A 57336-nucleotide genomic window follows, 5' to 3' on the forward strand; every position below is an offset into this window, starting at 1 on the left:
CCATCTTCCGCCACCGCCGCAACGTCCATTCCGCCACTGACTGCGAGGCAAGCCACGCGGCCTTGGTCCCATGCGGCTGCAGATAGTACTCGTGCACGAACTGACGGATCTCCTCACGGGTATACCCTTGGATAGCAACTGTCATGGCTGTCTCCTTCAATCAATATGAAAGAACCGGGTGGCTCACAACCAGCTTGACGTAGAGGGCATGCCTCAAAAATGCCAGTCGTACTAGGCGGCCCCGCTCACTCAGGAGCTGACCGAACCCATCGCGGTGGAAATGGCATTCAACAGCGGCGCCAGCCCGTCCGCGATTGCCTGGGCTGTGTTTAGGTCAGCGTGCGTGTAGCTGCCGGGTGTATCCATTAGGTTCAGGCACCCCAGGAACTGCCCGTCCAATTGGATGACGGCATTGATGCCTGCGCCCAGGCGGAGTGCTGTTAAGGTGTCATGGTGCTCAAAGGCGTCCGTTTCCAAGTCCTCCGGGGACTCGGCAATGAAGGATTCCAGGCGAACCACGCACTGCTCGGTCCAGTCGAGACCCAGCTCGGCGGAGACACCGCCAAATCGGTAAATGTCGGGCATTGAGCTGTAAACGCGCACTAGGTCAGCCTGCCCGGGTCGCCAGAGTGAGATCGTGGCCAGCCTGGCCCCGACCTGTTCCACTGCTTGGTCTACGGCCATGCGAAGCGCTTCCGCGTTGTCGCGGTGTATCGACACGGTGATGACGTCCTCGACGACGGGGTGCGTGGTCATGACTTCTTCTTCCTTGTCGGGATGGTGCGGGATGTTATGTGCGCGGCCCAGCAGCACGACTCCGGTCAGGGCAATGCAGCCGCCTGCGATTGACGCAATGGTGGGTACTTGGCCCAGAAGCAGCCAGCCGAGGATGAGGGATAAGATGGGCACAGCGAAAAGCAGGGAACCACCCTCGGCCACGCTTGTGCCCGCCAGCGTCAGATTCCATAGGGAGTAGGCCAGCACTGTGCTTATAACCACGAGAACTACCAGCGCAATGAGCGTGGTCAGCCCCCAGGCTTGGCGGTGGAGATCGTAGGTGGCGGTCGGGAGCGTGGCGATGCCACCAACCAGACACCCCCAAAACACCATTTCCACGGGTGGGATGCGGGCAAGCAGGGGTTGTTGCCAGATGAGAAACGCGGCCAGAATCAGGGCGGAGGCGAGGATGACCATGGCGTTCCAGTCGAATCCGAGGTCTCCCGGCCCGAACAGGGTGATGATGACTACGCCGAGCGTGGCTATTGCCATCCCCAGGATCCCGCGGCGAGAAGTTCGCTCGCCAAGCACCAGATAGCCGAGAATGAACGCAAACACTGGGGACGTGTTCAAGAGCAGGCTGACCGTCCCCGCTGGAACTGTGGTCTGCCCAAGGTTGAGCAAGGTTCCGTAGGCGCCGTAGCCAAGAATCGAAATCCCCACTACGCGCAGCACATCTGCCTTGCGCAGCAGCAGCTTCCGCCTCCGCAGCAGGAAGTAGCCGCCCAAGATTGCCGCGGCAAGCAGGAAACGGACCGGTGTCAAGTCCAGCGGGTTCAAGACCTTGAGGACCTCGCTAGTGGCCACGTAAGTGGGTGCCGAGGCAATGACCATCAGCACGTCAGGCCGCCGGATCCAGACAAATTTCACAGACGTGGCACCCACCTGCTCCCGAAGATTTATTGCTTTGTGGTTTGAAACTATTGCGTTTTTGACTGATTTATTTGTACAGTACAGCAAATAGATCGTCCAGTGTAGTACTCGTCACATGGAGGCAAGGCAGATGGATCATTTGAACAACCACGCAGTAAAAGGCATGGTGTCGCGGCGCAGCGTCTTGACGGTTTCCGGTCTTGCCGTTGTGTCTGCGGCATTCCTGACTGCCTGTGGATCAGGCGGTTCCGCCCTTCCACAGGCCTCGTCGGGCGGCAACGGGGCGGTGGCCAAGTCCGGTGGAACGCTGAGGATTGCCCGCCCTCCGGCGTCGAAGGCGGAGACTCTTGATCCAGCGAGCTCGCTTTCCGCGTACGAATACTTGGGTGCCATCTACAACCGCTTGGTCCGCCTTGACGAAAAGGGTGCAGTCCAGGCGGATCTGGCGGAATCGTGGGAGACGTCCAAAGATGCGATGACCTGGACCTTCCGTCTGCGAAAGGGCGTCCAATGGCACAACGGCAAGCCGCTCACGGCTCAGGACGTGGTCTATACGTTCGCGCACATGCTCGATCCGGAGACCAAGAGCCCGCAGGCCGGCGTTCTCTCACCCTTCATCACGGCCACCTCTGCCACGGCCAAGGATGACGTGACCGTGGTCGTGGCGCTGACCTCTCCCAACGCCGAGTTTGCCAGCCTCATGACCGGCTACAACTGCTATGTCATACCGGCCGGATCGGCAGCAACCATCGGGGCATCGGGCATCGGCACGGGCCCCTTCAAGCTCGTGTCCTTCACGGCAGCAGGGCCAGGCAAGATTGCCCGCAACGACGCTTACTTTGGCGACAAGGCCAAGCTGGACTCCATCGAGTTCTCTTCGATTCCGGACACGCAGGCGCGCGTGAACGCCCTGCTTGCCGGCCAAGTTGACCTGATCTCGCAGACAAACCTGGATTACGCGACGTCCCAAACGGTGCTTGCCTCAAGCACGGCCACGGTTAGTTCTGTCAAAAATGCCCAGTGGTACACGGTTCCCATGCTCAACCTGTCTCCGGAGTTCAAGGACCCCAACGTACGTCTGGCCTTGGCCCATGCCTACAACCCCAAGGACGTATCGCAGCTGGCCGTTCATGGCAACGCGACGGTCGCCCGCAACAACCCGGTTCCGCCCACGGAAGCCTATTACCTGGACTACGGACTCGACTACGATCCGGAGAAGTCCAAGTCGCTGCTGAAGAAGGCCGGTCACGACTCCCTCGCGCTGGACATTTGGACGTCCACCTACGATTCTGTCCTGACTCCGTTGGCCCTGGCCATGAAGGGCAGCGTTGCCGGGTCCGGATTCACCTTGAATGTGAAGACCTCAGCTGCAGATTCCTACTACACGGATGTGTGGATGAAGAAACCCCTAATGACCAGTTACTGGTACACCGGGCGACCCGTCGATCAGCTCCTGAACCAGATCTTCCGCTCCGGTTCCTCCTACAATGAGAACGCGTTCGCGAACCCGAGTTTTGACAAGATTCTCGACCAGGCACGGGCCACAGTGGATGACGCCAAGCGTAAGACCCTTTACCAGGATGCTCAGAAGGTCCTCATCGACGACGGCGGATCCCTAACGCCGTTCTTTGCCGACAGGTTGGTGGGTCTAAGCAAGAAGGTCGCCGGCTACAACGAGCACGGCTTTGAGTTCGATTACATCAACATCGGGTTGGCCGGATAATCATGCTCACTCGTTTCGTGCTTCCGCGGCTCGGCTGGGCGGTGGTGACCATCATGCTGGCCACCATGCTTGTCTTTGGCGCCATGCAGGCCCTGCCCGGAGACGCGGCCACCCAGATTCTGGGACAGAACGCAACACCAGAAGCAGTTTTCACGCTCAGGCGGCAGCTTGGACTGGACCAGGCACCACTAGAGCGTTTCATCACATGGCTGGGCCATGCGCTCACCGGCAACTTCGGCACTTCGCTGGTCAGTGGTCAGCCAGTGGGTCCGGAAGTCGGACGTGCTTTGCTGAACACGTCATTTTTGGCAGGCATCACGATCGTTGTCGGGTTTACACTCGCGCTGGTCCTTGGCCTTGTGGCCGGATTGTTCCGCGACCGGTGGCCCGACTCGTTGATATCCACCGTGGCACTTGTCGGGATGAGCATCCCTGAATTCATCGTAGCTACGCTGCTCGTGTTGATGTTCTCCATCACGATCCCCATCTTCCCTGCGGTTGTTGTGGCTGGGCAGAATGCGACGATAGCAGAACTAGCGCCGTCCATGCCTCTGCCGGCCTTGTCCTTGATGTTCGTTGCCTCCGCGTACATCATTCGCATGATGCGCACGTCTGTCATCGATGTGATGGAAACCGACTACGTGCACACCGCCCGGCTCAAGGGAATCTCCATGGCCAGGCTGGTCGTCAAGCATGTGGTGCCCAGCGCCATCCTGCCCACCCTGAACGTTGTGGCCATGAACGTTGCCTGGCTGATCGGCGGCGTGGTCGTGGTGGAAAGCATCTTCAACTACCCCGGGATGGGATCCTTGATGATCCAATCCGTTCAGAGCAGGGATCTTCCGACCATCTTGTTGATCACGGTGATTGGCGCCATGACGTTCGTCATCTGCAACTTGCTCGCGGACCTGGCTGCGACGCTCCTCAACCCACGCTTGCGGTATCCAAGGAACTCGAAATGACTTCACCCACTATTGTTGTCGAAAGCACCCAGGTTGGCCGTGGTTTTTGGACCGACCTTTCCAGGGTTATCCGCTCCATCCTTCGTTCCAAACCCGCCACCTTGGGGTTTGCGCTGGTCACACTGCACGTTCTCCTTGCCGTGTTCGCCCCGCTGCTCGCCCCCGGAAACCCAACGTCAAATAACCCGGCTGCCGTGTTGCAGTTCCCCGGTGGCGCATACCCGCTTGGCACGGACACTCTGGGCCGAGACATTCTTTCCCGCACGCTCTACGGTGGCCAATATGCCCTCACCGTCAGTTTCGCGTCTACGGCACTGGCCGTCCTGCTGGGAACCATAATCGCCGGTCTGGCCGCGTTTTATGGTGGCTGGCTCGACCAAGTCATCACACGTCTGCTGGATTCGGTGCTTGCCGTCCCTGCCATTCTGGCCATGCTGGTGCTGGTCACCGTGTTCGGTTCCGGACCTGAGGTCATTGTGCTCGCAGTGGTGGTCGTCTACACGGGAGGGGTCACACGCGTTGTGCGTGCAGCGGCCATGGACATCATGCCCAAGGACTACATTGTGGCCGCCCGCGCTCGGGGCGAAGGGGTTTTTTACATCCTGAGCAGGGAGGTTTTCCCCAACATTCTGGACGTTGTGTTGGTTGAGTTCGCAATGCGCGCATCCTGGGTGGTGCTGCTCGTCAGTTCCCTGTCCTTCCTCGGGTTTGGCGCCAACCCACCCACCCCCGATTGGGGTCTGATGGTGGCCGAAAACAGGAGCCTGATGGCTGTTGTCCCACTGGCAACACTGGCCCCCATCGTCTTCTTGGCAACCTTGATCGTGGGTTTGAACCTAGCCGCCGATGGGCTCGCCAAGAGTTTGGGTGTAGACCGCATGAAGGAGATTTTGGGATGATTACTGCGACAAAGGAAGACCTGGCAATCGATGTCCATGGTCTCGACATTTCCTACATGTCCGGAAGCCGCCGCGTCAATGTGCTAAGTGGCGTCAGCCTGCAGTTGCGACAGGGTGAGGTTCTGGGACTGGTCGGGGAGTCCGGCTCCGGTAAGTCCACCATGGCCGGGGTCCTGCTGGCTTCACTGCGGACGTCGTCGTTTGTGTCCAGCGGCACGGTCCATCTCGACGGCGTCGACGTGTTCAAGCTCGCGGGAAAGGAACTACGCGCGTTTAGGGCCGGCCATGTTGCACTAGTGCCCCAAAATGCCGGTGCCGCGTTGACGCCGACCATGCGCATCGGAGAACAATTGACCGAAGGCTTTCGCCTTGACTCCGCAGCCAGTGAAACGTGCGAATCCCGGCGAGCCCGGGCAATTGAGCTCCTTAAACTAGTCAGGCTTCCCGATGCTGCGGCCGCCCTGGAAAAATACCCACACCAATTTTCCGGTGGACAGCAGCAGCGCATCGGCATCGCCATGGCACTCGCCGCCCGGCCAAGGCTCCTGGTTCTTGACGAACCGACCACGGGCCTGGATGTTGTCACCCAGGCGGCCATCTTGGACACCCTGACCCGACTGCACAAGGAGCTCGGCATGGCCATGGTCCTGGTCAGTCACGACTTGGGCGTCATTGACAAAATGTGTAGCCAGGTTGCCGTCCTTCGGCGCGGAAAAGTGGTGGAGTCAGGCGACACCAGCACGGTCCTGCGCAATCCGAGCCATCCCTACACCAAGGGCCTGCTGGCCAGCGTCCCCCGCGTCACGGTGCCGGGCATCCCGCCCAGTCTGGACGACGCCGCAATCGACGCCTTTGAAAAAGGTGCGGAGATGCACCCGGTGGACGGTGCGCTCTACGAGAGGTTGGCACCTCAGGGAACGGCGCCCGTCCTCACCATCCGCGGGCTGAGTGTTGACTACAACCGCAAGCCCAAGCCAGGCAGTGCACCCACAGTGTTGGACGTTGACCTGGATGTGCATGCGGGTGAAATCGTTGCCCTGGTGGGCGAATCCGGTTCGGGAAAATCCACCATCGCCAACGTTGTCGCCGGCCTCCAGGGCCGCCAAGCGGGGCAGCTGACGCTGAACGCACAGACCGAACTCGCCCCGAGAGTTGCTCACCGGGCCAAGTCGGTGCGCCGGGCGGTCCAGATCATTTTCCAAAATGCCGACACGTCGCTGAATCCGCGGAGAACCGTCCGTGATGCCATCACCCGCCCGCTGCGGTTGTTCAATGTCAAGGGGCTCACGGCTGAGCAGGCCCTTGCCGAAGTGGGCCTGCCCGTCAATTTTACGGAACGCTTGCCAGGACAGCTGTCCGGCGGACAGCGGCAGCGTGTGGGCATCGCCAGGGCAGTCTCCGCCGGGCCCTCATTGGTGCTGGCGGACGAAATCGTCTCCGCGTTGGATGTGTCCGTGCAATCGTCCATCCTTCGACTCATGGACCGGTTAGCCAAGGAAAATAACATTGGGTTCCTGTTCATCACCCATGATCTTGCCGTCGTCCGCAGCGTTGCGGACCGGGTGGTGGTGCTATACCTGGGACGCATCGTGGAGGAGGGAACGGTGTCCGAAATCTTCGGCTCCGTCTCCCATCCCTACACCAGTTTGCTGATGGCCTCCGTAATTGAGGTGGGGGACGACCATTCGGGGGCGATCGCCCCCGGACAGGATGAGGTTCCTGCAGGTCCACCGGCACAGGGCTGCCCGTTTGCCAGTCGATGCCCGCTCGTGATGGATATTTGCCGCTCGGTGCGTCCACCCGCCATCGAGGTGAGCGGCACGCACAGCATCCGCTGCCACGCCCCCCTGGAAAAGCTCGAACACCTCTAACGGCCGGCTGTATCGGCCAGCTCCAGACCCCAACCACGATGATTGGACGCGCAGCTTGAAGATCACCACTGAATTTCCCCGAAGGGTCACCGTCCTGGACAACGTTTTCATCCCCATGGACGACGGCACGCAGCTTGCCGCCACCATATGGCTGCCGGAGGATGCCGCGGAGAACCCGGTCCCGGTCCTCCTGGAATATCTGCCGTACAGGCGGGGCGACTGGACCGCATCACGGGACGCCCAGCGGCATCCTTGGTATGCGGGGCACGGTTACGCTTCGGTCCGGGTGGACATGAGGGGCTGCGGCGATTCCAGCGGTGTCATGCTGGATGAATACCACGCCCAGGAACAATCGGATGGTCTGGAGGTTATCGGGTGGCTTGCCAGCCAGCCCTGGTCGACGGGAAAAGTAGGCATGTTCGGTATTTCATGGGGAGGCTTCAACGGCCTGCAAATTGCTGCCCGACGTCCCGAGGCGCTCAAGGCCATCGTTACGGTGTGTTCCACTGACGATAGGTACGCCGACGACGTCCACTACTACGGTGGCGCACTGTTGGGCATTGACATGTCTGCCTGGTCAGCCACCATGTTTGCCTTCCAAAGCAGGCCGCCTGCACCATGGAACGTCGGTGACAAATGGGAACGGATGTGGCAGGAACGACTCGAAGGCCTGCAACCGTTCAGTGAGATCTGGATGTCCCATCAGGAAAGGGACGATTATTGGCGTCACGGCTCCGTCTGTGAAGACTATTCCGACATCCAGGCGGCCGTCCTGGCCGTGGGAGGTTGGGCCGATCCCTACCGCAATGCCGTGTTGCGGCTGGTTGACAAGCTTGACGCCCCCTGCCGTGGGATTATCGGACCGTGGTCGCACCAGTACCCGGACGTCGCCAGGACTCCCGGGCCAAACATTGGATTCTTGCAGGAGACGTTGCGCTGGTGGGACCACTGGCTCAAGGACCGGGACACCGGCGTCATGGAAGAACCAGCGTTGCAGGTCTACCACCAGGATTCCGTGAGGCCTGCCACCAAATACCCCGTTCGTGAAGGGACCTGGGTGGGACTGGATTCATGGCCGACGCCGCAAGTCCACCCGGTGACCCTGAATTTCATGCACGACCTGCGAACCTTGGCGGCCGACTCAGAAAACAAGGTTCTCCTGAACACCCCGCAGCACACCGGCGTCGATGCAGGGCGCTGGTTCCCCTTTGGCAATGATGCTGACCTGCCCCCGGACCAGCGTTCGGAGGATGGCCGGTCTGTTGTTTTTGACACGGTGACACAAAAAGAAGACTTGAACATCATGGGCTTCCCGTCGCTTCGTTTGCGCGTTGCTGCCACAACGAAACGTGCCAATATCATGGCTCGCTTAACCGATGTGGCACCAGATGGCTCATCCACGCTCATAACACGCGGGGCCCTGAACTTGTCCAAGCGCGCGGGAATGAACCACGCCCAGGATCTCACCCCGGGAGCTTGGGTTGACGTCGAGATTGAGATGACAGCGATTTCTTGGACAGTACCAGCCGGCCACAAACTCCGGGTTGCTCTGTCCAACACTTATTGGCCCTGGTTGTGGCCGCATGCCGAACTCGGCGCCGTCACGGTGGACCTGGACTCTTCCGAGCTCCGGCTTGGTCATCTGGATCCCGCCGTACTGGCGGGCACGCACCCCTCATTTGCCGAACCCGAGCAGGCCGCGCCGCTGGCCGTGGTTGCACAGCCAGCGCCACCGTCAATTCCTGAACGTGAAGTGCGCTATGAACCTGACTCCGACAGCTGGATCCTAACGGTTGACCCCAAGTACGGCGGTTACCGTGTCTACCCAAACGGTATGACCTATGGCGAACAAGCCGTGGAAAGATACTCGATATCTGGCAATGACCCGCTGTCCGCCGTGGCTGAGGCAAATTGGGTCATTGAGATGGGCAGGGACAACTGGAACGTGCGGATTGAGACGGAATCACGGATCAGTTCAACCGCCACGCATTTTCGGCTCGCCAACAAAGTCAGGACATACTTGAACGGAACGGTTCATTTCGAAAAGACCTTTGACAAGCACATCGAGCGTACCTCTGCATAGGCTGAGGATGGGAGACGGAACCGTGACGGATATGAAACAGGGGGCAAGGCCCCGAGCGAAGTCGGCGGATGAACGGCGGCGTCATCCGACGGAAGTCCGCCGGCGGCTGGTCATTGAATCCGCACGCGATCTCATCGCGGACAAGGGACTTTTCAACGTCCAGATCCGGGACATATCAAGGGCCTGTGGGGTCTCGCCGGGGACCATAACCTACCACTTCCGTAGCTTGGAGGAGGTGCTGTGGGAAGTAGTCAAGGCTGAAACGATGGAATTTTATGAGCCGCTGCGCGAAGCCGTGGCCAACAGTGAAACGAACAAGTCCACCAAGCTACTTGATTTTCTGCGCGGAATGTTCAGGTCTGATTCTGACACGCGGCGCCACTGGTTGATCTGGATGGACTTTTGGTCCGCGGCGGCCCGGGACGATGCCTATGGGGAATGGATGAACACCCACTATGAGGCGTGGTGGCACGCCCTGCGGGACCTCATTGAGGCAGGGGTGGAGAGCGGAGAATTTACTTGTCCGGACTCCCAGGCCTTCGCTGTCTCCGTTAGCTCGATCGTCGACGGGCTCGCCATCCAGTGTTATTCACGGAAGGCCCGTATCAGCGTAGCCCAAGCACGGGAACACCTTCTGCATCATGTGCGGGACGGCTTGGGAATTGTGGAATCGGCCTAGTAGCAGTGGTGTGTCGCGGTTTTGTTTGATGGTTTCGAGGGCTACGCGGCCGCGGGCTACTTTCTTGAGGATTGAGGCTGCGGTCGCCGTCCAGGTCAGGGGTTTGGGCTCCGTGTTGGGGGAGGTGAGGTATTCCTCGATCTTGGTGATCTAGTCTCGCACGGAATGAAGGGCTCCGCGGCGCAGCGCTTTGTCTGTCAGCTCCCGGAACCAGCGCTCGACGAGGTTGAGCCAGGACGAAGACGTGGGGGTGAAATGTGGCTGGAATGCGATGGCTCTCGAGCAGTGTGCCGGCGCTGCCGTACCCCTAAAGGTTCTCCACCGTGACCAGGACCGCGCCAGTTTCTACTGCCGCCTGGAATAGTCCCTCCCCTACATCACAGGAAGCAGATCGGCCCACCGCGGACGGGGCGGTGCGGCCGCACAAAATGACTGAGGCGTGTTTACAAGCGATGGACGGTGCGGATGAATCTGATGCATCGGCCTTTTTGGGTGTTGGATCGCCGGGGGAAGCCCCCAGATTTCCCATTAACGAGTGACGCCGCGAAGGGTGCTCCCTGATGCAGTGGGTGTCTCCGCGATCGCCCCACCGATCGGGCCAGCCCCAACAACGACATGTACCACCGTCCCCACATCCACAACGTCATCATTCTGGAATGCTATTGCCCTGCGATACTGTGCCCGTCCGCATCCGCAGCCACTTAGGCATACGGACGGGCTGTGTCGACGAGTACTGAAATTTGTGTCCACGACTTAGAGAAAATGACAGCTCCTGCGGCCGGTACTTCGCACCTCAACCCGGGGTTTCTCCTTCCACATCGGGTTGAGCGCCGGGGTACTGGATCAGCTGACCAGCGGCGCTTATACCGTCACTCGTGCTGGCGCCCGGGTTGGGAGATATCGCACATGACATTCGATCGCTGCCGCGTCGAAGTCCTGGCGGTACGGGTCCAACCGTGCACGGGTGAGCTTCACCCCGCTTTAATCCGGCCCGGCAACTTCGGGCTCAGCACCTGGGCAACGAACGGATGCGTTTGGTCCCGGTGGTCGGGGCCAGCGCGCGCGATTGATGTGCTCACCACCCGGCCGTGCCCGGACCGCCCTTGAACGGACCAACGATCTGCGTGGTGATCCAACCGCCGTAGAAGTCACCATCTTGGAAGGTCACCTGCTCCCCGTTGACCTCGCACGAGTCCATGTAGCCCGGATAAAGGGCCACGCGGGTACTGAGCGCCTCGAAACCATTGGTGGGTTTTGGGTAGGTCCACCCGGCGCGGGGAACGACGACTCCGCCAGCAGCGACGTCGAAGTAGTGCGCTTCTCCCTTGAACTCGCAGAAGCTGGTCCCCCGGACCGGGACGAGTACTCCGGCAGGGAATGAGTCCAACGGCAAATAGTAGACAGGCGGATGACTCGTCTCCAGGACGCGAACTGCACCGGTGGTGTCGGTAATTATCTGGCCGCCTAGCCGCACGGTGACCCGTTCCGATCGCGGCTCGACCCTTGGCGGCCGTGGGTAGTCCCACACAGATTCTTGACCAGCCTTGGGTTTGATGGGCTGGGGACGCCGGGAGAAGCCGGAAAAGCCGTGAGCAGTAGTCATGTCCCCATCTTTCCATCGTCCGCTGGGATGCCGCCGACAATCGACGGATGCTCCCCCAGTGTGCGCTCAGCAAATGGCGCGGACTGCCGCCGTCGTCCGGGGTCGCCACGGCCAGCGCGGTGGTTTCGGCTACTCCCCAACAGATGTGGCGCTCGCTGGCTTTTGCGCACCAGCTTCTTCAGCCCGATGAGCGGTCTGCCTGATGAGCCGGAGAACTACCAGAACGTGACCTACCGAATCGAGGCCGCAGACCAGGGTTCAAAGGTCACCGTCACGCAGGATCACAATACAAGTGCCGAAGCAGCGGAACATTCCTCCGCCAACTGGCAGACCACCCTCGACGGATTGGCCAAGGTCGCACCACGCGCATGACTCCCACCGTCAAGTGCACACACCCTCGTGCCAAGCCTTGGGCTTCTTGATTTCCTGCCGGCACGGAGAGAACCCTTGTTTTTGCCCTGATGTCCGAAGTCGCCTCCTTCCCCGATTTAGTCCCTCGATCACGTTGTTTCCAATGGTCGGGAAGGCGGCTAGCTAAAAGCAGCCCCGGTAGGCCAATTCGTGGTCCCATTTGGCGAGCTGCAGTGTCAGGCAGCCGGGTCAGGCCGTTGAGCGATCTTGAAAACCGCACCCGTCAGATCTGTCAGCGTAGCCATGCGGCCGAACGGCGAATCCTCAGCGGGATGGATCACCTGGGCGCCAAGAGACTTCGCTGTTTCCACGACGGCGTCGGCGTTGGCCACACCGAAGTAGATCTGCCAGTTCGACGGAACCCCGTCAGGAAGGTAAAACGAAGCGTCCATAATGCCGGCGCGTGCGTGGTCTCCGGATCCGAGCGTCGTGTAGCGGAAGTCTTCGCTGTCGCTCATAACGGCGGTGTCCCAGCCGAAAGCATCCTGGTAAAACTTCACCGAGGGTGCGTATTCCCGGGTGTGAAGTTCATGCCAAAACGGGGCTCCGGGCTCGCCTTTCAATTGGAAACCGGTGTGGCCGCCGAACTGCCAGGCACCTACGGCTGCGCCTCCTGCGTCGCTGAACATCGCCATGTGTCCCTGGTCCGGAACTTCCATGGGCGGCATCAATACCTGCCCACCGGCCGCCACGACTGCTTCGGCCGCCGTGCTGATGTCTTCCACCCGCAGATAGGTGGTCCACACGTCCGGATACCTGGACCCGCCGTCGTTCTTCATCATGCCCGCTACCGGAGCGCCCTCGACAAACGCGGTGACGTAGCCGCCATACTTTTCCTCATCACCGATTTCGTAGGTCCAGCCGAAAAGACGGGCATAGAACTCGCGGGACTTCTCGGGATCCGAGGTGATCAGATCAATCCAGCAGGGATCACCTGGGGCGATATCGGGCTTTGGCATCGAGGGCTCCTGACAGTCGTGCCGATGGATCAGATGAAAATACTCTAGCGTGTATCCAACCGGCGGCGAGGTCAAGACCACGACCTGGAAACGGGCAGCGATTGCTGGGGGAATTCCAACTCATCGGCTTACCTGATCGTGAGTAACATGGCAGTTGTACAGGTCGCCGGCCTGCCATTATCCGCGAACAGTGCGGGAAGAAGGAGTCCCTTTGGACATGCGTTTGGAATTGGTTCCGCTACCGTCGACCGATGTTGACCGAAGCAAAGCCTTCTACCTGGACCAAGTCGGTTTCAACCTCGACCACGACATCGAGCCGGGCAACGGCATGCGAGTAGTCCAGCTGACACCACCGGGATCAGTCTGCTCGATTGTTATTGGCGTGGGAATCAGTGACCCCCACGCCGCACCCGTCCACGGACTGCATCTAGTGGTGGAAGACCTCGATGCCGTCCGGCGAACATTGCTCGGTAAGGGCATTGACGTCTCCGAGGTGAGTGACATGGGCGGAGGCGTCCGGTACGCGTACTTCAACGACCCCGACGGCAACTCCTGGGCTCTGCAACAAATTACCCGCTAACTCTTGAAGAATCTTCTCCGCGGCCGAAGCAATTGCCGTCCGGGGTGTTCATCGGAGTATCGGAGAAAGTGGTAGAGGTCTGACGGCGGTCCCGGGCGGCGCGTTCCTCGTCCCGCTTGGGCATTTCAACCGGTCGTGGAGCGACGGATCAACGATGTGCTGATTCATTACGTCGAACACGGTGCCGGCGTGCCGGTTGTCGCGCTTCACGGCGTCGGTGTTGATCACGGGGAGATAGAGGCGGCGATCGAGGCCATCGTCCCCGGCTCGGGAAACCGCCGGATCTATCCAGATCTGCCAGGGATGGGTCGCTCCACGACAGGTGACCTGGATTGCAACAATTACGTGGTCGCGGTAATGGCCGATTTCATTGATCACCTAGTGGCCGGACCGGTGTTGTTGCTTGGGCATTCCTACGGCGCATATTTGGCGCGCGGCGTGGCCGCGCAGCGACCGGACATGTTGCTCGGCCTGACGTTGTTATGCCCCGTCGCCGAGCGCTCACACAAAGTGCCCGACCACCAGGCGATTCGCCAGGATGCTGACGCGTACGACGAACTCGAACCTAGCCAACGGGCGGGTTTCGAGGAGTACTTCGTCGTGCGCACAGCGGCCACCGCCCGCCGCTACCGCAACCATGTCGTGCCCGGCAAAAGACTCGTCGACGAGGCCTGGCTGAGCCGGATCTTCGCCGAATGGACGGTCGACGTCGGGTCGGGCACCTTCTCGGCGCCGGCCACGCACTCATGCACGAGCGGCCCGAGCTGCTCGCCTCGTTGCTCGGTGATTGGCTGGACCGGGCCCGCCCAGATGAAGAGTGACCGTTGGGCCCCAACGCATCGCGTCACGCTTTAGATGAGGCACAACCATCGGGGGCGCAGACTGCAAACGCGATCGCCTCATTGCTCTGCTCGAGCTGCCCGCGGGCACAAGGCCAATTCTCGGTCGATCGTTAGCCCGCGCGCGTGCCGACGATCTGGGCGAGAAGGAGTCGGCGATTGTGCGTCTGCGATTTCGCGAAGATGGACTTAAGGTGATCCTGAACGGTGAACTCCGACAGGCACATCCGATGGGCAATGAGTTTCGTGTCGCTTCCGTCTGCGAGCATGCCCAGAAGTTCCGCCTCGCGGGCGCTCATACCGTGTGCCAGCGCAAAGACCTCAAGACGTTCTTCGGGCGAGGTGGCCTCAAGAGACACAGCGATCTGCGGACCCATTCTGGCGGCACGAACGGTGATCCACGTGCCCTCCGCGAGATGCACACGAGCGCGGGCCTCATGTGAATCGACCTCGTGTTCGACCGCAAGTAGCTGCGCTGCCGAATTGTAGACGCTCGCCGGCACAGCCGACAGGTCGGGGTCAGCCGGCAAGAGCGTGCGAAGCCACTCTTCCGCCGCACCGGTCTGGCTGATTACCTTGAGGTTCTCACTTAGAACAAGTACGACGGGTCCGCCAGCGCGGCGACGAGCCGGCGGGACGGTCGAAAACGTGACCGACTGACGCATGCGAAGCGCACGTGTGAGCACCGGCGCGAGCTCCCGCAGAAACGCGAGCTCATGGTCGTCAAATGCCTTGGGGGTGCTGCGCCACAGGTCCAGAAACCCCCAGCAACCGTAACGATCGGCCATGACGATGGAGGCGACATCCCTTACCCCGAAGTCGTGGAGAACTTCCCTCCAGAGAAGGCTCCTCGCCAGATCTGCACCCGTCGCCTCAACAAGCGACGCAACCTCTATCCGACGAGCGATCAGCTCAGTCCATCGGTTGACCGCGGTCAGGTATTTGAATTTGATGAGGGTCGGCAGCTGACCGAATGCCGGAACGTCCGCGTGCGGGTCGGAACCGACTGTGGTCACCGGATCAGTGAGCAGCCACACGTGGGCATCGAAGCCAACCGCATGATGCAGTTCGCGCAGTACGTGAGCGCGAAACGTTCTGGCGTCCGAGGCCGCCGCGCTGATGGACTCGATCCGCTCCCGAACGTTGGCGCGTGTCAGCTGTGTGGCCATGCCTCGACAGTACGCCCAGCAACGCCCAACAACACTCGGCTCACCCGTCGAGATCGCTGCTGCCCATAGGTGAAAAGATCCCAGAGAGCTGGGATGGTTACTGCCCGCGACGACGCCTACGCTCAAAGCACCCGCTCAAGAAAGTAAGGATCATGCCCATTCTCAGGATTGAACATCCCACTGAAGATTTCGCCACTTGGAAGGCCGCGTTCGACCGGGACCCGGCAGGCCGAGGAAAAGCAGGAGTGCAGCGATACTCCATCTATCAGCCCGTCGACGAGCCGCGTTATGTGCTGATCGATCTTGAATTCGAGACTGTCAGCCAGGCGGAACGGCTGCTGGCCACCATGAAACTCATCTGGAGCTCCGGTGCCGCCGGGCCCGCACTCGGCGGAGTGCCACGAACGCAGATCCTGGAAACCAGGGAATCCAACCACATCGTAGAGTGACGCCCGCCTCTCGTAAGCGGTCCATGGTGATTATGGATTGATTCCGGCACGGCGGACTTTCTTGGAAGGCATGGCCGGGTGAGAGCCCTACGGCTGGCATCGAGTGATGAGCCAGAAGAGCCGCTTTGCTGTAGCATTCGCGATTGGCTTCACCGCGCTCGGGCTGTCCATGGCCGGATGCGCCGCCCCGAAACCCGTTGCCAGCCCTGCCCCGCCGCCTCAAAAGGCCGCCGCCTCGACCTTGCCGGTAGGCAGTCCCGCCGCCGTTGGAGGAACGCCTCCCGGGATCGACCATATCGTCATCATCGTCGAGGAGAACAAAACGGCCGCAAGCATTCTGAGCAACACTGCCGCCCCCTACATCAACAAGCTGGCCGCCGATAATGCACTGGCGACCAATTACCAGGCAATATCACACCCGAGCCTGCCCAACTACCTGGCGCTGACCAGCGGTACCACGGCCTGGATCACGGACGACTGCAGCCCGGGGGGCCGCTGCACGGCGCGGGTACGGACCATCGCGGATGCAATCGGGCAATCCGGGAGAACCTGGAAGATGTATGCCGAGAGCATGCCCGCTCCCTGCACGGCGGAAAACTCCTACCCTACGCGGTGAAGCCCAACCCGTTCATGTACTACCCCAGCGTCACCGACAGCCATGCCTCGTGCACGGCGCACGTTGTTCCCGTGACCCAGCTCAGCGAGGACCTGAAAGCCGCCTCAAGCCTGCCCAACTATGTATTCATCAGTCCCGATCTTTGCAACGACATGCACGACTGTTCGGTTTCGGCCGGCGACACCTGGCTGTCACACCAAGTCCCCGACATCTTGGCCTCACCGGCCTTCACAACGCAGAAGTCCCTCCTGGTGATCACCTGGGACGAAGGCGAGGGCGAGAACAATACCGTGGCAACGATTTTCGCCGGATCAGCGGCCCGACAATCCTACAAATCCTCCCTTCCGTACAGCCACTATTCCTTGCTGCACACCATAGAAAGCCTGTGGGGTCTGGCCCCCCTGTCTGACAACGACAAGAACGCGCCCGTTATGCGCGACCTGCTCAAATAGTGGCCTGTCCGCCACGACCGGCAGGCAGGCAGAACAAGGTACAAAGACTCTAACGCCACTCCGCCGCATAGTTAGACCATATAAATGGGGTAAATCCTAATTGTGGACAGTTGTCAGACCGGAGAATTCAAGAAGTTCCTGCAGCATCGAGGCCAGCCCAACGTCATCCTCGGCCACCAGCACACAACGTTCATCCGACATGATCTGAAGTATAGGCGTCCCGAACAACAGCACGGTCCGGTCGGGGCGTCGAAGAATCCTCTAAGAATGACCGCCTAGCCTAGTGGGCAGGGGCACGTTTCCGGTGCTCCCGTGGCGTTCTGCTACGCCGTCATCGGTCCCTGGAGCAAGGATTTCGCCGCATGCCAGATTGATCAAGCCCGCAAAGTGTCGCGGTAACAGCCCACCCATCTTTGACCCAAAAGGTCTCCGCTTGCTTCAGCCTCGATTACCCTTGGGGGCGGCGGCAGCCCGTGCGGGCCGTTTCCTCGTTGCCGCCGTCGTATCCATCATCGGTTCGCTGGCTGCCTGCGCCGCTGTCGTGGCCATTGGTACGACCATCTTCCCCGCAACGTCCGGTTACGACCATTTCCGGTTTTTGGACTACGCGAAGCTGACGGTGCCGGGGGTTGCGGCGGCTGCTCTGGCCTGGCCCGTCGTCACGCTGTTCTCATCGCGGGCAAGGCGTCTTTTTGCCTGGCTCACCGTGCTGGTGATGCTTGGCGGGATGGCCCCGGCCCGGCGGCGGCAATCGCGGGTGTCCACACCCTGCTCCCAAATGCGGGACACTTGAAGTTCTCCACGTAAAGGCGGCAACCGCGTGCTCAACCTCAGGCAGGACTCGGACGGCTTCATCCACATGAGCCGGCACTTTCCCAACAAGATGTCCATCGCCGTCACGTTCACTGACGGCACCCAGCGTCAATTTTCCGGAGCTCGCCTCAATGAGCTTTACGATCAGGCCCTCGCCGCCTACCGCCGGGGGAACAATCTCGACGCCAAGGGCTTTGACCGAACGTCCCGGAATATCCACCGACGAAACGCCATCGGGCTCGTGCCCGTCAGTCCCGACATGGCCCTGTAGCCACGGCGGGACCTGCCGGACAGGCAACGACCGGCCCCGTACGCTGTTCCCATGAAACCCCTGACTGTGTTCGGACTGGACGTCGACAAACTGGCCGGCGGACGCCACGGCCATTACCTGATCGAGGAAGAAATGCGGGTGCATCCGCGCACACGCAGGGCCTTCTATTGGGTCAACTGGATCCTCGTCCTTGAAGTCCTGGTGGGGCTCAGCGCCATCGTCACTGCCCTGATTCTTCAGGTACGCGGCACTCCGGTGGGGTTCGCAGTGTGGTTCCGCGGCGTCGTCGTGCTGTTCATGACACTGACCCTGTTCTTCTTCGCCTGGCGCGCCGAAGGGGGATATTACTGGGGCTACCAGCGGCTGCGGCTCTTCAGCCAGATCTTCCCGGTTATCACCTTGGTGGTGGCCACCATCCCGGGCCTATACCCGTATTGGATGGTGGTGGAACAAATCATCTTTGCCGTCCTCATGATCGGCATCGCCGACTTCCTCACCAGCGACCACATGCGCAACGCCTATCCCAGCCCGAAGCGGCTGCGGGAGCTCAACGGCCCGGCACCCGAATGACAGCTGACCGCTCCTCGGATCATGCTGATGAGGGCACTGATCAATTCCGGCAGCGCGGGATCATCGGGTTGCTCTGACATGAGCCAGACATCCATCGCCTCGCCCATTCCCAGCACGACGGCGATCAGCAGGGTGGTTGGCAGATCGTCGCGCACTGCGCCCACGCGTTGACCCGCGGCGATAGCCTGCTCGATCCACGGCAGTGATGCCTGCTCGATGTCACCTTGTGCGGTCTGGAACTCGGGGTTCTTTGACGCAGCAGCCCAACCCCTTAATAGCGCTGCCAGCTTCGGTGAAGCGGTGAGGGCTCTCATCAGCTGCAGGTAGTAGCCCTCCAGCACTGACCAGAACGCATCTGCATCACCGCTGGCCAGGTCCGGCAGCGGCCCGACGCGGACGAACAGGGCGGCCAATTCGGTCCGTGCGACGTAGGCGTAGAGGTCTTCTTTGCCGTCGAAGTAGTAGTACATCGATCCTTTGGAAATACCGGCGGTACCGATCACCCGGTTGAGCGAGGCGTTGTGGAATCCGTGGGCGGCGAACTCGTCCAGAGCCGCCCGCAGAATCGACTGCTGCTGGGCAGGGGGTAGTTTCGAGAATCGTGGCCTCACCATTCGTTTAGCTGGCCGAGTCCGTTATAGGGAACGGCGGGAGCTCAACGGCATCGTGAAAGCTTCTCCCCATCACGATCCCGGCTACCTTGGGAAGTCCCATCATTCGCATCACCGTATTCCTTGCAAGAAGTTGAAATCTGTTTTTCGGCGCGAACGCCAGTCCCAAACCGACTGCCGCGTCCTGTTTGGAGTGCAGCAATGGGGCCAGTCGTTCTTGGTAGCGGGCGAACGCCGAGCGGTGGTCGCCCGTTGTCGCGAGTTCCGTTGCGAGCGTGTAGGCCTCGACCATTGCCAGCGCGGAGCCTTGCCCTGCCAGAAACGATGGACACGCTGCCGCATCGCCCACCAACGCAACCTGCCCCCTCGTCCAGGACGGCATCCGGATCTGGCTCACTGCGTCGAAATAGAAGTTTTTGGCCGGCGTCATCAGGTCGAGCATGGCGGGCACCTCCCACCCTTTGTCGCCCAGCTTCGTCCGCAGCAGGTTCTCCTGTGCCGTGCGATCGGCAGGTACGTCACCGTCATGTCGAAGGGTGAAGAGGAACAGTGTCGCGTTTTCGCGAAGGGAAAGTCTAATCGCCTGGAAGCCTACGTCGGCGTACATCATCGCCACGAGCTCGTCGCGTTCCGGATACTGGTCCGCTTCGAACGCGGCCACGACCATGCCCAAGTACCTCTCGAAACACTCGTCCGGTCCGAACGCGAGCTTTCGCACCCGGGAGTGAAGTCCGTCGGCACCGATGACCAGGTCGAAGTCGCGGGTGCTCCCGCCCTGAAACGTGACCCGGACACGGTCGACGTCGTCCGTCAAATCCTGCACCGTGTCGCCGAGAATCAGCTCGGCGTCGCCGCCGAGAGCTTCGTAGATCACGGCCGACAGGTCAGAGCGGGCGAGACTCAAATATCGCTCTACCGACTCCATGATGACCTCGGGTTTAAACGAAGCCACCCGCCGACCCTCGCGATTAACCGCCCTTGCCTCCGTCATCACGTACCCACGACGACGCAGCTGGGGCACGATGCCCATCTTCTCCGCCACGTCGAACCCCGCACCCCAAAAGTCAATGAGATACCCGCCGCTGCGGAGCACTGGTGAGTGTTCCACGAGCGTGACCTCGTGCCCTGCCTTATTCAGCCAGAACGCTACCGTCGGACCGGCGATCCCGGCTCCCACAATCAAGACCTTCACAATGAAACCTCGATCCCGCGCTGCCTAGACCACCAGTATAAACCAGCGGTCTATTTCGTCAAGGGCGGCAACGTGGGCTGACGAGCTGACGGGCTGACGAAAGCCTGGAGGACTCACTCGACGCAAGCCGTCAAGCGACGGGCACTGCTTGGTCTGGCTTGTAGGTTTCACGCCCGGCACGACGGCCACGCCGATCTCATCCGCGAATGGATCGACGGCCGCACCGGCATCTGACCGCCTCACGTGGGCACGTCCGAACCGGGGTTCGACCTGCTACGAGCAGGCCATTGTCCCGCCCGGCCAGTACCTCATCATCGCTGTGGCCCTGGCAGTCAGCTATTCCTATATCGACGGCACGGTCAGCACGGACTTCGCCAGCGCGGCTTTCGATGCGCTGTGCCCGTTCGTCCAGGTTGTCATCCTGCCGTGGCCCGGAGTCTCCCGATCCCCCTTAACCTCGACCGAACGCGGGCGGAGGACGAGTCTGGGAATGGCGCCTCCACTCCCGCATGAACAGCAGGTCATTCGTGCCTGCCGATCGACTGTCCTGCCGAACGCCCTCCAGCCGGGGGAACCCGACGGTAAAGCGCGCGAGGACAACTCGAAGGTCACCTCGGAGGCAGCTTTGCTGCGGCTTCCAGCCAGGCCACAGGTCACTTCCAGCCAGTGCGTGAATGCTTTCGCCTAAAGACTATCGATACAGTCACCGCGTGGAAGGAAGTGCCCAAGGTGCTTCACAACTCATTCATCCCGTCTAATCGTGCCGGCCGCCGGGAGTGAAGTGAACCGGCCGGCCCGAGGTACCGCGACCCGCGAGTGCTGCCGTCTCCGAGTACTGCTGCTCGTCCGTCCCCGCGAATGAGGTCGTTACTTATGACTCTGGTGGGCCTAGCGATGTTTTCATTCTGCCTTGGATGGCTGACAATCCTCGGCCTGGCGATCAGGACGAAGCGTCGGCGCTGGATATCGTTTGCCCCGCAGCGTAGAGGGAATTTCATCCTGCGCGTGGCCGGCACCTCCGTGCTGTTTGGCGTCGGACTCATTTTCTGGCCATGGCAGCCACGTGTTCCGAATGACACGTTCGTTCCGCTGCCTTGGCTCTTTGCTGTCGACGCCTTCCTCGGCGGTTTATGCCTGGCTGCAGCGGCCCTTTCATCGCGGACCCTGCCGCTCACCGTCGGGAAAACACCAGTGGACCGCAGCCGGCAAAACGTCAGCAGCCGCGTCGCCCGGGCGGACCGGGCGCACGTCGCTGTCTGGATGTCACGGTCGGCGTTCCTTCTGACCGTGACGGCTGCCGCTTCATGGATGATTTTCAACCGAATTGCCCCATCCGGCACAGGTGCGAGGGGAGCGGGCGCTTCCGTGCTTGCCAACGAGGCAGCCATCCGGCGCCGGGTCAAACACGTAGTGGTCCTGGTGCAGGAAAACCACACCACGGATAACTATTTCGGTGGTCTGGCACCTTATGGGGCCAACGTTGCTACGAACTGGCCGGTTCAGCCCAACCCTCCTGCGACCGACCAGCCGCACGACCGGAAGGCCTATGCCCGATGGCTGGATGGCGGCACGGGCACCCACACCCAGTTCGATACCCTCTCCGTAATTCCTTACTACGCGTATCTGGCGGTAACCGGAGCTTTCTTGGAAAATCACTGCAGCGGGTTCGGCACCGATTCCACGCCCAACCACCTGCTGCTCATGGGAGGACAAAGCCCTACTCTGCGCAATCCCGGAAGTACCCCTGTCCCGGACTGGGACATGCCCTCCATTCCCGGCCTGGCTCAAGAGGCAGGCGTCAGTTGGCGCTGCTACACCGCGGGCAATCACTACCCGGCCCGCTATTACAGCCAACTCAAAAACTCCCCCAACCTGCTGGCCAGCTCCGCCTTCCGGACCGACGCCGAATCAGGGTCTCTGCCCGCCCTGTCCTATGTGTGGCATAACCGGGCAGGAAATGAGCATCCCACGGACAGCGTGACAGCGGGAATGGACACCGTCTGGCAGGCGGTGGACGCCGTCGTGCGGGCCGGAGATTGGGACGACACCGTTTTCCTTCTGACCTGGGACGACTGGGGTGGCTGGGATGATCACGTCGTCACGCCTAACATCGAACACACCCCCGACGGCGTACAGCTGGCCTACGGTCCCAGGGTGCCGCTCATCATGTTCGGCGGAGCCGTGCGGCCCGGCATCGATAGCCGTTGGTCGTCCCACGTCGGGATCGGGAAGTCGGTCCTGCAGCTTCTGGGCCTGCCTCCCCTCGGCGTCGACAGGGTCGACGGCGACGCCGGCCTTGCGGACCTGATCGACCCTGCCCTGCACCGGCCCGCACCACCACCCTACGGCTCCCCGATTATCATGCCGCCCCCACCGTCCCCGCGGCCCCGCCCCGCCCCGACACCCGCAGCTCCGCCAGCCGCCTCAAATCCGGTATCCCCGGTGATCCTCCGAAACGGCAGCACCCTTCCACCGCCCCACGACGCCCCGCTCCAGGCCCAACGGACAACCGAGCCCCCCGGTCCCACGGCCGCGGATTCATCATCCAACGCCCCTCTCCAACGTGAACGCACGAGCCGGACAACTTCGATCGGCGCTCCTGCGCGCGGCTCTGTCCTACCGACGCCGTCGGCCTCAAAGCCCTTTCGCCGATAAAACTCGCGGGCACGAGGATTCTCGGCGGCCATTCAGAGATTGAGCACAGTTAGTGTTGCCGTCCAACGCGTAACAGTTACGCCCCGGTCCGAGGTGGAGTGCTGCCGGGACGTATTCCCGCAACGGGCGCAGATGCGGGGAGCGCTCCGGTCAGCTGTGGCTTGGTCCCCGGCCGGGTGCAGCGCCTGCGGTCAGCGCGGGGGACAATTCCCACTGAAGCCCGACGGCGTCACCGGCCAGCCGCCGTCGGCCGCCTATTTGGTGACGCAGGATCGCGGTCAGCGCGCCTTCAGCCGCCACAGGGAACTGACCTCCGCCGACCTCGCCGCATGCAGCGGGTCGGTGCTGTCGGAGGCGCGGCGGTGCGTGGGTTTTGTTTCCATACGTCCGACGACCGTCAGTCCGGAGGCCTCGAACATGGCCAGCAGGTCAGCGCGGGAGCGCAATCCCAGGTGCTCCGCCAGATCGGACAGCACCAGCCAGCCCTCCCCGTCCGGTTCCAGATGGTCCTTGAGTCCCTGCAGGAAGCGGCGCAGCATGTTGCTGTCGGGATCGTAGACCGCGTAGTCCAGCGTTGAGGCCGGCTGAGCCGGGATCCAGGGCGGGTTGCACACCACCAGGGAAGCCCGTCCGGCGGGAAACAGATCCGTTTCGATTACGTCCACCCGGTCCGCAAGTCCCAGGTTGGCCAGGTTTTCCCGGGCGCAGGCAACCGCACGCCGGTCCTGATCGGTCGCGACGATGTGGCTCATCCCCCGACGGCCAAGAATCGCGGCCAGGACGCCGGTGCCGGTGCCGACGTCGAACGCGAGGGCACCGGCAGGGAGCGTTGCGGTGGCGACCAAATCCAGATATTCGCCCCGTACCGGGGAAAAAACGCCGTAATGCGGGTAGATGCGCTTCCCCAGCGCTGGAACGTCCACGCCCTTGTGTCGCCACTCATGCGCCCCGATGACACCCAGGAGCTCCCGCAAGGCAATGACCGCGGGCCGGGTGGGCCCTCCAAAGGCTTCCGCGCAGGCCAGCGCCACATCGGGTGCGCGGCGGAGCGGAATGCTGTAATCCGGCTCTAGCGGGACCAGCAACATTCCCAAGACCTGGGCAAGACGTGAGCGGTTCTCACGATGCTGCCGGAAGGCCGCTGCCGGGGTCTTCGCCGGTGCCTGCCGCTGTTTGCCGACGCGCCGCGTCAGGGCGCTGAGCATTTGCCGGGCGTTCTGAAAATCACCGCGCCAGAGAATTCCGATTCCCTTGTCCGCGTACCGGTAAGCCGCGTCCGCGCTCATCCGATCGTCGGCCACCACGAGCTGCTCGGGCGCGGCGCGCCGGCTCTGGGAATGCCACAAGGCGTGATGTTCCACGCCGTCTTCCTTCCAGCGGATGGTCCCCTGCTCACGGACTTCCGGGGCGGCCCCGTTCGCATCGCCACTGCCCCGGTCCGCGCCGCTCCGGTCCGCGCTGTCCGATTCTTCCCAGGTCATTTCCATCGCGATCCGTTCTTCGGGACTTACGGCCGCTACACCCTCCCGCTCGTTTCCACTGGACAGTACGATGACGGCTCCTGGCTTAGATACGGTGGTTCGGGCGGCTGCCGACGGAATGCCTGGCCACCCGAAACAGCTGCTGAAACGGTTGCCGTTTCCATGCTACCAACGGCGGCCTCGAACCCCCCGCGCCTCCCACCCGTTATCCGGCCCGCGCCAGCCACCCCAAGTAGGTAGCAGATATGGCACTCAAAACCGTGTTTGAGTGCCATATCTGCTACCTAGTTGGGTGAGGTGGTGGGGTGGGGTGGTCGACGGCGGCGGGGCCGGTAAGCTGATGTGGTGACAGAAACGCGGAAAACCAGCAATCCCCCGGTCAGCCGCGGCATCGTGATCTACGCCGCAGCCGCCGATCTCATTGTGGTGCTGGTCTTCGCGGCCACCGGCAGGGCGAGTCATGCCGAGACCCACCCGCTGCTGGGCGTCCTCACCACGGCGTGGCCCTTCCTTGCCGGTCTCGTCGTCGGCTGGGCCACCAGCCGGGCGTGGAGAGCGCCGCTGCGGCTCTGGCCACACGGCGTCGCCGTCTGGGCGGTTACGGTGGCAGCCGGCATGGTGCTCCGCCTGCTGTCCGGCCAGACCGCCCAACTTCCCTTCGTCGTCGTCGCCCTTGTCGTGTTGGCGGTATTTCTGCTCGGGCACCGGGCCCTAGCCGGCCTGGTGCGGCGGCGCATGAACCACGACTCGGGCCACGCTGTTTTGCGCTAACCTCGAAGTCAGTCAAAAAATTTCAGCAGAGCCGGCAATACGGCCGGATGTGCCTGCCGGGTCCGACGAGCCGGCTGCGACAGTGCAAAATGATTGGATTCCTCCTGTGATCACCGCTTTTGTCCTGATAAAGACCGATGCTTCCCGGATTCCGGAAGCCGCACAGGAAATTTCCGAGCTCGATGGCATCAGCGAGGTGTATTCGGTCACCGGAGAATGGGATCTGATCGCCGTCGCCCGGGTGACCCGCCATGACGACCTGGCGGACGTGATTGCCGACCGGTTGTCCAAGGTCGAGGGCGTCGTGTCAACGACGACGCAGATTTCCTTCCGGGCGTATTCGCAGCATGACCTCGACGCCGCGTTCTCCCTCGGCTTCGACCACTAACTGCCCGGGAAACGTCCCGCGGGTTGAGTCATCGGTTCCCTGACCAGGGATCCTTGACGGCGGCCTGTGGAGAAGTCAGTCTGCGGTGCAGTCAGTCCGCTACGCCCGTTGAATGGCGGATCCATTTGGCCAGCACGTCGGCGGCGCGCCCGCTGTCGATTGCCGCTTCCGCTGTCCGCAGGCTCGCCCGCAGGCGCTCCAGCAGTGAACCCTGCGCCGAACGGTTGACGGCCACCAGACCCGCTGCCGCGTTAAGTACGACGGCGTCACGCACCGGACCTTTTTCGCCCGCCAAAACCCGGTGGACGACTTCGGCGTTGTACACCGCATTCAGGCCGCGGAGATCGGCAATGGTGGCGCGCGCAAGGCCCAGATCGGCCGGCTCAAGTTCCGAGACCGTAATGGCGCCATCCCGGACCTCCCAGATTGTGGAAGGCCCCGTCGTCGTCAATTCGTCCAGCCCGTCGCTGCCGCGGAACACCAGCGCGCGCGTACCGCGGGCGGCGAACACTCCGGCGACCAGCGGTGCCATGGCCGCATCTGCCACGCCGACCGCGGAGGCCGAAACCCGCGCCGGATTGGTCAGCGGGCCCAGGAAGTTGAAGGCAGTGGGGATACCCATTTCACGCCGCGGCACGGCAGCGTGGCGCATGGACGGGTGGAATACCTGGGCAAAGCAGAACGTAATGCCCACGCTCGTGGCCGCCGACGCCACCCGATCCACGTCCATGTCCAGCCGCACCCCCAGTGCCTCCAGGACATCGGCGGACCCGGCGGCGGAGGACGAGGCACGGTTTCCATGCTTGACGACCTTGGTGCCCGCCCCCGCACAGACAAGGGCCGCCATCGTCGAAATATTGACGGTATTCAGCCGATCACCGCCGGTCCCGACGATGTCCAGGGCATCCCCCTCCACCATCAGCGGGCGCCCGTTGTCCAGCATTGCATCGACCAGCCCGACGACCTCAGCCACGGTTTCCCCTTTGGCCCGAAGCGCCACCAGGAAACCGGCTATCTGAGAAGGAGTCGCGGCACCTTCCATAATGGTGTTCATCGCCCAACGGGTCTCCGCGGCCGAAAGGTCACTTCCCGCGATGAGCGTGGAAAGAAGGGCGGGCCAGGTGGGTTTCTGTTCGGGCGCTGATGCTGTTGAGGTCACCTACTGATGCTAGCGAGCCAAGACACCGATGAACGAATAAGTTCCGCCGCTTCCGTGGACACGCCGCGGCGTCCCCGGCGCCTGAACGGCCACAATGCCCGGATTTCGCGGCTTTGTAGAAAAAGAATCGGCAAAACGCATTTTGCGTTGGGCAGCACGGAGTTTTATGGACATAATGTCTATGTGACAACTGCGACTCATTCCCCCAGTATCTCGGCGCACCCCACGCTGAACCGCCCCAACATGGTTTCGGTCGGAACGGTGGTGTGGCTATCGAGCGAGCTTATGTTCTTCGCCGGACTCTTTGCCATGTACTTCACGCTCCGTTCCACGTCCGCCGGGTTGTGGGCCGACGAAACCGCCAAGCACAATGTTCCGTATGCCCTGGTGAACACGCTCATTCTTGTCTCCAGCTCGTTCACTTGTCAGATGGGTGTCTTCGCTGCGGAAAGGCTGCAGGCACGCCGTACCGGCGGCCTCTTCGGTTTCGTCCGGTGGGGCATGACCGAGTGGTTCATGGTGACGTTCGTTCTCGGCGCCGTCTTCGTGGCAGGGCAGGCCGCGGAGTACGCGACCCTGGTTTCGGAGCACGTCTCGCTGTCATCGAACGCGTACGGTTCGGCCTTTTACATCACCACGGGTTTCCATGGACTTCACGTCATCGGTGGCCTCATTGCCTTCCTCCTCATTATGGGACGCGCCTTTGCCGCGAAGAAGTTTGGCCATTTTGAGGCGACGTCGGCCATCGTCGTCTCCTACTACTGGCACTTCGTTGACGTCGTCTGGATCGGCCTGTTCCTGGTCATTTACATCCTGAAGTAAGCTGAATTTCAGACCTCTTCTACACGAAGCAGAAATTGAATTGGCGGCTGAATCGCACCGCCGCACGATCGACACAAAGGAACCACCAAGTGAAGGCACTTTCGCAGAGGCGACGTCATCCACTAGCAGCCGTGGCTTTGCTGCTGATGGGGCTCATGCTGACCGGTGGGCTCTACGCCGTTGCCACCACCGTCAATAAGGCCAAGGCTGACACGACCTACTCGGCCGATGATGCGCACGAGGGCGGGAAGCTCTTTGTGGCCAACTGCGCGACGTGCCACGGCATGGGTGCCAGCGGTTCCCCCGACGGACCGTCTCTGGTGGGTGTCGGGGCGGCAGCCGTGGACTTCCAGGTCGGTACCGGGCGCATGCCGATGCAGCTCCAGGGGCCGCAGGCCCAGCAGAAGCCTAAGCAGTTCAATGATGAGCAGACCCGCCAGCTCGCGGCGTATGTGGCCTCCCTCGGTGCCGGACCCGCTGTGCCGGAAGAGAAGTACCTCGACGGCCAGGGCGACGCCGCCAACGGCGGCGTACTGTTCCGCGTCAACTGCGCCATGTGCCACAACGCCGCCGCAGCCGGCGGCGCCCTCACGCGGGGAAAGTTCGCTCCGGCGCTGGCTGGGGTCGCCAATTCGCACGTCTACGAGGCCATGATCACAGGCCCGCAGAACATGCCCGTCTTCAACGACGCGAACATCACCCCCGAGGGCAAGCGGGACATCATCACCTTCCTGGACACCATTGAAGCCAATGGTTCACCGGGTGGCGCGGATCTGGGCTCGTTGGGCCCGGTCTCTGAGGGACTCTTCATCTGGATCGCCGGCCTCGGCGTCGTCATTGCCTTTACCATCTGGCTGACCTCCCGGACTTCCTAGTCCCGACAAATTACGGTCGCGCGAGTGGCCGGATGAAACATACAATACGAACCCGGGAACATCGGGATAAGAGAAGGATGAGGGGATCATGGGCGACCATAGTGACGGCATTCCGGCAGGCTCGGACGCCGTAGCTAAGGCTGGTCTACACGATGTGGAGAAGTTCCAGGATCCTGGGCTCCCCCCGCACCGTTTGAGACTGGCCGATACGGATCCCTGGGCGGCCAAAAGGGCTGAGCGCCAGGTGGCCATACTCTTCGGTATCTCCGTCGTAGGAACTTTGCTATTCTTCTTCGGCTACTTTTTCATCCGTCTGGATGACACCATCGGCACACTTCGGATCCAGAACATGCTCCTGGGGCTGGGCACGGCGTTTGCCATGCTCGGCATCGGCACCGGCATTGTGCACTGGGCCAGGGCACTTATGCCTGACCACGAGGTTTCCGAGGAGCGCCACGAGCTCCGCAGCGAAGCGGACCGTGTCGCAGCGGAGAAGATCGTCGGCGACATCATCGAGGAAACCGGCATCAAGCGCCGTCCACTGATCCGTAATACGCTCCTGGGCGCTGTGGCACTGGCACCCTTTCCTGCGATCGTGATGTTCCGCGACCTGGGTCCGCTGCCGGCGGACGCCCTGCGCCACACCATGTGGGACAAGGGGACAAGACTGGTCCGGGACCCCACAGGCACGCCGATCAGGGCCTCCGATGTGACCCTCGGCTCGGCCTTCCATGTAATTCCTGACGGCCTTAATAATCTGCACGAGGGCAAGCTGGAGGAAAAGGCCAAGGCCGTGGTCCTGCTGATGCGCTTGGATCCTTCGCTGCTTAATCCGTCCAAAGGCCGCGAGGACTGGAGCTACAACGGCATCGTCGCGTACTCCAAGATCTGCACCCACGTCGGTTGCCCTGTAGCCCTTTATGAGCAGCAGACGCACCATCTTTTGTGCCCCTGCCACCAGTCGACCTTCGACCTGACGCAGGAATGCAAAGTCATCTTCGGTCCGGCCAAACGTCCGCTGCCGCAGTTGCCTATTGCCGTTGACTCTGAAGGCTATCTGGTGGCCCAGAGCGACTTTCACGAACCTGTCGGACCTAGCTTCTGGGAGCGTGGCTAAAAATGAGCGCCGCAACCGAATCAACCTACACCCCGGCGACCGCGACCGGCCGCATCACCAATTTCGTCGACCAACGCGTCGGCGGCTCCGGCATTCTCCGCGAATTCGGACGCAAGGTCTTCCCAGACCACTGGTCCTTCATGTTCGGGGAAGTTGCCCTGTACACTTTCGTCATCCTGCTGCTTTCGGGCACCTTCCTGACGTTCTTCTTCGATCCGTCCATGGCGGAGTCAACTTACAACGGCAGCTACGTTCCGCTCAAGGGCGTGGACATGTCCGTGGCAATGAATTCCACACTGAACATCTCCTTTGATGTCCGCGGTGGGCTTTTCATGCGCCAGGTGCACCACTGGTCCGCTCTGCTGTTCACGGCCTCGATCGCCGTGCATATGCTGCGCGTATTCTTCACCGGAGCCTTCCGCAAGCCTCGCGAGCTCAACTGGGTGGTGGGCGGCGTGCTGCTGATCCTGTCTCTGGCGGACGGGTTCACAGGCTACTCGCTCCCCGACGATCTGCTGTCCGGTAACGGACTTCGCATTATTCAGGGCGTCATCTCCTCCATCCCGGTAATCGGCACCTACATCTCCTTCTTCCTCTTCGGTGGCGAGTTTCCCGGAACGGCAATCATCGGCCGGCTGTATGTGCTCCACATCCTCCTGGTTCCGGCCATGATCCTGCTGATGATCGCCATCCACCTCTTTATGGTGGTGGTTCACAAGCACACTCAGTACCCCGGCCCGGGCCGCAATGACCGCAACGTGGTTGGTTACCCGCTGGGTCCGGTTTACGCTGCCAAGGCAGGCGGATTCTTCTTCATCATCTTCGGCGTCATCGCCCTAATGGCTGCGTTCTTCACAATCAACCCGATCTGGAACTACGGACCGTACGACCCGTCCCCGATTTCGGCCGGGACCCAACCTGACTGGTACATCGGCTGGGTCGACGGCGCGCTGCGACTGATGCCGGGCTGGCTGCTGGGCATCCCGCTGGAATGGAATATTCCCCTGCCGTGGGGCGTCAATACGCTGTCGCTCAATGTGCTGCTCCCGGCACTGGTTCCGGCGGGCATTGTCTTCACCGTGCTCTTCGCCTACCCTTGGATCGAACGCTGGGTCACCAAGGACGACCGCGAACACCACGTTCTGGACCGCCCGCGCAACGCCCCGACCCGTACCGCCATCGGCATGGCAGGCTTCACATTCTATTGCGTCCTCTGGGCCGCGGCGTCCTCGGATCTGATCGCCACGCACTTCCACGTGTCACTGAACGACGTCATCTATTGGCTCCGGGCACTGTTTTTCATTGGCCCGATCATTGCGTTCACGGTCACCAAGCGCATCGCTTTGGCGCTGCAGCGGAAGGACCGCGAGATCGCCCTGCACGGCCGCGAGACGGGCCGGATTGTCCGGCTCCCGCACGGCGAGTACCAGGAAGTCCATGCGCAGTTGGATGACTACAAGCGCTACAAGCTCGTGGGCTACGAATCCCCCGAGCCCAGCGACGGCGTTCCGAACGGAAACGGCGTTGTCACGAAGCAGGAACGCCGACGTGCCATGATCAGCCGGCTATTCTTCGAAGACCGTGTTGCGCCGGCCACACCCGCTGAGCTGGAGGCCGCTCACGCTCATGCACCCGTCCATGAGCAGATCGAGGAACCGGAAAGGCTCAAAGAGGTTTCACACTAGAAACCCGCTGAGACGACGGTTATCAACGCCGAAAGGAGCGGTGCCCGGGATGTCCGGGCACCGCTCCTTCTTATTGTGCGTTTGTTGCGCGGATGACCCCCTTACGGGGCAGCGCGCTGCTGGTCAGCCCTTACGCTTGCACGGGCCCCTGACGGCCCCCTCTTAGCCGTTATGGGACCGGGCCGAATACGCTCTCCGGCTCCGGCCACCGGGCCGTTGCAGGGGCACCCAGAGCTTATATCGGTCGGCGCGGTAAAACGACACGGAGAAGTCGACCATGGCCCGTGAAACGAATGCATGGCGCTGAAGCTTCAGCAGCGGGTCGCCTACATCCACCTTGAGCAGCCGGGCGATGGACGGCGAGGCGGCCGTCGCCTCGATGGTGTCCTCCCCCCACTCCATAACCAGCCCGTACCGTTCGCTGAGCACGTTGTACAAGGACGACGGCGGCGGGTCGTCGAGAATTCCCCGAACCCGGTGCGCTGGAATGAAGTTCTCGTCAACGCTCATGGGCTCGCCGTCGGCCAGCAGAAGGCGGCGGAAGCGGATCACCGGCTGTCCTTCCTCCAGCTGCAGCTCGCGGGCCAGCAGCGCCGTGGCACCGATCTGCTCAAAGCTCAGGACCTTGGCCGCGGGAACCATGCCGCGGCGCTCCATTTCCTCGCTGTAGGAGGTCAGTTTGACCTGAAGGTCAAACTTTGGCCGGGTCACGAAGGTGCCCAGTCCGACGACCCGGTCGAGCACTTCCTCGTCCACCAGCGAATCGATGGCCTGCCGTACGGTCATCCTCGCCAGCGAGAACCGAAGGGCGAGGTCGCGTTCTGACGGGAAGGCCGCGCCGGGGGCCAGCGTCGCGGCTATGAAGCTGCGCAGCAGTTCGCGCAGCTGTACGTGAATCGCCGTACCGGAGTTCCGGACAATTTCACCGGGTATCTTTGCTGCGGGATAGGCCAATCTGCTGTTCCTCCGTTCAATTGTCTGCCCTAACACTAACGGGGTTACACCCCGGCCCGACGAGCCGTGCGGCGGGTGTCAGTTTGTGGGGCGGCTCCGGTCGGCGCGTGACGGTGTCCTCGGACCCGTGTTGTAACCGTGTGAGCACGGTGGTTGGCTAGTTGTGGTAGCTGCCCCTGACAGGAGACTGTCATGACCATACCGCGCACTGTGTCCGATGTCGTTTCCGAGCATGTCGTGTTGAAGTGGAAAGCATAGATTGAATGTATCTGAACGTAGGCCGACGTGATGCATCAGCACCTGGCCAATTTCACCGGTGATGAAGGGATTCTGTTCATCAGCCGCGCAGGAGAAGACGAACCCGTTCCGCATGAGAAACGCCACTCCGGTGACGGCCGCGCGTATCAGTGGATCGTGAGGACCACGGGGGTTTTCAATCACTTCTACGTCTCCGCCGCGGGTTACCGTTATGACATCGCGATCCTGCAAGCGGCATTCTCCTTGAGCCAAACCCGCGCCCACGACCGCCTCCTATGCATCGGACTCGCTCAACTCACTACCCCAGAATCTGGCCCACTGCAAGAGGCCAGCCGCAACTACCAACGATCCTCGACAACCTCGCGGAAGAATCTGAACTGGCAGCCGAAAACTTGACCCGAAAATCCGCCGTCGCCGTCCTAGCCTCTAGATGGCGGCTAGTGTTTTTACAGCACTGCCACTATGCAAGGAGCCTTGATGTACATCCGGAATGCCACCGTTACCGCCGCCATCGGACTACACGCCCGCCCGGCGGCGGTTTTCGTCCGTGCCGTGACGCGGACCGGCCTGCCGGTCACCCTGGCCAAGCCGGGACAGCCGGCCGTGGACGCAACGTCATTGCTGCAGGTCATGACGGCGGATTTTGGCTGCGGCTGTGAGGTTGTCCTGTCCGTGCCGGACATCGGGCATGACGACCTCGCCGTCAGAACCGCTCTGGACGCCCTGGCGGATCTGCTCTCCACCGACCTCGTCCATGGTCCCGACTGATCGTAGGCGGTCGATCCCGCCACGGCCGGCACTGCGGCTTCAGCGGGATCGGTTGCTTCAGGGACGGGAGCCGGAGGTACCCGGTCCCGTCACCGGGCCGGGGCACCAGAAGCCGCACGGAAAGGACCTGAAACCCGGATAGCGCAGGACACGCGCAAGGCGGGCCCCAACCTTCCGGTGGAACCCGCCTTTTTGTCAACGCCTGGACCCGGTGACGCTCCTGATCCGTCGCGCCTAGTCCGAAGTTACGTGGGTGGTGACGTGGGAAATCCCCGCCGTCCTTGACTTCCGGCGGGGATTTCGTGGTTTTGGGGTTTCTTCCTTCTGTCTACTTCAGGTTTAGCGGGAGGGTTTGGCCGATGAGTTCGTAGGCACGGCGCTGGATGGGTGTTGGGGCCGCGAGCGTCGGGACTGCGGGCATCGTGGTGTCGGTGCCGTAACGGATGTCGTTGCGGGTCAGGGTGGCGAGGTGTTCGAGCAGGGCCCGGAAACTGTAGGCAGGGGCCCCGTCGGCGGTGGTCCGCCGGCTGGCTTTGGTCTGCGCGGCGGTGGAGCGTTGTGCGGGGGCGACGGGGTCGGCTGGTTCGGGGCGGTGTTCGTCGGTGAAGGTCAGCGGCGCCCACGCTTTGCGGAGGTGCCAGGTGAGGTAGGCGGCGAGCATGCAGATGAACACGTGCGCCCGGACCCGGGTTTCGGTGTGGTGGTGGATCGGGCGCAGGGCCAGGTCGATGGCCTTGATGGAGCGGAAGTCACGTTCGACGTTGGCCAGGGACTTATACGTTGCCACGACTTTGGCGGCGTCCATCTGCTTGTCGGGGATGGTGGTGCGGATGATGTAGATCCCGTCCAGGGCCGCCTCGGCGGCGATGTTCTCCTCGTTGCGGGCGTAGGTGAAGGAGGTATCGGTGATGTCGAGTTTGTAGTGCTTTTCCATGTTGTATTTCCCGACGACTTTCCCGGCGCGGATCCCGATGCGCCCGGCGTCCTTGAGCCTGCCCGCTTGGGTGGCGGCGGTGATTTTGGCCAGTTCCTGATCGGTCGCGGCGAGCAGGTCCCCGCGTTTGCGTGAGCGTTCGACCGCGAGGGCGGGGTTGCGGCAGGCGATCAGCCGTTCGCCGGGATAGTGCGGGTGGCTGATCTTGGCCAGGTTCGTTTCATCGAACAGGGACATCTGCAGGGGCCCGTCGTCGGCGGCCAGCGCCTGGATCGCCGGGGCCCGCAGCGCGGTGACCCAGCCGAGACCGCCGAGTTCCTTCAGCGCCTCGATGCGGGCACTGGTGATCATGCCGCGGTCCCCGACCATGACCATCTCCTGGAGTCCATACCGGGTTTTGAAGTCCTTCGCGAGGGCCTCGAAAGCGGTCGGGTCCGCCGTGTTCCCCGGCACGACCCGGACGGAGACGGGACGGCCTTCCGGGTCGGTGAGCAGGCCGTATTCGATCTGCGGCAGTCCCTTCTTCCCGTCCCGGGAGTAGCCCCGTGCGGCCAGCGGGCAGTGGTGCCCGGTGACCCAGGAGGAGGACAGGTCGAACAGGGCCAGCCGGTCCGGGTTCGCCCCCGGGGACAGGTGTTTTTTGGCCAGGGCCTTTTCGATGCTCTCCTGCCGGGTCTCGAGCCAGTCCATCGCGGCGTAGACCTCGTCGGTGCCGGCTGCGGTGAGGCCGAGGTCCACGGCCAAGGTGGTGTCGGCCCACCATCGTGTGGTGGCCGGTTTCGAGCCGGGCCGGCAGACCCGGGCGATCACCAAAGCCAGGGCCAGGTCCCGCTGCGGGCAGGCGGGCCCGAGCAGGGCCGGCAACCCGAGGGCCTTCGCCTGCGCGGTGACCGCGGCGACGTGCCCGTGCGGGCGGGAGCGCAGGATCGTGGCCGCGGCATCGGCCGGGACCAGGTGCTGGCCCTTGAGTCCGGCCTCGATCAGGTCTACGACGTGGTCGGGCAGGGCCGAGAGGTTCGCCACCGTCTCGTTGCGGACCTTCCCGCCCTCCCGGAAGCTGCGGCGCAGATAAGCCGAACGGTAATCGCGTTCCAGGCCGTGCTTGTCAGTGTGGGACTTCCTCACTCTGACTACGTGAACCGGCTTCTCCTGCTGACTCATACCAACAAACTACACCCGTGTGTGGTCAGCACCGGTAACAACACGCCGAATATTCTGTCTACAAATATTGGCCGAAAATGGACCTTTCGCCAAGAAACTCGCGGGAATCAGAGCGAAAGGTCCACGTAACTTCGGCCTAGTGCGCGTGGTCTCCGCGGCTGTATTCGAAGACCCAGCCGACCAGCGCGATGACCGCAAGACCGCCGCCGATGAAGACGATCCAGAACCCCACGGCCATGCCGAGGAATCCGGCCGCACACGCCAAGCCAAGCACCAGGGGCCACCAGCTCCAGGGGCTGAAGTGCCCCTGTTCGCCGGAGCCTTCGTGAATCTCGGCGTCATTTCGGTCCTCGGGCCGCATCCCAACTCGTTTGGCGGTGAAGCGGAGATAGGAACCGATCATCCAAGCCAGACCGCCAACCAGGATGAGGGCCAGGAAGCCGACCGGCTCCTGCCACTTGACCAAGAAGCCGTAGACGACACCGACGAGGGCGAAAAAGTAACCGAGTGCTCCGAAGAGCCATGCTTCTACCTTCACTGCTCCGTATCCTTCTGATCAGCCGAACCCAGCACTGCGGCTAAGGGGCCGGGGGACGAGGGTGTGTGCTGCTGCGCCAGTTCCGGGTGATGCAGATCGAGAGCCGGACGCTCCGACCGGATGCGTGGCAGGGACGTGAAGTTGTGGCGCGGCGGAGGGCAGGACGTCGCCCACTCCAAGGAGGCACCAAAGCCCCACGGATCGTCCACTTCAACCCGCTTGCTGCTGCGCCAGGTGATGTAGACATTCCAGAAGAAGGGGATCATGGAGGCGCCGAGGACGAAGGAGGAGATCGTGGAGAACTGATTCATCCAGGTGAAGTTATCCTCCGGCATGTAGTCCGCGTACCGGCGCGGCATGCCAATCACGCCCAGCCAGTGTTGGATCAGGAAGGTGCCATGGAAACCCATGAAGAGCATCCAGAAGTGGATCTTGCCGAGCCGCTCGTTGAGCATCTTGCCCGTCCACTTGGGCCACCAGAAGTAGAATCCAGCGAACATCGCGAAGACCACGGTGCCGAATACAACGTAGTGGAAATGCGCCACCACGAAGTATGTGTCCGACACATGGAAGTCCAGCGGCGGAGAGGCCAGAATGATACCCGTCAGACCGCCGAACAGGAATGTCACCAGGAAACCAAGGCTCCACAGCATCGGCGTTTCGAACGTCAGCGAACCGCGCCAGAGCGTGCCTATCCAGTTGAAGAACTTCACACCTGTTGGGACCGCAATCAGCATGGTCATGAACGAGAAGAAGGGCAGCAGAACCGACCCAGTCACGTACATGTGGTGTGCCCACACCGTCACGGATAGCGCGGCAATGGCAATGGTCGCATAGACAATGCCCTTATAGCCGAAGATCGGTTTACGGCTGAAGACGGGGAAGATTTCCGACACGATCCCGAAGAACGGCAGGGCGATGATATAGACCTCAGGGTGCCCAAAGAACCAGAACAGGTGCTGCCAGAGCACGGCTCCGCCGTTTTCCGGATCAAAGATATGGGCACCGAACCGCCTGTCCGCGCCGAGTGCGAAGAGAGCTGCCGCCAGGGGCGGGAAGGCCATCATGACCAGGATGGCGGTGATCAGCGTATTCCAGGTGAAGATGGGCATCCGCCACATGGTCATACCCGGGGCACGCATGCAGATGATGGTCGTAATGAAGTTGACGGAGCCGAGGATGGTGCCGAACCCGGAAAGGGCGAGCCCGAAAACCCACAAGTCACCGCCGACGCCCGGGCTGAACGTCGTATTGGACAGCGGCGCGTAGGCGAACCAGCCGAAGGACGCAGCACCCTGCGGCGTGATAAAGCCCGACACCGCAATGGTGCTGCCGAAGAGGAAAAACCAGAAGGCCAAGGCGTTGAGGCGCGGGAAGGCAACGTCCGGCGCCCCAATCTGCAGCGGCATGATCACATTCGCGAAACCGGCGAAGAGGGGTGTGGCGAACATCAGCAGCATCACGGTGCCGTGCATGGTGAACAGCTGGTTGTATTGCTCTTTGGTCTGCAGAATCTGCATGCCCGGCTCAAACAGCTCGGCACGGATCAGCAGGGCCATCACGCCGCCCAGGCAGAAGAAGACGAATGAAGCGATCAGGTACATGTACCCGATGGTCTTGTGGTCAGTTGAGGTGATCCAGTTGACGACGATGCGTCCTTTGGAAACCGGTACCACCCGCGGTGCCAGCGTTGCGGCCTCGGTCGCGGAATACTCGTAGGTCGACATTTTCCGCCCCCTTACTTTTGGTTCAGATTTGGATTGCGGTCGTACTTATTATCAAGCGTACCGGTGAAGCCGGCCGTTTTCAGGCTCGCTAAGTGCTGCTGGAAGTCCGTTTCGGAGACCACCTTGACGCGGAACAGCATTTCGGAGTGGTATTCACCGCAGAGTTCGGCGCACTTGCCGTCGTAGGTGCCGATCGCCGTGGGTGTAAGGGTCAGATAGTTCGTTTTGCCGGGAATGACATCCAGCTTGCGCAGGAAGGCCGGAACCCAGAACGAGTGGATCACGTCGCGCGAATTCAACTGCAGTTCCACCGATTTGTTCACCGGCAGGTACAGCGTGGGCAACGTGTTTTGGTCTACCGGGGATCCGTCCAGATGGATCTGGGTACCGCCCTCGTAGACGCTTTCCTTGATGTCGTTGCCCGAGATGTCGGGGCGTGAAACGTAGTTGAAGTCCCAGGACCACTGCTTGCCGCGCACATCGATGGTAACGGCCGGGGCGGGATCGCGGGCGTCAAGCGACTGCTGGTCCACGTCCGTGAAATAGAAGAACACCATCACCATGAACAGCGGAATGACCACGTAGAAGATTTCCAGCGGCAGGTTATAACTGATCTGCCGCGGGAAACCCACGGTATTCTTCCGCCGGCGATACGCAATAATGCACCAAATCATCAGGCCCCAAGTAATGAGACCGACAATCATGACCGTGATCCACGAATTGACCCACAGGTCTATAACCCGGCCGGTGTGGTTCGTGACATTACGCTGGGACGGCAACCAGCCGTTTTTCGACTCTGCGGTACATCCAGTCAAAGCCAACGCGCCAATGATGAGCAATCCGGTTATCGGAATGAACTTTGCACGTCGGCTGCCGGTACGGTCCTGCGAACTCACAGACGGCCCTTCCTCTTGGTGCTCCAAGCGGCATCCGGCCGCAGGTGCGAATCTTGGTTTACTACTCGTTGTAGAGCTTACCGCCCACGCACAGGAAAATGTGCATATGTCCCCCGTGGGTCGGCGCGGTTCGGCCAACGTTATGCCGCGACGCTCTTGAGCCTAGTAGTTTTTGCGGAGCACTGTGGTTCTGCCGGGCCGGGCGGGACATTAGTGGAATGAATCCCCGCAGGCGCAGGAACCGCCCGCATTCGGGTTATCAATGGTAAAGCCCTGCTTCGAGATGGTGTCCTCGAAGTCAATGGCGGCGCCGTCCAAATAGGGCACGCTCATTTTGTCGATGACAACTTCCACTCCGTCAAAGTCGCGGACGGCGTCGCCGTCGAGCAGCCGCTCATCGAAGTACAGCTGATAGATCAGCCCGGAGCATCCACCGGGCTGCACGGCTACCCGCAGACGCAGATCGGTGCGCCCTTCCTGCTCGAGCAGGCTGCGGACTTTGCCGGCGGCGACATCGGTGAGGTTCACACCGTGTACCTGCGGCTCCGTGGACAAATCTGAGGTGGTGGTCTCTTCGGGGGTCGTGGTGCTCATGGTTATTCCTAACGTGGGTGACTATTACATGCTACGTCCGGCGCTACACCGCCCGTAACCGTTGAAACCTGTTTTCTGCGCAATCTGTTCCCGTGGCGCCCTGTCCCGCGGGACCGCACCCCCCTTGCAGCGCCGGGCGCGGATCGCTTTACCGCTCCGGCCCGGCGATTCCTTGCTCTGCGCCGCTCACCGCTTCGCCATTAAGATTCGCCGTTTAGCGTCGCCAGCAGCAGCGCCTCGGCCAGAATGGCGTGTTCAAAATCCCCAAGGTGAAGCGACTCGTTCGCGCTGTGCGCCCTGGAATCCGGGTCCTCGACGCCGGTGATCAGGATCTGGGCGGCAGGAAACAACTCCTGCAGGTCAGGAATGAACGGGATGGAGCCGCCCATTCCGCTCTGTACCGGGCGGACCCCCCAAGATGTGCCCAGCGCCCACAGTGCGTCCCGGGCCGCGGACCCCTCGGTGTCGGCGGCGAAGGCCTGGCCCTGCTCCCCCGGGGTGAAGGTCACCTGCGCACCGAAGGGTGCATGCTGGTCCAGATGACGGCGGACGGACTCCATGGCTTCCCCGGTGTCCTGCCCCGGCGCCAGCCGCAAACTGAACTTCGCCCGCGCCCACGGCAGCAGCGTATTCGAACTCAGGGCCACGGACGGCACGTCCATGCCGATGATCGACAAAGCGGGTTTCGTCCACAGCCGGGACGTTAGCGAACCCGTCCCGGCGAGCCGCACGCCCTTTAGTACGGAAGCGTCCGCCCGGAACGTTTCCTCCGGATAATCGACGTCGGTGTGGTCCACGGCGACAAGGCCCGCAATCGCGACCGAGCCGTCGTCGTCGTGCAAGGTGGCAATCAACCGTGACAGCAGGGTGGGCGCATCCAGCACCGGACCGCCGAACATGCCCGAATGTACGGCGTGTTCGAGCACGCGGACCTCGATGGTCCCGTCCACCAGCCCGCGCAGACTGGTTGTCAGAGACGGGACGCCCACCGCCCAGTTCCCAGAATCCGCCACGACGATCACATCGGCCCGGAGCTCGTCCTGATAGGTCTCCAGGAAGGTCCGGAACGTGGGCGAACCCGCCTCTTCCTCGCCCTCGATGAACAAGGTGACACCCAGCCCGAAATCATCCCCCAGGACCTCGCTCACTGCCCGAAGCGCGCCGATGTGCGCCAGAATTCCGGCCTTGTCATCCGCGCTTCCCCGGCCAAAGAGCCGGCCGTCCCGCTCCACGGCGGTAAACGGCGGGGAGTCCCACAGCGCGGCCTCGCCGGGCGGCTGCACATCGTGATGGGCGTACAGCAGGATGGTTGCTTTGCCCGGCAGCGGTGGGCGGCGGGCGACGACGGCGGGTCCGCCGGCGGTCCCGTCCGCCTTGGGAACGCGCAGAACGCGGACGTCCTCCAGGCCGAACGAACGGATCAGGGCGGCGACGGCCGCGGCACTGCGGTCAAGTTCCGCGGGATCAAAGGCATCCCAGGCGATGCCGGGGATGCCGACCAGATCCACCAGCTTCGCCACGGTGGCCCGGAAGTCCCGCTTGACGCTGCCGCGCAAGGCGTCGACGTCGGCCCCAGGGCGGCTTGCGGTGGCCGCCACTGCCTCGGTCGGGATATTCGAATCGGTCGTTTCGGGATCTTCATTCATGAGCGCCACCCTACCCGGGCCCGATAGGGCGGCCAAGATGGGCGCAGCCGGGCGTCGTCCGCCTGGCCGTCAACCCCCGGGGCGTAAGCAGGGTATTCTAAGGTGGTGTTTGGACGTAAAAAAGATGCCCCCTCAGCCCAGTCCGTCGCCGATGAACTCGCTGCGCAGGCAGCCGCCCGGCCGACCAACCCGCAGGCGGCCAAAGGCACGCCCACTCCGACCCGTAGGGAAAGGGAAGCCGCCAACCAGCGTCCGCTCGTTCCCAACGACCGCGGGGCGGCGAAGGTGGCCCAGCGCGACGCCCGCAGGGAAGATCAAGCCCGGATGCGCCGCGCCCTGGACACCGGTGAAGAGCGTTTCCTGCCGGTCCGCGACAAGGGCCCGCAGAAGCGCTTTGCGCGCGATTTCGTGGATTCACGTTTCAGCCTCGGTGAATATGTGATGTTCGCGGCGCTTGCCATTGTGATCTTGTCCTTGGTGGTTCCGGTGACCAGCAATACGCAGATCATCGTGTTCGGCATCTTCTGGGTCATGGTGCTTGCCGTGGCCGTCGATTCGGTGTTCCTCTCCCGCAAACTCAAGCGGCGGCTCCGCGAGAAGTTCGGTTCCGTTGATTCCGGGGTCACCTGGTATGGCACCATGCGCTCATTGCAGTTCCGGCGGCTGCGGCTGCCCAAACCACTGGTCAAGCGCGGCCAAGCGGTTAAATAGGGTCAAGAGGTTAAATTAGGTTCCGCCTAAAGGGGCCCGATACTCCGGCGGCTGTCCCTATCCGACACGTATCGTCCGAGTAACTTGTAACGGTCCGCTGTCACGTCGGCGACAAAATCCCGGCGAGAATGACCCGCCGTTCCCGGTAGCGGATGGCCAGCGGGAAATCTTCGGTATACCCATTCCCACCCAGGCATCCCGCGGCCTCATGCGGGTGGTTCGGCCCGCGTTTGCAGACCCAGAACTTGGCGACCGCCGTCGCAAGGCGACGGAACGCGCGTTCGGTGGGGCCGCCGTCGTCGATAAGGGCCCGCATCAGGCGCATGCTTACCACGGCCCTAGCGGCCTCTGACTCCAGCGCCACGCCGCGGCCCGTGCGGTCGTCGCGGCCGCGCCGGGGTCGGCCCACGCCGACGTATGCGCGCCGGCGGCCACGGCGTGGCCGATGATGCGCTGGTAGGACGAGTGGTGCTCCACTTCGTCAATCCGCCGCCCGTATTTGCTGTACACGGTCAGCGGGACGTTCGCCGTAAACTCGTTGATTGTCCACCCGCGGCGGCGGCTGGTTGAAGACCAGTCGGGTTGGCCCGGGCTATTGCATCGCGGAAACCGTGGCGAAGGGCCGGCATCGGTGGCGGTCATGGGTCGACGTTACGCCGCCGACTCCAGCGCCGGGTCCAAAATGGACAACGAGGTCCTGTCCGTGGGCACTCAACGCGTAGAAAAGCCAGGGGCGGTATGTCCGTGTTCCTTTCGGCCTTGGGCCCGGTCCTCCCCCGGCTGGCTGGGTCACTGGAATAAGCGCAGCCATCAGCGCCCCATCATGCGGCGCTATCGTACTGTTCACCGGTATCGTCGCCGGAGGATGCGCTAGCCGCTAGTGTCCTGCGTCGTAAATTCGTTGAATAAGTGTTAAAATTGGTGTATGGCACGCACTGGACGCCCGAAGGCTGAACTGATCCTCACCGAGGAAGAACGCGATCAGCTTTCTCGGTGGACCCGCAGGCGCAAGTCCTCCCAGGCCCTGGCGCTGCGTTCGCGGATCGTACTGGCTTGCGCGGAGGGGATGGCAATCAAGGACGTCGCCACCCAGCTTGGGTGCTCGGCCCCGACGGTGACGAAGTGGCGCTCACGGTTTGTGGAACATCGCCTTGACGGGCTCAGCGATGATCCACGCCCGGGACGTCCGGCCACGATCACCACCGAGCAGGTTGAAGATATCGTGGTTGCGACCCTGGAAAGCACTCCGGAAAACGCCACCCACTGGTCCCGCTCCAAGATGGCCGAACGCGCCGGGTTGTCCAAGTCCACCGTCGGGCGGATCTGGAAGGCCTTTAGCCTTACACCCCACCGCACCGACGGGTTCAAACTCTCAAATGACCCGTTCTTCGTGGAGAAGGTCTACGACATCGTGGGCCCTGTACCTGAACCCGCCCGAATCCGCGGTGGTCCTCAGTGTGGAGGAAATCCCAGGTCCAGGCCCTGTCAAGATCACAACCGGCCTTCCCGATGATGCCGGGCATGCCCGAGAAACGGACCCATGACTATGCCCGGCATGGCACCACGAGCCTGTTCGCGGCAATGAACGTCGCTGACGGGACAGTGATCGCCTCCACCCACCGCAAGCACCGGGCCGTGGAGTTCAAGAAGTTCCTGGCCAAGATCGATGCGCAGGTCCCGGTGGGCCTGGACGTGCATATCGTCTGCGACAACTACGGGACGCACAAGAGTCCAACCATTGTGTCCTGGCTTGCCAAGCACCCGCGGTTCACGATGCACTTCACCCCCACGTACTCGTCCTGGATCAATCAGGTCGAACGGTTGTTTGCCGAAGTGACCCGGGAACTGCTCCAGCGCAGCGATCACCGCAGCGTACAGACCCTGGAGAAAGATCTGCGCAACTGGATCAAGGGGTGGAACGAGAATCCCAAACCGCTTATCTGGACGAAGACCGCCGAGGAGATCCTCGAATCACTGGGACGACTATTAAAACGAATTAACGGCGCGAGACACTAGGCTTGCCGGATGGAATACCGCTACCTTGGCCGGTCCGGCCTGAAAATCACCGAAATCACGTACGGCAACTGGCTCACGCACGGTTCCCAGATCGAGAACGACGTCGCGGCCTCGTGTGTGCACGCGGCACTGGATGCCGGCATCAGCACGTTTGATACCGCCGATGCTTACGCCAACGGCGCCGCCGAGGAAGTCCTCGGCACAGCGTTGAAAGGCCAGCGGCGGGAATCACTGGAAGTCTTCACGAAGGTCTACTGGCCGGTGGGGCCTAAGGGCCCCAACGACACCGGGCTGTCCCGGAAGCACATTATGGAGGGCATCAATGGCTCTCTGCGCCGCCTCCAGATGGACTACGTGGATCTCTATCAGGCCCACCGCTATGACCATGAGACACCCTTGGAAGAGACCATCCAGGCCTTTGCCGACGTCGTCCGTGCCGGCAAGGCGCTGTACATCGGCGTATCCGAATGGTCCGCACAGCAGCTGCGCGATGGCCAGGCACTCGCCAAAGAGGCAGGATTCGCCATCGTGTCCAATCAGCCGCAGTACTCTGCGCTGTGGAGGGTGATCGAGGCCGAGGTGGTTCCGGCGTCGAAGGAGCTGGGCATCTCACAGGTGGTCTGGTCGCCGATGGCACAGGGAGTGCTATCCGGAAAGTATCTGCCGGGCCAGCCGGCTCCGGAGGGGTCCCGGGCAACCGATGAAAAGGGCGGCCAAAACACGATCTCCGGATTCATGGCCGACGATGTGCTCACCCGGGTGCAGAAGCTGCGGCCGATCGCCGATGAGCTGGGGCTGAAGATGTCCCAGCTTGCCATTGCCTGGGTGCTGGCGAATCCGAATGTCGCAACGGCCCTGGTCGGGGCGTCGCGTCCGGAGCAGGTGGCCGAGAATGTAAGGGCTTCCGGGGTGAAGATCCCTGCGGAGCAGATGTCCCGCATCGACGACGCCCTCGGCACCAGCGTGGAGCGGGATCCGGCCAAGACCCAAAGCCCCGGGACGCGCGTGGCTTAAAATCTCCGCTTCCGGGCGGCCAGCTGCTTGTTGATCCTGGCCGCCCAGAACGGACCCTCGTAGAGAAACGCCGTATAGCCCTGAACCAGTGAAGCGCCGGCATCCAGCCGCTCCTGCACCTCGTGGGCGTTCTCCACTCCCCCCACCGAAATCAGGGTCAGGCGTTCCCCCGCCGCTGCCTTCACACGTTTAAGCACGGCCAGTGAGCGCTGTTTAAGCGGCGCTCCGGAGAGGCCGCCGGCCCCGCAGTCGGCAACCTTCGCCGAGCCAGAGATCAGGCCGGCGCGGGCTATCGTGGTGTTGGTGCAGATGATGCCGTCGAGCTGCAGATCAAGCGCCAACCGCGCCACGTCGTCAATGTCCTCATCGGAGAGGTCCGGGGCAATCTTCACCAGCAGCGGCACATGCCGGCCGGCCGCTCCGTCCGCCGCCTCCCGCACGCCCACCAGCAGCGGCCGCAGCGATTCAACATTCTGCAGCAGCCGAAGCCCGGGCGTATTCGGTGAGCTGACGTTAACCACCAGATAATCCGCCGACGGCGCCATGGCGCGTGCGCTGATCAGGTAATCCTGCAGCGCGTCGGCGAGATCAACGTTCTTTGTCTTACCGATATTGACGCCGATCAACGGCCGCCGTGTGGGGTACCGTCGTTCCAGCCGGCGCCGCGCGGTCTTCAGCCGCGGCGCGACGGCCGAGGCGCCGTCGTTATTAAAGCCCATCCTGTTGATCACCGCACGGTCCTCAACCAGGCGGAACAGCCGCGGCCGGGGGTTCCCGGGCTGGGCGGCCCCGGTGATGGTTCCGACCTCGATGTGGCCGAACCCCAGATCCGCGAGGGCCTCGATCCCGAGCCCTTCCTTGTCGAATCCGGCAGCCAGCCCAAACGGCGACGGAAAGGTCAGCCCCATGGCCTCCGTCTGCAGGGCAAGCGGCGGCCGGGTCAGGGCGCGCAGCACCGTCCCCGTACCCGCCGTATGGGCGGCTTTGATCAGGGAAAATCCGATTCTGTGGGCGCGTTCGGCGTCCATCCAGGAGAAGCAGACGCGGAAAAAGGTCGGGTAGAGGCGCATGGTTACCAGTTTTCCGTCTCCGGACGTCAACTCCAAACCGCTCGCCGCCGCGGCGTCCTTGCTGCTGCGCCGCTTGCTGCCGCGTGCTGCAGGAACGGGCTGCAGGAACGGGCATTAGCATTGCCCCATGGGTATCACCGAAGATGCGGGCGGTCTGCGTGCCGATGTCATAGTTCTCGGCGCAGGGCTGTCCGGACTTGTCGCGGCGGCAGAGGCTTACAACGCAGGCCGGTCGGTGCTCATTCTGGATCAGGAGCCGAAGGCTTCGCTGGGCGGCCAGGTGCATTGGTCCTTCGGCGGAATATTCCTGGTCGACTCCCCCGAGCAGCGGCACCTGGGGGTAAAGGACAGTAGGGAGCTCGCGCTCAATGATTGGATGGGTTCCGCTGCCTTCGATCGGCCGGAGGACCATTGGGTGCGCGAATGGGCCAAGGCCTACGTCGACTTTGCCGCAGGGGAGAAACGGGCGTGGCTGCATTCCCTTGGTGTCCGGTTCTTCCCGTTGGTCCAGTGGGCCGAGCGCGGCGGCTACGATGCGCAGGGTCACGGAAACTCCGTTCCGCGCTTTCATGTGGTCTGGGGCACCGGTCCGGGCCTGGTGGAACCGTTCCTCAGCAAACTTGCCGAGGGAGTCACCGAGGGACGGGTGCGCTATGCGTTCCGGCATCGCGCTACCGCTCTGATAACAACGGGCACGACGGCGGCGGGCACGACGGCGGGGACGGTCACCGGCGTCCGCGGCGAAGTGCTGGAGACCTCGCCCGCGGCCCGCGGCGGGAAAAGTTCGCGCAAAGTCATCGGAACTTTTACCGCCACCGGCCGGTCAGTGATCGTCAGCACCGGTGGAATCGGCGGCAACCATGACTTGGTCCGGCGGCAATGGCCAGGCGGCAGGGCTCCCGCATACATGATCGCCGGCGTCCCAGACTCGGTGGACGGCGCATTCCAGGACGCGGTTGCGGATGCCGGTGGCTCGATCATCAATACGGACCGGATGTGGCATTACCCCGAAGGAATCCACAACTACGACCCGGTCGGACCGCGGCACGGTATCCGCATATTGTCCGGCCCATCCCCCCTGTGGCTCGATGCCACCGGCAAACGCTTGCCGGTGCCGCTGTTTCCCGGCTTCGATTCGCTCGGCGCCCTGCGCCACATTGTGGATACGGGTTTCTCACACTCCTGGTTCGTCCTGAACAAGACCATCATCAATAAGGAATTTGCGCTCTCCGGTTCGGAGCAGAACCCAGACCGCACGGGCCGTGACCTCATGCTGCTCGCCAAGCGGGCTCTGCCGGGATCGGTCGGCCCTGTGCAGAAATTCCTGGATCACGGAGTGGACTTCGTCCAGGCCGGGAACGCGCAGGAACTGGCCGCGAAAATGAACAGACTGACCGGCGAAGACCTGATCGACGGCCAGAAGCTTCATGACCTGATCGCAGCCCGGGACCTGCAGGTGCGCAGTGGTCTCGGTAAGGACAGCCAGCTCAACGCGATCCGCGAGGCGCGCCGGTTTGCAACGGACAAGCTCATGCGGGTGGTGCCACCGCACGAGCTGCTGGCTTCCGAACACGGCCCGCTCATCGCCGTCAGGCTCTCCGTTTTGACGCGCAAGAGCTTGGGCGGGATCCAGACGGATCTGCAGTCCCGGGTTCTGACGGCGGCGGGCACGCCCGTCCCAGGCCTCTTCGCCGCCGGCGAGGCCGCCGGATTCGGCGGCGGCGGCGTGCACGGCTACCGCGCGTTGGAAGGGACGTTCCTGGGCGGCTGCCTCTTCTCCGGCCGCAGTGCAGGACGCGCCGCTGCCGCGGGAGCGAGCTGACCAATGGCGGTAGAACAACGCTGGCGACCGGACGGCGTCCTGGGCGAGGGATTCGAATCGACCGTGCTGGAAGCTTCCGCCATTGCTGCGGCCGGCGGCCGTCCGTGCGCCGGACCGAGGATCGCCACATTGATCCGTTACCTGCCGCCGTCCGACGGCGTGTCTTCGACCGGCTCGTCGTCGACTGTTGGGGGGACAGGCACCTCGCTGTTGTTTCTGCACGGCTGGAGCGACTATTTTTTCAACACGGACCTTGCCAGATTCTTCAGCGGTCTCGGTATTGCCTTTTATGCCCTCGACATGCACAACCACGGCCGGAGCCTGCGAAGCGGCGACCTCGGAGGGTTCGTCAGCGACCTGCGCGATTACGATCCCGAGCTGCGGCTTGCCCTGTCAGCCGTCGCCGCGGATACGAAAAGCCACGGCGCGACCGGCGAACCAGACGACGCCCCCGCAGAAAAGCAGGGATCCACCGGTGCCTCTGCCGGCCCGCGGATTGCCCTGATGGGGCATTCCACCGGCGGCTTGGTCGCGGCCCTCTGGGCCAGCCGTTTTCCGGGGACCGTGAGCCACCTCATCCTGAACAGCCCCTGGTTGGAGTTGCACGGCGGCCCCCTGGCGAGGCACGTGTTGTATGCCATGGTGGCACCGTTCGCGCGCCGTTGGCCGGAGCACCGGATGCGGCTGCCGGAGCGGAATTTCTACTGGCGCAGCATCAGCTCCGCCGCAGGCGGCGAGTGGGAGCTGGACCAGGACATGCGGCCGCCCAAGGCCTTTCCGATCCGCGTTGGCTGGATGCACGCCATCCTCGCCGGTCACGCTCAGGTGGCCAAGGGGCTGCGAATCGAAGTGCCGGTCCTGGTCCTGATGTCCGCCCGCAGCATGAACGGTCCGTTCTGGAACGAACGCATGTACTCAGCCGACGTGGTGCTGGACACGCGGACCATGGCGGCCCGTGCACTGGGACTGGGAGCGAGCGTGAGCGTGGAAAAGATCGACGGCGGTCTCCATGACGTGCTGCTGTCCAGACAACCGGTGCGGGACCTGGCTTACGATCGCCTGCGGCGCTGGGTCCTCGGCTATGTGCTCGCCCAGGGCGGGGGTGTCGGAGAGCCGCCAGCGAAGGGAGGCGCCCAGTGAGGAAAGCAGGGCCGGCTGTAGCGGGCGCCCTCACGGAGGAACGGACCGGAAATGGCACGGGGCTGGCTCGAGGAATTCCTTGGACCGGAATTCCAACAGCTCAAGCTGGTGCTGGGGACTGATGAGGAGGGCCGGATCAGCGCCACGCTGATCCGGCCCTGCCCGCCAACCAGGGCGCGGCACGTCAGACATGGCGATCGTGAACGTCTCCCGCGCACTCGGAGGCGGCTCCGAACCATGTCGGCAGGTGGCGGAGCAAGTCGTTCTGGTTATCGCCGATCCATGCGACGTGGCCGTCCGGCCGGAGCAGGACCGCGGGCGCGTCCAGTTCCCCGCTGACGTCCGCGACGTGGTCGATCCGATCCCTCCATCCTGTCACCGAGAGTTCACCGGTCTGGTCCAGCAGGAGCCCGCGGCCTTCGCGAGTGAGCTCGTAGAGACGGCCCCGCGACAGAGGGATGTCGCGCAGTCGTCTGCCGAGCAGCTCGGGTCCTTCGCCGAAGTCGTAGCGGACCCCTATCGCGGTGATCTTCTCGGCCAGGAAACGGCTGACGTCCTCGAAGTCCATCAGCTCGGTCAGCAGCCGGCGCACGGCCTGCGGGCCGGGCTCGGGGGAGAGCAGCTCGCTCTGGGCGCGGGTGTTGGTCAGCACGTCTTCGGCGACCGGGTGGCGCTCGGCGTGATAGCTGTCCAGCAGCCCGTCCGGTGCCCACCCGTTGACCTGGGCGGCGAGCTTCCAGCCGAGGTTGAAGGCGTCCTGGATGCCGAGGTTCAAACCCTGCCCTCCCAGCGGCGGGTGAACGTGCGCCGCGTCGCCGGCGAGGAGAACCCGGCCTACCCGGTATCGTTCGGCAAGCCGGGTGGCGTCGCTGAAACGGGACAGCGAGCGCGGTGAGTGGACGCCGAAGTCGGTGCCCGCGTAGACCCGCAGCTGCGTCCGGAACTCCTCCAGAGTCGGCGGGACGGAGCGATCTTCGGCCACGGCCGCCGCGGGCACGACGGCGCGGTACAGGCCGCTTCCGGCGGGGCCGATGCCGAACCCCTTGTGGGTCATGCGCACCTCGTCCACCACCTCGGCCAGCTCGTCCGGCGGGGCGGTCACCTCCACCTCGCCGAGGAGCCACTCGGTCTTGGCGGCCTCGCAGGGGAAGCCGACGCCGAGCAGTCTGCGCACCAGGCTGCGTCCGCCGTCGCAGCCGATCAGCCAGCGCGAGCGCAGCCGTGTGCCGTCGGCGAGCTCGACGCTCACCCCATCCTCGTCCTGCTCGACACCTGTCACCTCGCACCCGCGGCGGATCTGTGCGCCGAGCTCGCCGGCACGCTCGGCCAGCAGGCGATCTGTGACCGGCTGGGGGATGCCGAGGACGTAGCCGTGTGCGGTGTCCAGGTTCGCCGGCCGGGGTTTGTCGATCGCGGCGAAGCGGCCGGCGCCGCCGGGATACTGCTGCCCGTGTGCGAGGAACCGGTCCAGCAGCCCGCGCTGGTCCATGATCTCGATGCTGCGCGGGTGCAGGCCGAGCGAGCGGACCGCTTTGCTCGGCTCCTCGTCCTTCTCCAGCACGAGCACGGCCACGTCGTGCAGCCGCAACTCGCTGGCCAGCATCATCCCCGTCGGGCCACCGCCGCTAATGATCACGTCGAACATGTGAAACCCCAATTCAAAAACTCACCTTCCGGCCTGTGGCTCCGAATCGCGGAATCGCCCGGAGCAGTCCCCCATTCCGCAGGTATTTCGTCTATTTTCTCCTCGACCAACCATTCTGGACGTTGGTAGGGGTCTTGCGGCAAACTGATGCGCGGTGCAGTCTCCCATCCAACCGGTGCGCCGTTTGATCTACCGGTTGTGGGCGTCTAACCGGTGTTTGTTGCGGCCGCATCCACTGCGCCGCCGTACCGGCGGTCCCGGCGGGCGTACTCGTCCACCGCCTCCCAGAGCGTGAGCCGGTCCACGTCCGGCCAGAGCTTGTCCATGAAAACGAACTCTGCGTAGGCGGACTGCCAAAGCATGAAATTGGACAGCCGTTGTTCCCCGCTCGAGCGCAGGAACAGATCAACGTCGGGCACATCGGGGGCGTACATGAAGCGTTGGATGGTCTTTTCAGTGATCGAGCGCGGACTGAGTTTCCCGGCCGACACCTGCTCGGCGATGGCTGTCACGGCGTCGGCGATCTCCGCCCGGCCACCATAGTTGACGCACATGGTCAGCGTCACCGTGTCATTGTCCCGGGTCCGCTCCTGGGCCACCTCGAGTTCCTTAATCACCGAGCCCCACAGCCGTGGTTTCCGGCCCGCCCAGCGCACCCGCACTCCCCAAGCGTCCAGCTGGTCGCGTTGCCGGCGCAGCACATCTTTGTTGAATCCCATCAGGAACCGGACTTCCTCCGGCGAACGCTTCCAGTTTTCGGTGGAAAACGCATACACGCTGACGTACTTGATGCCCATTTCAATGGCCCCGGCCATCACATCCAACAGGGCCGGCTCCCCCGCCCTATGTCCTTCAATGCGGGGCAGCCCGCGCTGATTGGCCCAGCGCCCGTTCCCGTCCATCACGATGGCCACGTGGGCGGGCACCAACTCCGCCGGCACCGCCGGCATGGCCGCACCGGAGGGATGCGGCCACGGTGCGACGACGGCGGGCTTAGCCGGGTTCCTGGAGCTTCGGGTCCTGTGGGAGGAAGGCTGGGCCAAGGTTACGCACGCTCCACGAGTTTGAGGGAGCGCACAGTGCGCTCCAGATGCCATTGCAAATAGACCGCCACCAGCCCGGCTGCTTCCCGCCGGTGCTGCGGCGCCGAGGCATCCGCCGTCGGCCATTGGCCCGACAGCAGCGCCGCCAGCAGCAGCATTGTCTCCGGGGCCGGCGACGGCGAGCCGGGCGGGCGGCAGTCGTGACAGACCGCCCCGCCCAATCCGGCGGAAAAGGCCCCATGCGGGCCGGCGGCACCGCAGCGCGCACAGTCGGTGAAACTCGGTGCCCAGCCGCCGGTAGCCAGCGCGCGCAGCAGGTATGAATCCAGAATCAGCGCCGGGGCATGGTCCCCGCGGCTCAGTGAGGCCAGGGCCCCGACAAGCAGCAGGTACTGCGCGGTGGCTGCCTCTGAGTCCACGTCGGTCAGCCGCTCGGCCGTTTCGGCCATCACGGCGGCCACCGTGTACCGGTCATAGTCTGCAACAATCCCGCTCCCGTAGGAGCCCTTGGACACGGCCTGCGTGACGATGTCCAAGCTGCGGCCGCAAACGAGCTGCAGATCGGCCACCATGAACGGCTCCAGCCGGGCGCCGAATTTACTGTTGGTCCGGCGGACGCCCTTGGCCACCGCCCGGACCTGACCATGGTGCCGGGTCAGCAAGGTGATGATGCGGTCCGCCTCGCCGAGTTTGTGGGTCCGGAGCACGACGGCGTCGTCTCGGTAGGTGCGCGCGGCAAAAGAGTTTCTGGACACTCAGCCATTGTCCCACCGGTGCGCCTGTCCGGCGTGCAGGCGGAGCCGGCGGGGCATGCCCTACGGGCACGTTACGCAGGACACGCTCTACGGGATGCTGATCAGCCGGGGGCGGTGTCAATGGCAGTCCCCCGGCCGGCGGCTCAGCCCTGGCTGTCCCGGATGGCGCGGTTGACGGCGGAGATCACGGCCTTCAGGGACGACAGGGAGGTGTTGGAATCGATTCCGACGCCCCACAACACCCGCTCTCCCACGGCGCACTCAACGTAGGCCGCGGCTCGGGCATTGCCGCCTTCGCTGAGCGCATGTTCGGAGTAGTCCAGCACCCGGACATCCACACCGTCATCATGCAGGATGGACAGCAGTGCGGCGATCGGACCGTTGCCGGTACCCGAGCGGCGGTGCGGCACGCCGTCTATGGTCATGTTCGCGGTCAGGGTGATCTGTGAGTCGTCGTCGGTCCGGGTGGTCAGCGGGCCCAGCGTGTAGCGCCCCCACTGGTTCGCGGCGCCGTCGTCGGCCGGCAGGTACTCGTCCATAAAGGTAGCCCACAGCTGCGCGGCGCTGACTTCCCCCCCCACGGTATCGGTCCGCTTCTGGATGACCCCGGAAAACTCGATCTGCGCCCGACGTGGCAGGTCCAGACTGTGCTCATTTTTCAGCAGATAGGCCACTCCGCCCTTGCCGGACTGGGAGTTCACCCGGATCACGGCTTCGTAGCTGCGGCCCAGGTCCTTTGGATCCACCGGGAGGTACGGCACCTCCCACGTCACATCCTGCACATCTTTGCCTGCTGCCATGGCGTCGTGCTCCAGCGCTTCGAAACCCTTTTTTATGGCATCCTGATGCGAGCCCGAGAAGGCGGTAAAGACCAGGTCTCCGCCGTAGGGCACCCGTTCGCCCACGGGCAGCTGATTGCAGTACTCGACAGTGCGGCGGATTTCATCGATGTTGGAGAAATCGATCATCGGATCGACGCCCTGGCTGAACATGTTCAGGCCCAGCGTCACCAGGTCAACGTTGCCGGTGCGCTCTCCATTGCCGAACAGGCAACCCTCGATCCGGTCAGCGCCGGCCAGATAGCCCAGCTCGGCCGCCGCCACGCCGGTGCCGCGGTCGTTATGCGGATGCAGGGACAGGATGATGCCCTCGCGGGGATGCAGATTGCGGCTCATCCACTCAATGGAATCCGCGTAGACGTTGGGAGTAGCCATCTCGACCGTGGCCGGCAGATTGATAATAACCTGGCTGTCTGCGGATGCTTCGAAAACATCCGCGATGGCGTTGCAGACCCGTACGGCATACTCCGGCTCGGTGCCGGTAAAAGACTCGGGCGAGTATTCGTAAGTGATCAGCGTGTCCGTGAGGGATTCTTCGTATTTCCTGCACAGCCTGGCCCCCTGCAGGGCAATGTCCAGTATGCCGTCCTGATCCTGGTTGAAAACCACGCGGCGCTGCAGGACCGAGGTTGAGTTGTACAGGTGAACGATGGCCGCCCGCGCGCCCATCAGGGACTCATAGGTCCGCTCGATCAGGTGCTCGCGCGCCTGGGTCAGGACCTGGATGGTGACATCGTCGGGAATGTGACCGCCCTCAATGAGCTGGCGGACAAAGTCAAAGTCCGTCTGGGAGGCCGAGGGGAAGCCAACCTCAATCTCCTTGTATCCCATGCTGACCAGCAGCTGGAACATCTTCAGCTTGCGGGCCGGACTCATCGGATCAATCAGGGCCTGGTTCCCGTCACGCAGATCCACAGCGCACCAGCGCGGGGCCTTGCTGATGATCTTGTCCGGCCACGTCCGGTCCGGCAGATCGACGTTGATCTGCCGCTGAAAGGGAATGTAACGGTGGACCGGCATTCCGGAGGGCTTTTGTGCGTTTCGCATCGGTGTCGCCTATTCTGTTCGCTCTGAAGGGAGGTCGACCGGGGCAACGCAAACACCGCAGCGAGGGATCGGCCGCCCGAACTGCCGATCGGACGCCTTGGGAACAGACGTTCAGGACAACGGGTATGTGGCCTCGCCGCGGCAACTAAGAAGGAGCTTTCCAGTGCGCACATTTTTACCCTAACACGGTGCATGGGATGATGGTGAACCAGCCCGCCCGCTGCAATCCGTGAACACTTGGGAACACTCCAGCGGCGGATCCACCCAGTACAGAAGGCAGATGGCCGATGACCATTCCGGGAACACAGCAAGCCGGCACCAGCCGAAGCGGGATCAACCTCGGGAACATAGACCCGACGGTACGGCCGCAGGACGATCTCTACCGGAGGGTGAACGGCGGGTGGCTGGACCGGGAGACCATACCCGCGGACCGTGCACAGACAGGTTCCTTTGTTTCGCTGCGGGACGACGCGGAAGCCGCCGTCCGCGGCATTATCGAAGAGGCGGCCGCGGTGCGCGAGGCTGCCGCCGATCCCGCCCCGGCCGGGGCCCAGCCGCTTCAGGACAAGATCGGCGGCCTGTACGCCAGTTTCATGGACTTCGATGCCATTGAGTCTGCGGGTGACGCTCCGCTGTCGCCCCGGCTGGCGTCCGTTTTTGGCACCGGCAGCACGGATGAGCTGATTGCCGTCATGGGCCGGCTCGACCGCACCGGCAATGCCGGTCTTTTCGGTGGCCATGTCAGCAATGACGCCGGGAATCCGCAGCGCTGCCTGCTGCATCTGTACCAGAGTGGCCTGGGGCTGCCGGACGAATCGTATTACCGCGAGGAGAAGTACGCCGCCATCCGGGCCGCCTACGTACCGCACATCCAGAGAATGTTCACATTGGCGGGTGTCCCGGATGCCGCCGCCGCGGCCGGGCGGGTGATGGCGCTGGAGACGGAGATCGCCGCGGCGCACTGGGACAAGGTGACAATGCGGGACCCGCAGAAGACCTACAACCTGACGACCCGCGCCGAGGCTCTGGCACTGTTTCCGGCCCTGGAGGTGTGGTTCGCCGGGATGCAGCTGCCGGCGGACAAAACGGGCGAACTCGTCATCCTCACTCCCGGATTTTTTGCCGGGGCGTCCGGGCTGCTGGTGGAGGACAGGTTGGGCGACTGGCAGGAATGGCTGGCCATGCGCGTCATCTCCGGAGCCGCTCCTTATCTCTCCAGCGGATTCGTGGACGCCAACTTCGCATTCTACGGCACCACCATCAGCGGCACCGAGGAGATACGGGAGCGCTGGAAGCGTGGGGTCGCGTTGGTGGAGGGGTCATTGGGTGAGGCCGTCGGCCAGATCTATGTGGCACAACATTTCCCGGAAACCCACAAGGTTCGGATGGAGGTGCTGGTGGCCAATCTGATTGAGGCATACCGGCAGAGCATCACGGCCCTCGGCTGGATGAGTGCGGAAACCAAAGCGCGCGCGCTGGAGAAGCTTGCCGCGTTCACGCCCAAGATCGGATATCCGGACAAGTGGCGCGACTATTCCGCTTTGGCCATCGACGCCGGTGATTTGACCGGCAACCTGGAACGCAGCAACGAGTTTGAGCTGGAACGCCAGTTGGCGAAGATCGGCGCCCCCATCGACCGCAGCGAATGGTTGATGACCCCGCAGACGGTGAACGCCTATTACAATCCCACCATGAATGAGGTGGTGTTCCCGGCCGCAATCCTGCAGCCCCCGTTCTTTGACGCGGCCGCGGACGATGCCGCCAATTACGGAGGCATCGGAGCCGTCATTGGCCATGAAATAGGACACGGCTTTGACGACAAGGGTTCACAGTTTGACGGCGCCGGCGCCTTGCGTAACTGGTGGAGCGACGACGACCGGAAGGCCTTTGATCTGCTGACGTCAAAGCTGGTGGACCAGTACAGCGTGCTCAGTCCCGACGCCGCGCCGGGTCAATTTGTCAACGGTGAACTGACGCTGGGTGAAAACATTGGCGACCTGGGTGGGCTGACGATCGGACACAAGGCCTATCTGCTGAGCTTGGACGGCACTGAACCACCGGTGCTGGAAGGCATGACAGGAGCGCAGCGCTTTTTCTTCTCCTGGGCCGAATGCTGGCGCAGCAAAATCCGACCCGAAGAAGCCCTGCGGCGGCTGGCCATCGATCCGCATTCCCCCGCGGAGTTACGCTGCAACGCCGTGGTGCGCAATCTGGATGCGTTTTATGATGCGTTCGACGTTACCGGAGCGGACCTGCTGTGGCTGGATCCCGAAGACCGCGTAAGTATCTGGTAGCAACTGCCGGCGGCCCCGGCAGTCACTCCCGCGGGTACATATCCGGGTTGACGCTCAGGCACTTCCCGGACTGATCCGCCGTGCTGGCCACGATATCCGGTGGGAGAGCCGATTGACCATATGCCGTTCCGGAAGCAAAATCAGACCCGGCATTGAGCCGGACACCGCTGACTCCGGGGGAAGCCACCAATGCGCTGGCGGGAATCCGGAACAACGCGGCAACGTCCGTGGCCACGTCCTGGAACCCGTTTCCGTAGCTGATGGTCGTGGCCGCGGCGGTGGCCGCCGTGCTTTGGCCCAGATCGGTATAACCGGCCGCGGTCAGCGCGGCCAGCAGTTCCGTGTTGCGGTCAGCCGCTCCGCTGGCATTGACAACCGTGACCGGCTGGATGGTCTTGTCGTATGCCGGAACCGGGGCGGCCGCCGTCGCCGGGGCGGTGGTGGGCTGGGCCGGCGGCGCACTGGTGCTGGGGCTTGAGCCGCCGGTCAGGTCGGTTCCTTTCCGCAGTGCGGTGAACAGGTCACTGGCCGCTGGCTGCGAAAGGATATTCCGATTTTCGTCCGCAGGGAAAGGTACCCACGGTGCCGTGACAAAGGCCACCTTGGTCAGATCGATGTTCTTGAGCCGATTGGCGATGGCGACCATCGAGGGGATGTTGGCCAGGCCACTGTCAATGGTGAGGTTTTTGGTGATCGCGTCCGCAATGTTGTAGACCTTCGGCAGATCGCTCAGCGTACCGTCGCTCTTGATCTTGCGGATCATGGAACCCAGGAAGTACTGCTGGGCCTGGATCCGGGCGATGTCGCTGGCGTCGCCGAACGAATGTCTGGTCCGCAGGAAGGCCAGGGCTTGCTCCCCCTGCACCAGGCTTTTTCCGGCCGGAAGAACCAGCCCGGAACCGTTGACGTCGTTCACCGAATGATCAACGCAGACCTCGACGCCGCCAATCACATTGGACAGATCCTTTACCGCGGTGAAATCGGCCAGCATGAAGTGGTCAATGTTCAGGCCCGTGAGTTGGTTGATCGCCGCGACTGTGCAGCCCGGGCCGCCCTGGCTCAGCGCGCTGTTCAGCTGTCCCAGCTCCTGCGCAGGGTATTGCTCTCCT

Annotated in this window: 53 protein-coding genes and 2 pseudogenes (1 of these 55 only partly in view); 31 read left to right on the forward strand and 24 right to left on the reverse strand. The window is 62.9% G+C overall.

Annotation, left to right across the window (positions count from 1 at the left end):
- Positions 1 to 249 precede the first annotated feature (249 nt).
- Positions 250 to 1647: a DMT family transporter gene (locus QMG52_RS15405; protein ID WP_283561290.1), complete on the reverse strand. Its 1398-nt coding sequence runs from the start codon at positions 1645 to 1647 to the stop codon at positions 250 to 252.
- Between the two features lie 133 nt (positions 1648 to 1780).
- Here QMG52_RS15405 and QMG52_RS15410 point away from each other — a divergent pair, with 133 nt between their 5' ends.
- Genes QMG52_RS15410 through QMG52_RS15435 form a run of 6 tightly spaced genes read left to right on the forward strand, consistent with a single transcriptional unit; the run spans position 1781 to position 9867 of the window.
- A complete protein-coding gene (locus QMG52_RS15410; RefSeq protein WP_283561291.1) occupies positions 1781 to 3373 on the forward strand; it encodes an ABC transporter substrate-binding protein in 1593 nt (530 codons plus the stop codon).
- Positions 3374 to 3375: 2 nt separating this feature from the next.
- Positions 3376 to 4335 (forward strand): ABC transporter permease, encoded by a 960-nt coding sequence (locus QMG52_RS15415; RefSeq protein ID WP_283561292.1) that lies wholly within the window; start codon positions 3376 to 3378, stop codon positions 4333 to 4335.
- Entirely contained in the window at positions 4332 to 5234 is a 903-nt protein-coding gene (locus QMG52_RS15420; RefSeq protein WP_283561293.1) for an ABC transporter permease, read from the forward strand. The genes QMG52_RS15415 and QMG52_RS15420 overlap by 4 nt, the downstream gene beginning before the upstream one ends.
- Positions 5231 to 7105: a dipeptide ABC transporter ATP-binding protein gene (locus tag QMG52_RS15425; RefSeq protein ID WP_283561294.1), complete on the forward strand. Its 1875-nt coding sequence runs from the start codon at positions 5231 to 5233 to the stop codon at positions 7103 to 7105. Before QMG52_RS15420 ends, QMG52_RS15425 begins: the two co-directional genes overlap by 4 nt.
- 55 nt (positions 7106 to 7160) lie before the next feature.
- Positions 7161 to 9188: a CocE/NonD family hydrolase gene (locus tag QMG52_RS15430; protein WP_283561295.1), complete on the forward strand. Its 2028-nt coding sequence runs from the start codon at positions 7161 to 7163 to the stop codon at positions 9186 to 9188.
- A gap of 7 nt (positions 9189 to 9195) precedes the next feature.
- Positions 9196 to 9867, forward strand: coding sequence for a TetR/AcrR family transcriptional regulator (locus tag QMG52_RS15435; protein WP_283561296.1), 672 nt, complete (start codon positions 9196 to 9198; stop codon positions 9865 to 9867).
- 27 nt (positions 9868 to 9894) lie between these two features.
- Here QMG52_RS15435 and QMG52_RS15440 read toward each other — a convergent pair.
- Positions 9895 to 10134, reverse strand: a pseudogene (locus tag QMG52_RS15440) (IS630 family transposase); the annotation flags it as partial.
- A gap of 808 nt (positions 10135 to 10942) precedes the next feature.
- Positions 10943 to 11470 (reverse strand): DUF427 domain-containing protein, encoded by a 528-nt coding sequence (locus QMG52_RS15445; RefSeq protein WP_283561297.1) that lies wholly within the window; start codon positions 11468 to 11470, stop codon positions 10943 to 10945.
- 186 nt (positions 11471 to 11656) lie between these two features.
- Here QMG52_RS15445 and QMG52_RS15450 point away from each other — a divergent pair, with 186 nt between their 5' ends.
- Positions 11657 to 11842, forward strand: coding sequence for an SRPBCC family protein (locus QMG52_RS15450; protein WP_283561298.1), 186 nt, complete (start codon positions 11657 to 11659; stop codon positions 11840 to 11842).
- A 215-nt stretch (positions 11843 to 12057) separates the two neighbouring features.
- On the opposite strand, the gene QMG52_RS15455 is transcribed toward QMG52_RS15450, so the two are convergent.
- A complete protein-coding gene (locus QMG52_RS15455; RefSeq protein WP_283561299.1) occupies positions 12058 to 12840 on the reverse strand; it encodes a VOC family protein in 783 nt (260 codons plus the stop codon).
- A gap of 217 nt (positions 12841 to 13057) precedes the next feature.
- Between QMG52_RS15455 and QMG52_RS15460 the strand changes: the two genes are divergently transcribed.
- Both QMG52_RS15460 and QMG52_RS15465 read left to right on the forward strand, forming a co-directional pair.
- The gene (locus QMG52_RS15460) at positions 13058 to 13420 is read left to right on the forward strand and encodes a VOC family protein (protein WP_349361735.1); all 363 of its coding nucleotides are present in this window, start codon (positions 13058 to 13060) and stop codon (positions 13418 to 13420) included.
- A gap of 156 nt (positions 13421 to 13576) precedes the next feature.
- The gene (locus QMG52_RS15465) at positions 13577 to 14275 is read left to right on the forward strand and encodes an alpha/beta fold hydrolase (protein ID WP_283561301.1); all 699 of its coding nucleotides are present in this window, start codon (positions 13577 to 13579) and stop codon (positions 14273 to 14275) included.
- A 97-nt stretch (positions 14276 to 14372) separates the two neighbouring features.
- Here the strand turns inward: QMG52_RS15465 and QMG52_RS15470 are convergent, their stop codons facing one another.
- Positions 14373 to 15428, reverse strand: a complete 1056-nt coding sequence (locus QMG52_RS15470) for a helix-turn-helix transcriptional regulator (protein WP_283561302.1) — start codon at positions 15426 to 15428, stop codon at positions 14373 to 14375.
- 152 nt (positions 15429 to 15580) lie between these two features.
- Here QMG52_RS15470 and QMG52_RS15475 point away from each other — a divergent pair, with 152 nt between their 5' ends.
- From QMG52_RS15475 to QMG52_RS15500, 6 genes are all read left to right on the forward strand, one after another.
- Positions 15581 to 15877 (forward strand): hypothetical protein, encoded by a 297-nt coding sequence (locus QMG52_RS15475; protein WP_283561303.1) that lies wholly within the window; start codon positions 15581 to 15583, stop codon positions 15875 to 15877.
- A 106-nt stretch (positions 15878 to 15983) separates the two neighbouring features.
- Positions 15984 to 16493, forward strand: coding sequence for an alkaline phosphatase family protein (locus QMG52_RS15480; RefSeq protein WP_283561304.1), 510 nt, complete (start codon positions 15984 to 15986; stop codon positions 16491 to 16493).
- Positions 16494 to 16507: 14 nt separating this feature from the next.
- A complete protein-coding gene (locus tag QMG52_RS15485) occupies positions 16508 to 16945 on the forward strand; it encodes an alkaline phosphatase family protein (RefSeq protein ID WP_283561305.1) in 438 nt (145 codons plus the stop codon).
- 433 nt (positions 16946 to 17378) lie between these two features.
- Positions 17379 to 17738 carry a hypothetical protein gene (locus QMG52_RS15490; RefSeq protein ID WP_283561306.1) on the forward strand — a complete coding sequence of 120 codons (360 nt, stop codon included), beginning with the start codon at positions 17379 to 17381 and terminating at the stop codon, positions 17736 to 17738.
- 27 nt (positions 17739 to 17765) lie between these two features.
- Complete coding sequence (locus QMG52_RS15495; RefSeq protein ID WP_283561307.1) at positions 17766 to 18029, forward strand: hypothetical protein; 264 nt, start codon at positions 17766 to 17768, stop codon at positions 18027 to 18029.
- A gap of 51 nt (positions 18030 to 18080) precedes the next feature.
- The gene (locus QMG52_RS15500) at positions 18081 to 18599 is read left to right on the forward strand and encodes a hypothetical protein (RefSeq protein WP_283561308.1); all 519 of its coding nucleotides are present in this window, start codon (positions 18081 to 18083) and stop codon (positions 18597 to 18599) included.
- On the opposite strand, the gene QMG52_RS15505 is transcribed toward QMG52_RS15500, so the two are convergent.
- Both QMG52_RS15505 and QMG52_RS15510 read right to left on the reverse strand, forming a co-directional pair.
- Positions 18548 to 19213: a TetR/AcrR family transcriptional regulator gene (locus tag QMG52_RS15505; protein WP_283561309.1), complete on the reverse strand. Its 666-nt coding sequence runs from the start codon at positions 19211 to 19213 to the stop codon at positions 18548 to 18550. The two genes, QMG52_RS15500 and QMG52_RS15505, sit on opposite strands and share 52 nt — an antisense overlap.
- 4 nt (positions 19214 to 19217) lie before the next feature.
- Positions 19218 to 20402: an FAD-binding domain gene (locus QMG52_RS15510; protein ID WP_283561310.1), complete on the reverse strand. Its 1185-nt coding sequence runs from the start codon at positions 20400 to 20402 to the stop codon at positions 19218 to 19220.
- A 148-nt stretch (positions 20403 to 20550) separates the two neighbouring features.
- On the opposite strand from QMG52_RS15510, the gene QMG52_RS15515 reads away from it, so the two are divergent.
- On the forward strand, positions 20551 to 21090 hold the full coding sequence (locus QMG52_RS15515; RefSeq protein ID WP_283561311.1) for a hypothetical protein: 540 nt from the start codon (positions 20551 to 20553) through the stop codon (positions 21088 to 21090).
- A gap of 317 nt (positions 21091 to 21407) precedes the next feature.
- A complete protein-coding gene (locus QMG52_RS15520; protein WP_283561312.1) occupies positions 21408 to 23057 on the forward strand; it encodes an alkaline phosphatase family protein in 1650 nt (549 codons plus the stop codon).
- Positions 23058 to 23335: 278 nt separating this feature from the next.
- On the opposite strand, the gene QMG52_RS15525 is transcribed toward QMG52_RS15520, so the two are convergent.
- Complete coding sequence (locus QMG52_RS15525) at positions 23336 to 24544, reverse strand: methyltransferase (RefSeq protein WP_283561313.1); 1209 nt, start codon at positions 24542 to 24544, stop codon at positions 23336 to 23338.
- A gap of 339 nt (positions 24545 to 24883) precedes the next feature.
- Between QMG52_RS15525 and QMG52_RS15530 the strand changes: the two genes are divergently transcribed.
- Together QMG52_RS15530 and QMG52_RS15535 are read left to right on the forward strand one after the other, a co-directional pair.
- Positions 24884 to 25309, forward strand: a complete 426-nt coding sequence (locus QMG52_RS15530) for a DUF3054 domain-containing protein (RefSeq protein ID WP_283561314.1) — start codon at positions 24884 to 24886, stop codon at positions 25307 to 25309.
- A 106-nt stretch (positions 25310 to 25415) separates the two neighbouring features.
- A complete protein-coding gene (locus QMG52_RS15535) occupies positions 25416 to 25697 on the forward strand; it encodes an Lrp/AsnC family transcriptional regulator (RefSeq protein WP_283561315.1) in 282 nt (93 codons plus the stop codon).
- Positions 25698 to 25788: 91 nt separating this feature from the next.
- Here the strand turns inward: QMG52_RS15535 and trpD are convergent, their stop codons facing one another.
- The gene (gene trpD, locus QMG52_RS15540) at positions 25789 to 26856 is read right to left on the reverse strand and encodes an anthranilate phosphoribosyltransferase (protein WP_283561316.1); all 1068 of its coding nucleotides are present in this window, start codon (positions 26854 to 26856) and stop codon (positions 25789 to 25791) included.
- 183 nt (positions 26857 to 27039) lie between these two features.
- Between trpD and ctaE the strand changes: the two genes are divergently transcribed.
- From ctaE to qcrB, 4 genes are all read left to right on the forward strand, one after another.
- On the forward strand, positions 27040 to 27678 hold the full coding sequence (gene ctaE, locus QMG52_RS15545; RefSeq protein WP_283561317.1) for an aa3-type cytochrome oxidase subunit III: 639 nt from the start codon (positions 27040 to 27042) through the stop codon (positions 27676 to 27678).
- A gap of 89 nt (positions 27679 to 27767) precedes the next feature.
- Positions 27768 to 28553, forward strand: a complete 786-nt coding sequence (gene qcrC, locus QMG52_RS15550) for a cytochrome bc1 complex diheme cytochrome c subunit (protein ID WP_283561318.1) — start codon at positions 27768 to 27770, stop codon at positions 28551 to 28553.
- An 88-nt stretch (positions 28554 to 28641) separates the two neighbouring features.
- Positions 28642 to 29670 (forward strand): cytochrome bc1 complex Rieske iron-sulfur subunit, encoded by a 1029-nt coding sequence (gene qcrA, locus QMG52_RS15555; protein WP_283561319.1) that lies wholly within the window; start codon positions 28642 to 28644, stop codon positions 29668 to 29670.
- Between the two features lie 2 nt (positions 29671 to 29672).
- Positions 29673 to 31355, forward strand: a complete 1683-nt coding sequence (qcrB, locus tag QMG52_RS15560; protein ID WP_283561320.1) for a cytochrome bc1 complex cytochrome b subunit — start codon at positions 29673 to 29675, stop codon at positions 31353 to 31355.
- Positions 31356 to 31517: 162 nt separating this feature from the next.
- Here qcrB and QMG52_RS15565 read toward each other — a convergent pair whose 3' ends face one another.
- Positions 31518 to 32309, reverse strand: coding sequence for a GntR family transcriptional regulator (locus tag QMG52_RS15565; RefSeq protein ID WP_283561321.1), 792 nt, complete (start codon positions 32307 to 32309; stop codon positions 31518 to 31520).
- 288 nt (positions 32310 to 32597) lie between these two features.
- Here QMG52_RS15565 and QMG52_RS15570 point away from each other — a divergent pair, with 288 nt between their 5' ends.
- Both QMG52_RS15570 and QMG52_RS15575 read left to right on the forward strand, forming a co-directional pair.
- Complete coding sequence (locus tag QMG52_RS15570) at positions 32598 to 32963, forward strand: hypothetical protein (protein ID WP_283561322.1); 366 nt, start codon at positions 32598 to 32600, stop codon at positions 32961 to 32963.
- A gap of 81 nt (positions 32964 to 33044) precedes the next feature.
- A complete protein-coding gene (locus QMG52_RS15575; protein WP_283561323.1) occupies positions 33045 to 33335 on the forward strand; it encodes an HPr family phosphocarrier protein in 291 nt (96 codons plus the stop codon).
- Positions 33336 to 33663: 328 nt separating this feature from the next.
- On the opposite strand, the gene QMG52_RS15580 is transcribed toward QMG52_RS15575, so the two are convergent.
- From QMG52_RS15580 to QMG52_RS15605, 6 genes are all read right to left on the reverse strand, one after another.
- Positions 33664 to 35430, reverse strand: coding sequence for an IS1634 family transposase (locus QMG52_RS15580; protein WP_283561324.1), 1767 nt, complete (start codon positions 35428 to 35430; stop codon positions 33664 to 33666).
- Between the two features lie 136 nt (positions 35431 to 35566).
- Positions 35567 to 35968 (reverse strand): cytochrome c oxidase subunit 4, encoded by a 402-nt coding sequence (locus QMG52_RS15585; protein ID WP_283561325.1) that lies wholly within the window; start codon positions 35966 to 35968, stop codon positions 35567 to 35569.
- Positions 35965 to 37695 carry an aa3-type cytochrome oxidase subunit I gene (gene ctaD, locus QMG52_RS15590; RefSeq protein WP_283561326.1) on the reverse strand — a complete coding sequence of 577 codons (1731 nt, stop codon included), beginning with the start codon at positions 37693 to 37695 and terminating at the stop codon, positions 35965 to 35967. Before ctaD ends, QMG52_RS15585 begins: the two co-directional genes overlap by 4 nt.
- A gap of 11 nt (positions 37696 to 37706) precedes the next feature.
- A complete protein-coding gene (gene ctaC / locus QMG52_RS15595) occupies positions 37707 to 38591 on the reverse strand; it encodes an aa3-type cytochrome oxidase subunit II (RefSeq protein ID WP_283561327.1) in 885 nt (294 codons plus the stop codon).
- 210 nt (positions 38592 to 38801) lie between these two features.
- Entirely contained in the window at positions 38802 to 39185 is a 384-nt protein-coding gene (locus tag QMG52_RS15600) for a HesB/IscA family protein (RefSeq protein WP_283561328.1), read from the reverse strand.
- Between the two features lie 200 nt (positions 39186 to 39385).
- A complete protein-coding gene (locus tag QMG52_RS15605; RefSeq protein ID WP_283561329.1) occupies positions 39386 to 40831 on the reverse strand; it encodes a dipeptidase in 1446 nt (481 codons plus the stop codon).
- Between the two features lie 105 nt (positions 40832 to 40936).
- Between QMG52_RS15605 and QMG52_RS15610 the strand changes: the two genes are divergently transcribed.
- Positions 40937 to 41542, forward strand: a complete 606-nt coding sequence (locus QMG52_RS15610) for a DUF3043 domain-containing protein (protein ID WP_283561347.1) — start codon at positions 40937 to 40939, stop codon at positions 41540 to 41542.
- A 100-nt stretch (positions 41543 to 41642) separates the two neighbouring features.
- On the opposite strand, the gene QMG52_RS15615 is transcribed toward QMG52_RS15610, so the two are convergent.
- Positions 41643 to 41858 carry an acyl-CoA dehydrogenase family protein gene (locus QMG52_RS15615; protein WP_283561330.1) on the reverse strand — a complete coding sequence of 72 codons (216 nt, stop codon included), beginning with the start codon at positions 41856 to 41858 and terminating at the stop codon, positions 41643 to 41645.
- Between the two features lie 11 nt (positions 41859 to 41869).
- Positions 41870 to 42184, reverse strand: coding sequence for a hypothetical protein (locus QMG52_RS15620; protein WP_283561331.1), 315 nt, complete (start codon positions 42182 to 42184; stop codon positions 41870 to 41872).
- A gap of 283 nt (positions 42185 to 42467) precedes the next feature.
- Between QMG52_RS15620 and QMG52_RS15625 the strand changes: the two are divergent.
- A pseudogene (locus QMG52_RS15625) lies at positions 42468 to 43558 on the forward strand (IS630 family transposase).
- A gap of 9 nt (positions 43559 to 43567) precedes the next feature.
- Positions 43568 to 44572 carry an aldo/keto reductase family protein gene (locus QMG52_RS15630; protein WP_283561332.1) on the forward strand — a complete coding sequence of 335 codons (1005 nt, stop codon included), beginning with the start codon at positions 43568 to 43570 and terminating at the stop codon, positions 44570 to 44572.
- On the opposite strand, the gene QMG52_RS15635 is transcribed toward QMG52_RS15630, so the two are convergent.
- Entirely contained in the window at positions 44569 to 45642 is a 1074-nt protein-coding gene (locus tag QMG52_RS15635; RefSeq protein WP_283561333.1) for a quinone-dependent dihydroorotate dehydrogenase, read from the reverse strand. The genes QMG52_RS15630 and QMG52_RS15635 overlap by 4 nt on opposite strands.
- Positions 45643 to 45769: 127 nt before the next feature.
- On the opposite strand from QMG52_RS15635, the gene QMG52_RS15640 reads away from it, so the two are divergent.
- Together QMG52_RS15640 and QMG52_RS15645 are read left to right on the forward strand one after the other, a co-directional pair.
- Positions 45770 to 47464, forward strand: coding sequence for an FAD-binding dehydrogenase (locus tag QMG52_RS15640; RefSeq protein ID WP_283561334.1), 1695 nt, complete (start codon positions 45770 to 45772; stop codon positions 47462 to 47464).
- A gap of 3 nt (positions 47465 to 47467) precedes the next feature.
- Entirely contained in the window at positions 47468 to 48604 is a 1137-nt protein-coding gene (locus QMG52_RS15645; protein WP_283561335.1) for an alpha/beta hydrolase, read from the forward strand.
- A gap of 184 nt (positions 48605 to 48788) precedes the next feature.
- Here QMG52_RS15645 and rox read toward each other — a convergent pair whose 3' ends face one another.
- The 4 genes from rox to leuA all read right to left on the reverse strand — a co-directional run bounded on the left by rox (position 48789) and on the right by leuA (position 53933).
- Positions 48789 to 50249, reverse strand: coding sequence for a rifampin monooxygenase (gene rox, locus QMG52_RS15650; RefSeq protein WP_283561336.1), 1461 nt, complete (start codon positions 50247 to 50249; stop codon positions 48789 to 48791).
- 206 nt (positions 50250 to 50455) lie between these two features.
- Positions 50456 to 51292, reverse strand: coding sequence for an isoprenyl transferase (locus QMG52_RS15655; RefSeq protein ID WP_283561337.1), 837 nt, complete (start codon positions 51290 to 51292; stop codon positions 50456 to 50458).
- Between the two features lie 2 nt (positions 51293 to 51294).
- The gene (gene recO / locus QMG52_RS15660; protein ID WP_283561338.1) at positions 51295 to 52047 is read right to left on the reverse strand and encodes a DNA repair protein RecO; all 753 of its coding nucleotides are present in this window, start codon (positions 52045 to 52047) and stop codon (positions 51295 to 51297) included.
- Between the two features lie 143 nt (positions 52048 to 52190).
- Complete coding sequence (gene leuA / locus QMG52_RS15665; RefSeq protein WP_283561339.1) at positions 52191 to 53933, reverse strand: 2-isopropylmalate synthase; 1743 nt, start codon at positions 53931 to 53933, stop codon at positions 52191 to 52193.
- A 287-nt stretch (positions 53934 to 54220) separates the two neighbouring features.
- Here leuA and QMG52_RS15670 point away from each other — a divergent pair, with 287 nt between their 5' ends.
- A complete protein-coding gene (locus tag QMG52_RS15670; protein ID WP_283561340.1) occupies positions 54221 to 56227 on the forward strand; it encodes a M13 family metallopeptidase in 2007 nt (668 codons plus the stop codon).
- A gap of 22 nt (positions 56228 to 56249) precedes the next feature.
- Here the strand turns inward: QMG52_RS15670 and QMG52_RS15675 are convergent, their stop codons facing one another.
- A protein-coding gene (locus QMG52_RS15675) for an LCP family protein (RefSeq protein WP_283561341.1) crosses the window boundary here: on the reverse strand, positions 56250 to 57336 show its 3' portion. It continues 491 nt past the right edge of the window; 1087 of the gene's 1578 nt are visible here — the last part of the coding sequence; its start codon lies beyond the right edge, outside the window; its stop codon occupies positions 56250 to 56252.

This window comes from Paenarthrobacter sp. PH39-S1 (assembly GCF_030063245.1).
Classification (GTDB): Bacteria; Actinomycetota; Actinomycetes; order Actinomycetales; family Micrococcaceae; genus Arthrobacter_M.

What these genes read in the sequence shown, in the direction of transcription:
- QMG52_RS15410 (WP_283561291.1), top strand. Translation starts at nt 1,781, where the DNA reads ATGGATCATTTGAACAACCACGCAGTAAAAGGCATGGTGTCGCGGCGC.
- QMG52_RS15415 (WP_283561292.1), top strand. Translation starts at nt 3,376, where the DNA reads ATGCTCACTCGTTTCGTGCTTCCGCGGCTCGGCTGGGCGGTGGTGACC.
- QMG52_RS15420 (WP_283561293.1), top strand. Translation starts at nt 4,332, where the DNA reads ATGACTTCACCCACTATTGTTGTCGAAAGCACCCAGGTTGGCCGTGGT.
- QMG52_RS15425 (WP_283561294.1), top strand. Translation starts at nt 5,231, where the DNA reads ATGATTACTGCGACAAAGGAAGACCTGGCAATCGATGTCCATGGTCTC.
- QMG52_RS15435 (WP_283561296.1), top strand. Translation starts at nt 9,196, where the DNA reads ATGGGAGACGGAACCGTGACGGATATGAAACAGGGGGCAAGGCCCCGA.
- QMG52_RS15445 (WP_283561297.1), bottom strand. Translation starts at nt 11,470, where the DNA reads ATGACTACTGCTCACGGCTTTTCCGGCTTCTCCCGGCGTCCCCAGCCC.
- QMG52_RS15450 (WP_283561298.1), top strand. Translation starts at nt 11,657, where the DNA reads ATGAGCGGTCTGCCTGATGAGCCGGAGAACTACCAGAACGTGACCTAC.
- QMG52_RS15455 (WP_283561299.1), bottom strand. Translation starts at nt 12,840, where the DNA reads ATGCCAAAGCCCGATATCGCCCCAGGTGATCCCTGCTGGATTGATCTG.
- QMG52_RS15460 (WP_349361735.1), top strand. Translation starts at nt 13,058, where the DNA reads ATGCGTTTGGAATTGGTTCCGCTACCGTCGACCGATGTTGACCGAAGC.
- QMG52_RS15470 (WP_283561302.1), bottom strand. Translation starts at nt 15,428, where the DNA reads ATGGCCACACAGCTGACACGCGCCAACGTTCGGGAGCGGATCGAGTCC.
- QMG52_RS15475 (WP_283561303.1), top strand. Translation starts at nt 15,581, where the DNA reads ATGCCCATTCTCAGGATTGAACATCCCACTGAAGATTTCGCCACTTGG.
- QMG52_RS15480 (WP_283561304.1), top strand. Translation starts at nt 15,984, where the DNA reads ATGAGCCAGAAGAGCCGCTTTGCTGTAGCATTCGCGATTGGCTTCACC.
- QMG52_RS15485 (WP_283561305.1), top strand. Translation starts at nt 16,508, where the DNA reads ATGTACTACCCCAGCGTCACCGACAGCCATGCCTCGTGCACGGCGCAC.
- QMG52_RS15500 (WP_283561308.1), top strand. Translation starts at nt 18,081, where the DNA reads ATGAAACCCCTGACTGTGTTCGGACTGGACGTCGACAAACTGGCCGGC.
- QMG52_RS15505 (WP_283561309.1), bottom strand. Translation starts at nt 19,213, where the DNA reads ATGGTGAGGCCACGATTCTCGAAACTACCCCCTGCCCAGCAGCAGTCG.
- QMG52_RS15525 (WP_283561313.1), bottom strand. Translation starts at nt 24,544, where the DNA reads ATGGAAATGACCTGGGAAGAATCGGACAGCGCGGACCGGAGCGGCGCG.
- qcrA (WP_283561319.1), top strand. Translation starts at nt 28,642, where the DNA reads ATGGGCGACCATAGTGACGGCATTCCGGCAGGCTCGGACGCCGTAGCT.
- qcrB (WP_283561320.1), top strand. Translation starts at nt 29,673, where the DNA reads ATGAGCGCCGCAACCGAATCAACCTACACCCCGGCGACCGCGACCGGC.
- QMG52_RS15570 (WP_283561322.1), top strand. Translation starts at nt 32,598, where the DNA reads ATGCATCAGCACCTGGCCAATTTCACCGGTGATGAAGGGATTCTGTTC.
- QMG52_RS15575 (WP_283561323.1), top strand. Translation starts at nt 33,045, where the DNA reads ATGTACATCCGGAATGCCACCGTTACCGCCGCCATCGGACTACACGCC.
- QMG52_RS15580 (WP_283561324.1), bottom strand. Translation starts at nt 35,430, where the DNA reads ATGAGTCAGCAGGAGAAGCCGGTTCACGTAGTCAGAGTGAGGAAGTCC.
- ctaD (WP_283561326.1), bottom strand. Translation starts at nt 37,695, where the DNA reads ATGTCGACCTACGAGTATTCCGCGACCGAGGCCGCAACGCTGGCACCG.
- QMG52_RS15600 (WP_283561328.1), bottom strand. Translation starts at nt 39,185, where the DNA reads ATGAGCACCACGACCCCCGAAGAGACCACCACCTCAGATTTGTCCACG.
- QMG52_RS15605 (WP_283561329.1), bottom strand. Translation starts at nt 40,831, where the DNA reads ATGAATGAAGATCCCGAAACGACCGATTCGAATATCCCGACCGAGGCA.
- QMG52_RS15615 (WP_283561330.1), bottom strand. Translation starts at nt 41,858, where the DNA reads ATGCGGGCCCTTATCGACGACGGCGGCCCCACCGAACGCGCGTTCCGT.
- QMG52_RS15620 (WP_283561331.1), bottom strand. Translation starts at nt 42,184, where the DNA reads ATGACCGCCACCGATGCCGGCCCTTCGCCACGGTTTCCGCGATGCAAT.
- QMG52_RS15630 (WP_283561332.1), top strand. Translation starts at nt 43,568, where the DNA reads ATGGAATACCGCTACCTTGGCCGGTCCGGCCTGAAAATCACCGAAATC.
- QMG52_RS15635 (WP_283561333.1), bottom strand. Translation starts at nt 45,642, where the DNA reads ATGCGCCTCTACCCGACCTTTTTCCGCGTCTGCTTCTCCTGGATGGAC.
- QMG52_RS15640 (WP_283561334.1), top strand. Translation starts at nt 45,770, where the DNA reads ATGGGTATCACCGAAGATGCGGGCGGTCTGCGTGCCGATGTCATAGTT.
- QMG52_RS15645 (WP_283561335.1), top strand. Translation starts at nt 47,468, where the DNA reads ATGGCGGTAGAACAACGCTGGCGACCGGACGGCGTCCTGGGCGAGGGA.
- rox (WP_283561336.1), bottom strand. Translation starts at nt 50,249, where the DNA reads ATGTTCGACGTGATCATTAGCGGCGGTGGCCCGACGGGGATGATGCTG.
- leuA (WP_283561339.1), bottom strand. Translation starts at nt 53,933, where the DNA reads ATGCGAAACGCACAAAAGCCCTCCGGAATGCCGGTCCACCGTTACATT.
- QMG52_RS15670 (WP_283561340.1), top strand. Translation starts at nt 54,221, where the DNA reads ATGACCATTCCGGGAACACAGCAAGCCGGCACCAGCCGAAGCGGGATC.